This window comes from Neoroseomonas eburnea (genome assembly GCF_018129005.1).
Lineage (GTDB): Bacteria > Pseudomonadota > Alphaproteobacteria > Acetobacterales > Acetobacteraceae > Neoroseomonas > Neoroseomonas eburnea.
In genome coordinates this window covers 112,730-168,132 of record NZ_JAAEDL010000005.1, presented here as the reverse complement: position 1 = coordinate 168,132, position 55,403 = coordinate 112,730, and the positions used below count along the sequence as shown (strand labels likewise).

At 70.9% G+C, this 55,403-nt stretch carries 53 protein-coding genes and 1 tRNA gene (2 of these 54 running past the window's edge); 22 read left to right on the top strand and 32 right to left on the bottom strand.

What is annotated here, in order from left to right; genetic code table 11:
• From GXW74_RS07255 to GXW74_RS07235, 5 genes are all read right to left on the bottom strand, one after another.
• A protein-coding gene (locus GXW74_RS07255) for a hypothetical protein (protein ID WP_211845809.1) crosses the window boundary here: on the bottom strand, window positions 1-277 show its 5' portion. It extends 107 nt beyond the left edge of the window; only the first 277 of its 384 coding nucleotides appear in the window; the start codon lies at window positions 275-277; its stop codon lies beyond the left edge, outside the window.
• Window positions 274-1,944, bottom strand: a complete 1,671-nt coding sequence (locus GXW74_RS07250) for an NAD+ synthase (protein WP_211845808.1) — start codon at window positions 1,942-1,944, stop codon at window positions 274-276. Before GXW74_RS07250 ends, GXW74_RS07255 begins: the two co-directional genes overlap by 4 nt.
• A gap of 34 nt (window positions 1,945-1,978) precedes the next feature.
• Window positions 1,979-2,872 (bottom strand): DMT family transporter, encoded by an 894-nt coding sequence (locus GXW74_RS07245; protein ID WP_211845807.1) that lies wholly within the window; start codon window positions 2,870-2,872, stop codon window positions 1,979-1,981.
• The gene (locus tag GXW74_RS07240; protein ID WP_211845881.1) at window positions 2,872-4,014 is read right to left on the bottom strand and encodes a beta/alpha barrel domain-containing protein; all 1,143 of its coding nucleotides are present in this window, start codon (window positions 4,012-4,014) and stop codon (window positions 2,872-2,874) included. The genes GXW74_RS07245 and GXW74_RS07240 overlap by 1 nt, the downstream gene beginning before the upstream one ends.
• Before the next feature lie 92 nt (window positions 4,015-4,106).
• Window positions 4,107-5,486, bottom strand: a complete 1,380-nt coding sequence (locus tag GXW74_RS07235) for a class II 3-deoxy-7-phosphoheptulonate synthase (protein ID WP_211845806.1) — start codon at window positions 5,484-5,486, stop codon at window positions 4,107-4,109.
• Between the two features lie 158 nt (window positions 5,487-5,644).
• Here GXW74_RS07235 and GXW74_RS07230 point away from each other — a divergent pair, with 158 nt between their 5' ends.
• The gene (locus GXW74_RS07230; RefSeq protein ID WP_211845805.1) at window positions 5,645-6,808 is read left to right on the top strand and encodes a serine hydrolase domain-containing protein; all 1,164 of its coding nucleotides are present in this window, start codon (window positions 5,645-5,647) and stop codon (window positions 6,806-6,808) included.
• 28 nt (window positions 6,809-6,836) lie between these two features.
• On the opposite strand, the gene GXW74_RS07225 is transcribed toward GXW74_RS07230, so the two are convergent.
• On the bottom strand, window positions 6,837-8,066 hold the full coding sequence (locus GXW74_RS07225; RefSeq protein WP_211845804.1) for an MFS transporter: 1,230 nt from the start codon (window positions 8,064-8,066) through the stop codon (window positions 6,837-6,839).
• A gap of 10 nt (window positions 8,067-8,076) precedes the next feature.
• Window positions 8,077-9,456 (bottom strand): glutathione-disulfide reductase, encoded by a 1,380-nt coding sequence (gene gorA, locus GXW74_RS07220; RefSeq protein WP_211845803.1) that lies wholly within the window; start codon window positions 9,454-9,456, stop codon window positions 8,077-8,079.
• Between the two features lie 104 nt (window positions 9,457-9,560).
• Between gorA and GXW74_RS07215 the strand changes: the two genes are divergently transcribed.
• Window positions 9,561-10,460 carry a tetratricopeptide repeat protein gene (locus tag GXW74_RS07215; RefSeq protein WP_211845802.1) on the top strand — a complete coding sequence of 300 codons (900 nt, stop codon included), beginning with the start codon at window positions 9,561-9,563 and terminating at the stop codon, window positions 10,458-10,460.
• Here the strand turns inward: GXW74_RS07215 and GXW74_RS07210 are convergent.
• The 3 genes from GXW74_RS07210 to GXW74_RS07200 are packed head-to-tail and all read right to left on the bottom strand — an operon-like array spanning window position 10,406 to window position 12,719.
• Window positions 10,406-10,765 (bottom strand): VOC family protein, encoded by a 360-nt coding sequence (locus GXW74_RS07210; protein WP_338148171.1) that lies wholly within the window; start codon window positions 10,763-10,765, stop codon window positions 10,406-10,408. The two genes, GXW74_RS07215 and GXW74_RS07210, sit on opposite strands and share 55 nt — an antisense overlap.
• Window positions 10,766-10,788: 23 nt before the next feature.
• On the bottom strand, window positions 10,789-11,244 hold the full coding sequence (locus tag GXW74_RS07205) for a MaoC family dehydratase (protein ID WP_338148170.1): 456 nt from the start codon (window positions 11,242-11,244) through the stop codon (window positions 10,789-10,791).
• Entirely contained in the window at window positions 11,241-12,719 is a 1,479-nt protein-coding gene (locus tag GXW74_RS07200; protein ID WP_246523018.1) for an NAD-dependent succinate-semialdehyde dehydrogenase, read from the bottom strand. Before GXW74_RS07200 ends, GXW74_RS07205 begins: the two co-directional genes overlap by 4 nt.
• A gap of 118 nt (window positions 12,720-12,837) precedes the next feature.
• On the opposite strand from GXW74_RS07200, the gene fahA reads away from it, so the two are divergent.
• From fahA to GXW74_RS07185, 3 genes are read left to right on the top strand one after another with little or no spacing between them, the layout of a single operon-like run.
• A complete protein-coding gene (fahA, locus tag GXW74_RS07195) occupies window positions 12,838-14,133 on the top strand; it encodes a fumarylacetoacetase (RefSeq protein ID WP_211845801.1) in 1,296 nt (431 codons plus the stop codon).
• A gap of 24 nt (window positions 14,134-14,157) precedes the next feature.
• Window positions 14,158-14,946 (top strand): cyclase family protein, encoded by a 789-nt coding sequence (locus tag GXW74_RS07190; RefSeq protein WP_211845800.1) that lies wholly within the window; start codon window positions 14,158-14,160, stop codon window positions 14,944-14,946.
• Between the two features lie 5 nt (window positions 14,947-14,951).
• Window positions 14,952-15,890: a tripartite tricarboxylate transporter substrate binding protein gene (locus tag GXW74_RS07185; RefSeq protein WP_211845799.1), complete on the top strand. Its 939-nt coding sequence runs from the start codon at window positions 14,952-14,954 to the stop codon at window positions 15,888-15,890.
• Window positions 15,891-16,046: 156 nt separating this feature from the next.
• Here the strand turns inward: GXW74_RS07185 and GXW74_RS07180 are convergent, their stop codons facing one another.
• The 3 genes from GXW74_RS07180 to glmU form a co-directional block, all read right to left on the bottom strand.
• Window positions 16,047-16,361, bottom strand: a complete 315-nt coding sequence (locus tag GXW74_RS07180) for a hypothetical protein (protein WP_211845798.1) — start codon at window positions 16,359-16,361, stop codon at window positions 16,047-16,049.
• Window positions 16,362-16,464: 103 nt separating this feature from the next.
• The gene (gene glmS / locus GXW74_RS07175) at window positions 16,465-18,288 is read right to left on the bottom strand and encodes a glutamine--fructose-6-phosphate transaminase (isomerizing) (protein WP_211845797.1); all 1,824 of its coding nucleotides are present in this window, start codon (window positions 18,286-18,288) and stop codon (window positions 16,465-16,467) included.
• Between the two features lie 4 nt (window positions 18,289-18,292).
• Complete coding sequence (gene glmU / locus GXW74_RS07170; protein ID WP_211845796.1) at window positions 18,293-19,600, bottom strand: bifunctional UDP-N-acetylglucosamine diphosphorylase/glucosamine-1-phosphate N-acetyltransferase GlmU; 1,308 nt, start codon at window positions 19,598-19,600, stop codon at window positions 18,293-18,295.
• Between the two features lie 166 nt (window positions 19,601-19,766).
• Between glmU and gph the strand changes: the two genes are divergently transcribed.
• On the top strand, window positions 19,767-20,414 hold the full coding sequence (gph, locus tag GXW74_RS07165) for a phosphoglycolate phosphatase (RefSeq protein WP_211845795.1): 648 nt from the start codon (window positions 19,767-19,769) through the stop codon (window positions 20,412-20,414).
• Here gph and GXW74_RS07160 read toward each other — a convergent pair.
• The gene (locus GXW74_RS07160) at window positions 20,403-21,179 is read right to left on the bottom strand and encodes a DUF3108 domain-containing protein (RefSeq protein ID WP_211845794.1); all 777 of its coding nucleotides are present in this window, start codon (window positions 21,177-21,179) and stop codon (window positions 20,403-20,405) included. The genes gph and GXW74_RS07160 overlap by 12 nt on opposite strands.
• Before the next feature lie 93 nt (window positions 21,180-21,272).
• Here GXW74_RS07160 and GXW74_RS07155 point away from each other — a divergent pair.
• Window positions 21,273-21,347: transfer RNA gene (locus GXW74_RS07155), tRNA-Val, on the top strand.
• A 99-nt stretch (window positions 21,348-21,446) separates the two neighbouring features.
• Here GXW74_RS07155 and GXW74_RS07150 read toward each other — a convergent pair.
• From GXW74_RS07150 to GXW74_RS07130, 5 genes are all read right to left on the bottom strand, one after another.
• On the bottom strand, window positions 21,447-22,091 hold the full coding sequence (locus GXW74_RS07150) for an EF-hand domain-containing protein (protein WP_211845793.1): 645 nt from the start codon (window positions 22,089-22,091) through the stop codon (window positions 21,447-21,449).
• 116 nt (window positions 22,092-22,207) lie between these two features.
• Window positions 22,208-23,596, bottom strand: coding sequence for a M20 family metallopeptidase (locus GXW74_RS07145; RefSeq protein WP_211845792.1), 1,389 nt, complete (start codon window positions 23,594-23,596; stop codon window positions 22,208-22,210).
• 13 nt (window positions 23,597-23,609) lie between these two features.
• Entirely contained in the window at window positions 23,610-24,578 is a 969-nt protein-coding gene (locus GXW74_RS07140; RefSeq protein ID WP_211845791.1) for a D-2-hydroxyacid dehydrogenase, read from the bottom strand.
• A gap of 171 nt (window positions 24,579-24,749) precedes the next feature.
• Complete coding sequence (locus GXW74_RS07135) at window positions 24,750-25,082, bottom strand: hypothetical protein (RefSeq protein ID WP_211845790.1); 333 nt, start codon at window positions 25,080-25,082, stop codon at window positions 24,750-24,752.
• A gap of 52 nt (window positions 25,083-25,134) precedes the next feature.
• Entirely contained in the window at window positions 25,135-26,061 is a 927-nt protein-coding gene (locus GXW74_RS07130) for a LysR family transcriptional regulator (protein ID WP_211845789.1), read from the bottom strand.
• Window positions 26,062-26,168: 107 nt separating this feature from the next.
• Here GXW74_RS07130 and GXW74_RS07125 point away from each other — a divergent pair, with 107 nt between their 5' ends.
• From GXW74_RS07125 to GXW74_RS07105, 5 genes are read left to right on the top strand one after another with little or no spacing between them, the layout of a single operon-like run.
• The gene (locus GXW74_RS07125) at window positions 26,169-26,699 is read left to right on the top strand and encodes a thiamine pyrophosphate-binding protein (RefSeq protein WP_211845788.1); all 531 of its coding nucleotides are present in this window, start codon (window positions 26,169-26,171) and stop codon (window positions 26,697-26,699) included.
• Between the two features lie 8 nt (window positions 26,700-26,707).
• Window positions 26,708-27,286, top strand: coding sequence for a thiamine pyrophosphate-dependent enzyme (locus tag GXW74_RS07120; RefSeq protein ID WP_211845787.1), 579 nt, complete (start codon window positions 26,708-26,710; stop codon window positions 27,284-27,286).
• Between the two features lie 56 nt (window positions 27,287-27,342).
• Window positions 27,343-28,509, top strand: a complete 1,167-nt coding sequence (locus GXW74_RS07115) for an acyl-CoA dehydrogenase family protein (RefSeq protein ID WP_338148169.1) — start codon at window positions 27,343-27,345, stop codon at window positions 28,507-28,509.
• Between the two features lie 2 nt (window positions 28,510-28,511).
• Entirely contained in the window at window positions 28,512-29,360 is an 849-nt protein-coding gene (locus tag GXW74_RS07110) for a haloacid dehalogenase-like hydrolase (protein WP_211845786.1), read from the top strand.
• Entirely contained in the window at window positions 29,357-30,487 is a 1,131-nt protein-coding gene (locus GXW74_RS07105) for a CaiB/BaiF CoA transferase family protein (protein ID WP_211845785.1), read from the top strand. The genes GXW74_RS07110 and GXW74_RS07105 overlap by 4 nt, the downstream gene beginning before the upstream one ends.
• Window positions 30,488-30,831: 344 nt before the next feature.
• Here GXW74_RS07105 and GXW74_RS07100 read toward each other — a convergent pair whose 3' ends face one another.
• Window positions 30,832-31,677, bottom strand: a complete 846-nt coding sequence (locus GXW74_RS07100; RefSeq protein ID WP_211845784.1) for a transglycosylase SLT domain-containing protein — start codon at window positions 31,675-31,677, stop codon at window positions 30,832-30,834.
• A 255-nt stretch (window positions 31,678-31,932) separates the two neighbouring features.
• Window positions 31,933-32,811 (bottom strand): N-formylglutamate amidohydrolase, encoded by an 879-nt coding sequence (locus tag GXW74_RS07095; RefSeq protein ID WP_211845783.1) that lies wholly within the window; start codon window positions 32,809-32,811, stop codon window positions 31,933-31,935.
• Between the two features lie 96 nt (window positions 32,812-32,907).
• Here GXW74_RS07095 and GXW74_RS07090 point away from each other — a divergent pair, with 96 nt between their 5' ends.
• The gene (locus tag GXW74_RS07090) at window positions 32,908-33,957 is read left to right on the top strand and encodes a flagellar motor protein MotB (RefSeq protein ID WP_211845782.1); all 1,050 of its coding nucleotides are present in this window, start codon (window positions 32,908-32,910) and stop codon (window positions 33,955-33,957) included.
• On the top strand, window positions 33,954-34,820 hold the full coding sequence (motA, locus tag GXW74_RS07085) for a flagellar motor stator protein MotA (RefSeq protein WP_211845781.1): 867 nt from the start codon (window positions 33,954-33,956) through the stop codon (window positions 34,818-34,820). The genes GXW74_RS07090 and motA overlap by 4 nt, the downstream gene beginning before the upstream one ends.
• Before the next feature lie 41 nt (window positions 34,821-34,861).
• Here the strand turns inward: motA and GXW74_RS07080 are convergent, their stop codons facing one another.
• From GXW74_RS07080 to GXW74_RS07050, 7 genes are all read right to left on the bottom strand, one after another.
• Complete coding sequence (locus GXW74_RS07080; RefSeq protein WP_211845780.1) at window positions 34,862-36,088, bottom strand: PDDEXK family nuclease; 1,227 nt, start codon at window positions 36,086-36,088, stop codon at window positions 34,862-34,864.
• Window positions 36,081-37,757: a hydantoinase B/oxoprolinase family protein gene (locus tag GXW74_RS07075; RefSeq protein WP_211845779.1), complete on the bottom strand. Its 1,677-nt coding sequence runs from the start codon at window positions 37,755-37,757 to the stop codon at window positions 36,081-36,083. The genes GXW74_RS07080 and GXW74_RS07075 overlap by 8 nt, the downstream gene beginning before the upstream one ends.
• On the bottom strand, window positions 37,757-39,844 hold the full coding sequence (locus GXW74_RS07070; protein WP_211845778.1) for a hydantoinase/oxoprolinase family protein: 2,088 nt from the start codon (window positions 39,842-39,844) through the stop codon (window positions 37,757-37,759). Before GXW74_RS07070 ends, GXW74_RS07075 begins: the two co-directional genes overlap by 1 nt.
• Before the next feature lie 77 nt (window positions 39,845-39,921).
• Entirely contained in the window at window positions 39,922-40,719 is a 798-nt protein-coding gene (locus GXW74_RS07065; protein WP_211845777.1) for a putative hydro-lyase, read from the bottom strand.
• Between the two features lie 86 nt (window positions 40,720-40,805).
• Window positions 40,806-41,693 carry a LysR family transcriptional regulator gene (locus GXW74_RS07060; protein ID WP_211845776.1) on the bottom strand — a complete coding sequence of 296 codons (888 nt, stop codon included), beginning with the start codon at window positions 41,691-41,693 and terminating at the stop codon, window positions 40,806-40,808.
• Window positions 41,694-41,700: 7 nt separating this feature from the next.
• On the bottom strand, window positions 41,701-42,966 hold the full coding sequence (locus GXW74_RS07055) for a Zn-dependent hydrolase (protein WP_211845775.1): 1,266 nt from the start codon (window positions 42,964-42,966) through the stop codon (window positions 41,701-41,703).
• Between the two features lie 87 nt (window positions 42,967-43,053).
• Entirely contained in the window at window positions 43,054-43,845 is a 792-nt protein-coding gene (locus GXW74_RS07050) for an SDR family oxidoreductase (RefSeq protein WP_211845774.1), read from the bottom strand.
• Between the two features lie 125 nt (window positions 43,846-43,970).
• Here GXW74_RS07050 and GXW74_RS07045 point away from each other — a divergent pair, with 125 nt between their 5' ends.
• From GXW74_RS07045 to GXW74_RS07020, 6 genes are all read left to right on the top strand, one after another.
• Entirely contained in the window at window positions 43,971-44,948 is a 978-nt protein-coding gene (locus GXW74_RS07045; RefSeq protein ID WP_211845773.1) for a 2-hydroxyacid dehydrogenase, read from the top strand.
• A gap of 57 nt (window positions 44,949-45,005) precedes the next feature.
• Window positions 45,006-45,650, top strand: a complete 645-nt coding sequence (locus GXW74_RS07040; protein WP_211845772.1) for a flavin reductase family protein — start codon at window positions 45,006-45,008, stop codon at window positions 45,648-45,650.
• 159 nt (window positions 45,651-45,809) lie between these two features.
• Window positions 45,810-46,787: a Bug family tripartite tricarboxylate transporter substrate binding protein gene (locus GXW74_RS07035; RefSeq protein WP_211845771.1), complete on the top strand. Its 978-nt coding sequence runs from the start codon at window positions 45,810-45,812 to the stop codon at window positions 46,785-46,787.
• 77 nt (window positions 46,788-46,864) lie between these two features.
• Window positions 46,865-47,836: a Bug family tripartite tricarboxylate transporter substrate binding protein gene (locus GXW74_RS07030; protein ID WP_211845770.1), complete on the top strand. Its 972-nt coding sequence runs from the start codon at window positions 46,865-46,867 to the stop codon at window positions 47,834-47,836.
• 19 nt (window positions 47,837-47,855) lie between these two features.
• Window positions 47,856-49,532 (top strand): thiamine pyrophosphate-dependent enzyme, encoded by a 1,677-nt coding sequence (locus tag GXW74_RS07025; RefSeq protein WP_211845769.1) that lies wholly within the window; start codon window positions 47,856-47,858, stop codon window positions 49,530-49,532.
• Between the two features lie 249 nt (window positions 49,533-49,781).
• Window positions 49,782-50,525, top strand: coding sequence for a TorF family putative porin (locus tag GXW74_RS07020; protein WP_211845768.1), 744 nt, complete (start codon window positions 49,782-49,784; stop codon window positions 50,523-50,525).
• Between the two features lie 62 nt (window positions 50,526-50,587).
• Here GXW74_RS07020 and hpxZ read toward each other — a convergent pair whose 3' ends face one another.
• From hpxZ to GXW74_RS07005, 3 genes are read right to left on the bottom strand one after another with little or no spacing between them, the layout of a single operon-like run.
• Entirely contained in the window at window positions 50,588-50,974 is a 387-nt protein-coding gene (gene hpxZ / locus GXW74_RS07015) for an oxalurate catabolism protein HpxZ (protein WP_211845767.1), read from the bottom strand.
• Between the two features lie 2 nt (window positions 50,975-50,976).
• Window positions 50,977-52,386 carry an AtzE family amidohydrolase gene (locus GXW74_RS07010; protein WP_211845766.1) on the bottom strand — a complete coding sequence of 470 codons (1,410 nt, stop codon included), beginning with the start codon at window positions 52,384-52,386 and terminating at the stop codon, window positions 50,977-50,979.
• Window positions 52,383-52,580 (bottom strand): DUF4089 domain-containing protein, encoded by a 198-nt coding sequence (locus GXW74_RS07005; RefSeq protein WP_211845765.1) that lies wholly within the window; start codon window positions 52,578-52,580, stop codon window positions 52,383-52,385. Before GXW74_RS07005 ends, GXW74_RS07010 begins: the two co-directional genes overlap by 4 nt.
• A gap of 131 nt (window positions 52,581-52,711) precedes the next feature.
• Between GXW74_RS07005 and GXW74_RS07000 the strand changes: the two genes are divergently transcribed.
• Both GXW74_RS07000 and GXW74_RS06995 read left to right on the top strand, forming a co-directional pair.
• Entirely contained in the window at window positions 52,712-53,677 is a 966-nt protein-coding gene (locus GXW74_RS07000; protein WP_211845764.1) for a Bug family tripartite tricarboxylate transporter substrate binding protein, read from the top strand.
• An 89-nt stretch (window positions 53,678-53,766) separates the two neighbouring features.
• Entirely contained in the window at window positions 53,767-54,729 is a 963-nt protein-coding gene (locus GXW74_RS06995) for a glycosyltransferase family 2 protein (protein ID WP_211845763.1), read from the top strand.
• Here GXW74_RS06995 and GXW74_RS06990 read toward each other — a convergent pair.
• A protein-coding gene (locus GXW74_RS06990; protein ID WP_211845762.1) for a DUF6311 domain-containing protein crosses the window boundary here: on the bottom strand, window positions 54,716-55,403 show its 3' portion. It continues 941 nt past the right edge of the window; only the last 688 of its 1,629 coding nucleotides appear in the window; the start codon falls outside the window, past its right edge — the gene reads right to left on this strand; its stop codon occupies window positions 54,716-54,718. The genes GXW74_RS06995 and GXW74_RS06990 overlap by 14 nt on opposite strands.

The following is a 55,403-nucleotide window of genomic DNA, read 5'->3' as shown; positions in this document are numbered from 1 at the left end:
TGCGGCTGACCCAGGCATCGTCGCCGGCGCCGAGCACCTCGGCGTCCTCGCCATAGGCGAACCAGGCGTCGAGCACCGCCTTCGCATCCATGCCCGGCGCGCGGCAGCGTTCCACCGAATCACGCACGTAGCGGCGGGCGAAGGCGTTGGCGTGCTCGATGCTGAGGAAGCCGGTGACGGTCTCGACAGGGTCGGAGCCGCTGGCGCCGGACAGGTCCATGATCTGCACCGCATAGTCGCCGCGCGGGAAGATGTCGGCCTCGAATTCCTCGCTCATTTGATCAGCGCCGTGAAGCCATTGGTGATGGGGTAGCGCCGGTCGCGGCCGAAGGCGCGCGGCGTGATCTTCACGCCCGGGGGCGCCTGCCTGCGCTTGTATTCGGCGCGGTCCAGCAGCTTCCACACGCGCAGCACGATGGCGCGGTCATGCCCTTCGGCGACCAGCGCATCGACCGATTTCTCGCCTTCCACCAGGCCTTCCAGGATGGCGTCCAGCACCGCATAGGGCGGCAGGCTGTCCTCGTCCTTCTGATCGGGGCGGAGTTCCGCCGAGGGCGGCTTGGTGATGACGCGCTCGGGCATCACCGCGCCCCGCGGGCCAAGCACCCCGGCCGGCATGTTCGCGTTCCGCCAGCGGCAGAGCGCGAAGACCATCGTCTTGTAGACATCCTTCAGCACCGAATAGCCGCCGGCCATGTCGCCATAGATGGTGGCGTAGCCGGTCGACATCTCGGATTTGTTGCCGGTGGTCAGCAGCATGTCGCCGAACTTGTTGGACAGCGCCATCAGCGTCACGCCGCGGATGCGCGACTGGATGTTCTCCTCGGTGATGTCGGGCGGGCGGTTGCCGAAGGCCGGCGCCAGCATGCCGGCGAAGGCCTCCATCGCCGGGCCGATGCCGATGGTGTCGTAGCGGATGCCGAGCAGGCGGGCGCATGCCGCCGCGTCTTCCAGGCTCTCGCGGCTGGTGTAGGGGGATGGCATCATCACCGCCCGCACGCGGTCCGGCCCCAGCGCATCCACCGCGACCGCTGCCGACAGCGCGGAATCGATGCCGCCGGACAGGCCGAGCACCACGCCGGGGAAGCCATTCTTCCCGACATAGTCCCGCAGCCCGAGCACCATCGCCGCATAGACCTGCCCGAGCGTGTCGGGCGGCGGCACCACGGCGCCGGGCACGCAGACCAGCCTCTCCCCCTCCCGGCGCCACTCCGTCAGGCGCACCTCCTCGGCGAAGCTCGGCAGCAGCGCGGCAAGCGAGCGGTCCGGGTTCAGCACGAAGGAGGCGCCGTCGAAGACGATCTCGTCCTGCCCGCCCACCTGGCCGAGGAAGACGAAGGGCAGCCCGGTCTCCACCACCCGCGTCACCGCGAGCGGCAGGCGCTGGCGGTCATGCTTGTCGGCCTCGAAGGGGGAGCCGTTGATGGAGAGCAGGATCTCGGCGCCGGTCTCGCACAGCGTCTCCGCGACCGTGGGCAGCCACCAATCCTCGCAGACCATCAGCCCGATGCGGAAGCCGCGGAAGGGCACGGGGCCGGGCGCGGGGCCGGCGTCGAAGACACGCTTCTCGTCGAAGACGCCGTAGTTCGGCAGCTCATGCTTGGCGCGGCGCGCGGCGATGCGCCCACCTTCGAGCAGGAAGGCGGCGTTGTAGAGCTTGCCCCCGTCCTGCCAGGGGCCGCCGACGATCAGCCCCGGCCCGCCATCGGCGGTCTCGGCGGCGAGCGCGGCGATGACCTCGGTGCAGGCCGCGACATAGGCGGGCTTGCGCACCAGGTCCTCGGGGAGGTAGCCGCCCACCGAGAATTCCGGCGTGACGACGAGGTCGGCACCGAGCCGCGCCCCCTCCGCCCGCGCCCGGCGGATGCGCGCCGCATTGTCGGTCAGCGCCCCCACATGGGTGGTGTTGATCTGCGCCAGCGCGATCTTGAGGGTGTCGGCCATGATGCGCGGAACCTAGGGAGAGGGGGAGACAGGGTCAACGCGCCCGACCGATCCCGACCAGCATCCCGGCCGAAACCAGCAGCACCGCAAGGATGGCGAGGGGCGACAGCGCCTCTCCCAGCAGCGGCCAGGCGGTGATGGCGACCAGTGCCGGCACGGCGGCGCCGATCATGGTGGTCGCCGCCGGCCCCAGCGCGGCGACAGAGCGCGTGTAGAGGATGCCGGCGATCACCGCCGCCCCTGCCCCCTGGAACGCCGCCTGGGACAGGATGACCGTCCAGGACGCCGTCGCCATCCCGGAGGGCAGTGCGAGCCACCAGATCGGCAGGTAGACCGGCGCCGCCAGGAGGCCCAGCGCAATGGTCGTGTCGAACGCCGGCAGCGCCCAGCGCTGCACCAGGAGCGTATAGACCGCCCAGCTCGACACCGCCGCGAGGAAGAGCAGGTCGCCTCGCCACGCTCCGGCCCAGTTGCCTCCCGTCGCGACGGCCAGCAGCAGGCTGCCCAGGATGATGACGGCGAGGCTGGCCAGCCGTCGCCCGGACACGCTCCCCTGCCCCACCGCCAGGCCGAGCAACGCCGTGACCGCCGGCAGCCCGGCCGCCATGACGGTCGCACCATGCGCGGCGGGCGCGAGCTGATACCCCGCATAGGCCCCGATCGGGAAGCCGAAGCCGGCGAAGACCAGGATCGCCGGCAGCCGCCGTGCCGCGATCCGCGGCAGGCCGCGCATCGCGGCGATCGGCAGCACGCACAGGAAGGCGCCCCCGTAGCGCAGCATCGCGACGTCCCAGGGGGTCAAGCCGTCCCGCACGATGAAGCGCGAAACCAGGTGAAAGCTAGTCCAGACCAGCAGCAGCAGCCAGGCGCAGATCCAGCCGATGAGCCGCTCCCGGAGCGCCTCCTCCGCCGTCGGCGGGACGGGCACTAGCCCCCTTCCCCGCCCTTCCGCCTCGCGCCGTTGCGCCGCAGCAGGAACTCGCGCCCGACCTTCACCCGCGGCGTTCCATCATAGTCGACGATATCGGCCGTGGCGTAGGTCTCGGACCAGGCATCGGGGATGAAGCTGCCGGTCCCGACCACGTCGATCGGTGCGCGGGCTTCCGCCATGACGCGGCACTTGCCGACGCCGAAGCCGGAGGAGGCGATGATGCGCACCTTCGGGAAGCCGGCCTTGTCCAGTTCCTCGCGCATCTTCCAGATGGCGGCGGCCGAAACGCCGGTGCCGACCAGATGGCGGAGCTCCGTCTCGCTGCGATAGCGCCGGATCGCGCCGGGCGCATGGCGTTCGAGCACGGCGTAGGATTCCGCCGGGTCGAGGCTTTCCAGGAAGCGCCCGCCATGGGTGTCGAGCCGCACAGCGAGCCGCCCCGCCGCCGCAAGCTCCGGGAAGCGGCGCGCCACCGCGAGCCCGTCCGTCACCTCCCGCCCGAAATAGTCCACGAGGACGGTCAGCGGATCGTCCGGATAGGTCTCGTGGAACATCTCGGCGGCGCGCAGCGTCGTGCCGGCGTAGCCGATCAACGCATGCGGCATGGTGCCGTAGCCGGCCTTCTGGCCGAACCAATGCGCCGTCGCGTCGTTGGCGTTGCCGATAAAGCCCTTGGCCCCTTCCGCCTGCGCCGCGCGGCTGCCGACGGCGGCGGCGTAGGCCATCATCTCCTGCATCTCGGCGCCGGCGCAGTGCCGCGCCTCCATCGCCAGGAAGGCGACCTGCGGCAGTTCCAGGCACATCTGGTAGGCGTTGTGTGCGGCGACGCAGGCCGCGCCCAGCTTCTGCAGCAGGATGGTCTCGAGGTCCGACAGGCCAACGAGCGACCCGGTGACGTAAAGCAGCGGGTCACCGGCGCCGACCCATTGCCCTTCCTCGTGCATCACCTCGATGCGCACATCCATGCCGCGCGCGGCGGCGACCGCGCGCAGCCAGTCCAGCATCAGCCGCGGCGCGCAGACGACCGGGCGGCGCAGGAACACCGCATAGGTCACCCGCGTGTCGCCGAAGCGCGCGACGATCGCCTTGGTGCGGTTGAAGTAGCTGTCGGTGCGGGCGGTGATCACCGCGTCGTCGATGTCCGACGGCGCCGCGGCGGTGGCATTCCGCCGTGGCGTGCCCGTGGCGAGCGCCGCGCCAAGCGCGGCGCCGCCGAGCGCGGGCGGCTTGTTCACTGCGCCGCCTGCGCCGGTGTCGCCTGGCCGGCGGCCTTGCGGGCCTTGAGCTCCTCGGCGATCAGGAAGGCGAGTTCCAGCGACTGCTCGGCATTGAGCCGGGGGTCGCAGGAGGTGGCGTAGTTCGCCGAGAGGTCCGTCTCGCTCAGCCGATGCGCGCCGCCGAGGCATTCCGTCACGTCGCTGCCGGTCATCTCCACATGCACGCCGCCGGCGGTGGTGCCCTCGGCCTCGTGCACGTCGAAGAAGCCGCGCACCTCGCCCATGATGGCGTCGAAGACGCGCGTCTTGTAGCCGGCGACGGTGGTGGTGTTGCCGTGCATCGGGTCGCACAGCCACACCACGTTGCGCCCGGCCTTCTGCACCGCGCGCACCAGCGGGGCGAGCTTCGCCTCGACCTTCTCCGCCCCCATGCGGGAGATGAGCGTGAGCCGCCCCTTCTCGTTCGCCGGGTTCAGGATCTCGGTCAGGCGGACCAACTCGTCCGCATCCATGGACGGCCCGACCTTCATGCCGATCGGGTTCTTCACGCCGCGGAGGAATTCCACATGCGCCCCGTCCGGCTGCCGCGTGCGGTCGCCGATCCAGAGGAAATGCGCCGAGCAGGCATAGCTGTCGCCGGTGGTGGAATCCGTGCGGGTCAGCGCCTGCTCATAGGGCAGCAGCAGGCTTTCGTGGCTGGTGTAGAACTCGGTCTCGCGGACCTGCGGCAGGTCCGACATCCCGCAGGCCTGCATGAAGTTCAGCGTCTGGTCGATGCGCGTCGCCAGGTCCGTGTAGCGGTCCGCGAGCGGGCTGCGTGCCACGAAGCCGAGGTTCCAGCGGTGCACATGATGCAGGTCCGCATAGCCGCCGGTGGCGAAGGCGCGCAGCAGGTTCAACGTACCGGCCGACTGCATGTAGGCGAATTCCATGCGCGCCGGGTCGGGGATGCGGGCCTCCGGCGTGAAATCCGGGCCGTTGATGATGTCGCCGCGATAGGAAGGCAGGGTGACGCCGTCCTTCGTCTCAGTGTCGCTGCTGCGCGGCTTGGCGAACTGCCCGGCCATGCGGCCGAGCTTCACCACCGGCAGCCCGCCGCCGAAGGTCAGCACCACCGCCATCTGCAGCAGCACGCGGAAGCTGTCGCGGATGATGTTGGCGGTGAAGTCGCCGAAGCTCTCGGCGCAGTCGCCGCCCTGCAGGACGAAGGCTTCACCGTCGCCGGCGCGTGCGAGCGCCGCCCGGAGGCGCCGGGCCTCGCCTGCAAAAACCAGCGGGGGAAATCGCGCGATCTTCCCTTCCATCGCGGCGAGCGCCGCATGGTCGGGATATTCCGGCACCTGCCGGATCGGCATCGCCCGCCAGGAATCCGGGCTCCAGCCTCGCGCGGTCATTGTCTGGCACTCTCCTCCATGGAAGTCGGCCACCTTAGCCTCGCGGCAGGGGATGGGGGAAGCGGCGAGGCCGTGCGAGGGTGGCAGAGCGGCCATGTAATGCCGCCGGGCCGCGCAGCCCGGCGAGCGCGCGGCCGGGCGATGAGGGAGGCGAGGGGATGAGGGGTCAGGACGAGGTCGCGCTGCGGATGCAGGGGGCGGTGCAGGCGGGGGACCTGCCCGGGATCGTCGTTGCCGCGGCCGGCCGGGACGAAGCGGGTTTCGTCGAGGGCTTCGGCGTCCGCCGCCTCGGCGCCCCCGAGCCCATGGCGCCGGACACGGTGGTCTGGATCGCATCCATGACCAAGGCGGTTACGGCGGTCGCGGCGATGCGGCTGGTCGAGGCAAAGCGCCTGTCGCTCGACGCGCCGGCGGCCGAGCTGCTGCCCGAGATCGGCGAGGTGCCGGTGCTGGACGGCTTCGACGCCGCGGGCCAGCCCGTGCTGCGCGCCCCGGCGCGTCCGGTCACGCTGCGCCACCTGCTGACCCATACCTCCGGCTTCTCCTATGAGATGTGGAGTTCGGCGACGATCAAGGCACGCAAGGCGCTCGGCCTGCCGCCGATGACCAGCGGCAGGCGCACCGCGCTGCACCTGCCGCTGCTGTTCGACCCGGGCGAGGCCTGGCACTACGGCATCGGCCTCGACTGGGCCGGGCGGATGGTCGAGGCCGCGACGGGGCAGCGGCTTGGCGTGCACTTCGCGGAGACGATCTTCGCGCCGCTCGGCATGGCCGATACCGGCTTCCGCCTGACCGAGGCGATGCAGGCCCGGCGCGCCAGCATCCATGCGCGCGGGCCGGACGGGGCGCTGGCGCCGACCGAGATGGTGATCGAGCAGAACCCGGAGTTCGAAAGCGGCGGCGGCGGGCTGTATTCGACGGCGCGCGACTACCTGGCCTTCGCGCGGATGATCCTGAATGGCGGGCGCCACGGCCGCGAACGCCTGCTGAAGCCCGAGACGGTGGCGATGATGGCGCAGGACCAGATCCCTCGCCTGACGGTGCAGCCGATGGTCTCCGCCATGCCGGCGGCGACCAACGACGCGGATTTCTTCCCCGGCCTGCCCTGCGGCTGGGGGCTGTCCTTCCTGGTGAACAGGCGGCCGAGCCCGCAGGGGCGCTCGGCCGGCGGCCTGGCCTGGGCGGGGCTGGCGAACACCTACTACTGGATCGACCACGGGCGCGGGACGACGGGGATATTCGTCTCCCAGGTGCTGCCCTTCTTCGATGCCAAGGCGGTGGGGCTGTTCCGGGCGTTCGAGGCGACGATGAACGGGGCCTGACCAAGGGGGTCGGCGGCCGCGCAAATGCTCACTCTGCCGGGGCTGCCGCGTCCACCACCCGCCGCCGCGGACCGGCCTCGCCGGGCAGCAGCAGGGCCGCGGCCAGCATCAGCCCTGTCAGCACAGCCAGGATCGCATAGAGGGTCCCCGCCCCTCCCCCGGCCTCGCCATAGGCCCAGGCGACCAGCCCCACCCCGATCGGCGCCGCCGCGAAGCCCATCGCAAACTTGATGCCGAAGGCGAGGCCCCGGCGGCGGCCGGAGGAATACCGCGCCAGCAGCAGGTTCTCGACGGGTGCCGACATGTCGAAGGTGAAGCCGATGATGACCGCGAGCAGCACCGCAACCGGCCCGCCCGACAGCGCGGCCATGGCCAGCGGCACCAGTTTCAGCGCGAATGTCCCGGCATAGAGCCACTTGAACGGCAGCCGGTCCGCCAGGCGCCCGCCGACCAGTTGGCCGACGCTGCCCATCAGCAGCGCGACGCCGACGATCAGCCCGAGCCGTGCCGCATCCTGCGCATCGAGCGACAACGTGTCGGAGAACCATTTGGGGAGCGCCGTACTGAAGGCGGCATAGACGATGGACCCCAGCGAGAAGGTCACGGCCAGCACCGCGAGCACGGCGAAGGGAGCGCGCTCATCCTCCGTGGCCGAGGACGCGCCGGGCAGGGGCGCAGCATGGGCGGCGGCGGCGGCGACGCGGCCGGACGCGATGGCGACGATCAGCCAGGCGCCGCCGGCCATGGTCAACACACCGGGGACGATCATCGCCGCCCGCCAGCCGCCAATCGTCGCGAGGCCGCCCGCGATCACCGCCGCCAACGCCACGCCTATGCTGCCCGCGATGCCGAGATAGCCCATGATGCGGCCACGGATATGGACCGGCGCGGTCATCGACACCCAGGCCATGCCGACAGGGTGGTAGATCGCGCCGAAGAGCCCGATCGCCGCCAGCGCGACCGCCATGCCGGACGGGCCGGCCACGAAGCCCGCAGCGACCGACGACGCGCCGATGCCGAGGTAGAACACCGCCATCATCCGGGCATGGCCGATGCGGTCGGCCAGCCAACCCGCCAGCGGCGCGCCGAGACCGATCAGCATCGCCCCCAGCGTCCACAGGCTGATGATCTCGGCATAGGGGCGGTCCCAAACGGCTTCCAGCAGCACGGCGAGCGTCAGGAACAGCCCCGTCAGGACATGGTGCCAGAAATGCCCGGCCGACGCGAAGAGGACGACGAGCCGCGCTTCACGCGTCACCTGCCCGGCCCTACTCGGCCGCTTCCTGCACGCCGGCGACCCGCGTGCGGGTGCGCAGCGTGACGAATTCCTCCGCCGCCGTCGGGTGGATGCCGATGGTGCGGTCGAAGTCCTGCTTGGTCGCGCCCATGGCGACGGCGATGCCGATGCCCTGCATGATCTCGGCCGCATCCTCGCCGAGCATATGGGCGCCGAGCACCTTCTGCGTCCGCTGGCAGACCACCAGCTTCATCAGCGTCCTGCGGCCCTCGCGCTTGCTGATGGTGTGGCGCATCGGCGTGAAGCGGGTGACGTAGACATCGACCGGCCCGCGCGCGGCGGCCTCGGCCTCGGTCAGCCCGACCGTGCCGATCGGCGGCGTCATGAAGACCGCGGTCGGGACGTTCTCGTAGGAAACCTTCCGCGGGTTCCTGCCGAACAGCGTGTCGGCCAGCGCATGGCCGACCGCGGTCGCCATCGGCGTCAGGTTCACGCGGTCGATCACGTCGCCGATCGCGTAGATGTGCGGCTGGCTGGTGCGATGCTCCTCATCCACCTGGATGGCGCCGCCGGCGTCGACCGCGATGCCCGCCTTGTCGAGCCCGAGCCCCGCCGTGTTCGGCGCGCGTCCGGTGCAGAAGAAGACCGCATCGGCTTCCTTCATGAAGCCGTTGGACAGCGAGACCATGAGGTGGTCGCCGAGATGCGTGATGCGGGTGGGCGTCACATCCGGATTCAGGCGGATGCCGTTCGCCGCGAGCGCCTCGGCGGCCGCGGCGCGGATGTCCTCGTCGAAGCCTCGCAGCGGCAGGGCGGCGCGGTAGAGCAGGTCCACCTCCGCACCCAGGCCGTTCAGGATGGAGGCGAATTCGACCGCGATATAGCCCCCGCCGATCACCACCGCGCGCTTCGGCAGCGCCTTCAGCGTGAAGAGATCGTCCGAGACCAGGCCGAGTTCCGCGCCCGGAATGTCGAGGCGCGTCGGCGTGCCGCCGGTGGCGATGACGATACGCTCCGCCGTCACGCGTGTCCCGCCGACATCGAGGGTATGCGCATCGAGGAAGGTCGCGCGCCCATCGAAGGAGGTCACGCCGGCGCCGGCCAGCAGCTTGCCGTAGATGCCGGACAGCCGCGCCACCTCGGCATCCCGCGCGGCGGCGAGCTTCGCCCAGTCATGCGCCCTGTGGTGGCGCTGCCAGCCGAAGGCCACCGCATCCTCGGCCCAGGCCCCGTATTCCGCGGCGTTGACCATGATCTTCTTCGGCACGCAGCCGACATTGACGCAGGTGCCACCCCAGAAGCGTTCCTCGGCCACGCCGACCCGGGCGCCGTGCCCGGCGGAGATGCGCCCGAGGCGCACGCCGGCGGAGCCACCGCCAATGACGAAGAGATCGAAATCAAAGGCGGCCATGGGCAGTGCGCTCCTGTCTTTGCGGCGCAGCATATCGGGTTGAACCCGCCGCGCGCCAACTCGCCATAATTGCGAATCATTCGCATTTCGGCTAGACGCGCCTCATGTTCCACCGCCGGCGTCCCGTCCGCGTTCCGCGCCCCGTCGTCTCGCCCGCCGCGATCCGGCAGGCGAGCCCGGAACACCTCGCCGCCGTCTTCGCCGCGCCGCCCGAGGAGGCCGCCCCCTGGGTCGAGGCCGCCGCGAAATACGGCATGCCGCGCGCGATGGTCTTCTGGGGACATTTCCTCCTCGACGGCCTGGGGGGGGTCACGCAGGACCGCGCCGCGGCATGCGAATGGTTCCGCATCGCCGCCACCGCCGGCGAGGTCGAGGGCATGAACATGCTGGGCCGTTGCCTGGAGAATGGCTGGGGCACCGCCGTCGACGAGGCCGAGGCAACGCGCTGGTTCCGCCGCGCCGCCGAGCGGGGCTTCGATTGGGGGCAGTACAATGTCGGCAACATGTATCTCCAGGGCCGTGGCGTGCCGGAGGACCGCGCCGAGGCGCTGCGCTGGTACCGGGCTGCCGCCGCGCAAGGGCACGCCAAGTCGATCAACATGGTCGCGCGCTTCCTCGAGGAGGGCTGGGAAGGCCCGGTCGACCCCCAAGGGGCGGCGCGGCTCTACGCGCTGTCAGCCGAGCGCGGGGATTTCCGCGGCCAGTTCAACCTGGGCGCCCTGCTGACCGCGGAAGGCCGCATCGACGAAGCCGCACACTGGTTCCGGATGGCCGCACAGAACGCGCATGAGACGTTCCGGCGCGGCATGGTCGAGCGGCTCGCGGCGCGGCCGGAACCGGAGTTGCGGGCGATCGCGGGGGAGATCAGGGAGAGCCTTGCCCTCCCCGAACCCCACCCACCCAAGGCCCAAGGCCATTGGAAGCCACTGCTTGGCGCCGGGCGCCGAGGTCAGGACACCGGCGAGCAGAGTTCCACCAGCGCACCATTGATGTCGCGGACATAGCCGAGAACCTGGCCCCAGGGCTTCTCCCTGGGGGGCATCAGCGGCACGGCACCGGCCGCCACGGCATGGGCGAAGGCGGCCCCGACATCCTCGGTGACCAGGGCGATCTCCATGGCGGGCGGCGTCTCGCCGGGACGGGTGCGCCGGAAGGTCGCACCCTGCTCATCGATCAGTGATTCGGCGACGAAGGCGAGCGCCGTCGCGCCGGTCTCCATCTCGCCATAGCTGCCGCTGTCATGGACGAAGCGCGGCGCCAGGCCGAGGGCGGTCGTGCAGAAGGCGACCGTCGCCGCCAGATCCGGCACGTAGTGGATGACATAGCCGAGCTTCAGGATGCGGGCCGCCGTGGTACGACGATGCGCACGGTGAAGACCTGCACGTCCTCCCCGCGCTGGTTCAGGGTGCGATTGCGCATCAGCGCCGTCCCGCGGTCGGGGCGGGAGCGGGAGGGCGTCACCTCCAGCACCTCGATCTCCAGCGAGAGGCTGTCTCCGGGGCGCACAGGGCGCGGCCATTGCAGTTCGCCACCGCCGCCGATGATGCCGCCGGCGATGTTGCCGGCCGCCTCCAGTACCAGCGGCATGGTCAGCGCGGCGGTGTGCCAGCCGCTCGCGGCCAGGCCCTGGAACAGCGGATGCGACTTCGCCGCCTCAGGATCGGTGTGGAAGGGCTGCGGGTCGTAGCGGCTGGCGAAGTCGATGATCTCGGCCTCGGTGACCGTCACCGGGCCGGCGGTGAAGCGCCGGCCCACGGTCAGGTCATCGAGGTAGATCGGCTCGCTCACGTCCCGATGCCGCCGATCGCGAGATACTTGATCTCGAGGTACTCCTCGATGCCGTGGCTGCTGCCCTCGCGGCCGAGGCCGGACTGCTTGAAGCCGCCGAAAGGCACCTCGGCGGTGGAGATGATGCCCTCGTTGATGCCGATGATGCCGTATTCAAGGGCTTCCGCGACACGGAAGATGCGGCCGACATCGCGGGCGTAGAAGTAGGAGGCGAGGCCGAATTCCGTGTCGTTCGCGAGCTGGATCGCTTCCTCCTCCGTCTTGAAGCGGAACAGCGGGGCGACCGGGCCGAAGGTTTCCTCGCCGAAGATCTTCGCGCCACGCGGCACGTTGGCGAGCACGGTCGGCTCGAAGAAATTGCCGCCGCGGGCATGGCGCTTGCCGCCGGTGACGATCGTCGCACCCTGGGCGAGCGCATCGGCGATGTGCTCCTCGACCTTCGCGACCGCGTCGGCGTTGATCAGCGGGCCCTGGGTCACGCCAGGTTCCATGCCCGGGCCGACCTTCAGCCCCTCGACGGCTTCCTTCAGCTTGGCAGCGAAGGCATCGTAGACGCCGTCCTGCACCAGGATCCGGTTGGCGCAGACGCAGGTCTGGCCGGTGTTGCGGTACTTCGACGCCATCGCGCCCTGCACGGCGGCGTCGAGATCGGCATCGTCGAAGACGATGAAGGGCGCATTGCCGCCGAGTTCCATCGAGGTCTTCTTGATGGTCGCGGCGCATTGCGCGAGCAGCACGCGGCCGACCTCCGTCGAGCCGGTGAAGGACAGCTTGCGGATGATCGGGTTGCCGGTGAGTTCCTTGCCCGTCTCGCCGGAGGGACCGGTGATGACGTTGCACACGCCCGCCGGCATGCCGGCACGTTCCGCCAGCACGGCGATCGCCAGCGCGCTGAACGGGGTCTGCGAGGCCGGGCGGATCACGCCAGTGCAGCCCGCGGCCCAGCCCGGGCCGGCCTTGCGCGTGATCATGGCCGAGGGGAAGTTCCACGGCGTGATCGCCGCGAAGACGCCGATCGGCTCCTTCGTCACCAGGATCCGCCGCCCCTTGGCGTTCTGCGGAATGGTCTCGCCATAGATGCGACGGCCCTCCTCGGCGAACCACTCGATGAAGGAAGCGGAATAGACCACCTCGCCCTTCGCCTCGGCGAGCGGCTTGCCCTGCTCCGCCGTCATGATGGCGGCGAGGTCGTCGGCATTCTCATGCATCAGGCGCGCGAGCCTGTGCAGGATGACCGCGCGGTCCTTCGCCAGCATCGCGCGCCAGGCGGGCCAGGCGGCGTTGGCGGCCTCGATGGCGCGGCGCGTCTCGGCCTGGCCCATGGCCGGCACGTTGCCGATCACCTCGCCGCTCGCCGGGTTGCGGACGGCGATGGTCTTGCCGCCATCCGCCTGGACCCAGGCCCCGTTGATGAAATTGGCCTGCCGGAACAGGTCGGGATCCTTGAGCGGCAGCTTCGCGGTGACGTCGAGCATGCGTCCCTCCTCTTGCAGGCGCGCACCATAGGCGCGGGGCGCCGCCCTGTCAGCCGGGCCGCCTTGCCATGCGGCGTGATGCCGGCATGATCCCCCCAACACCAGGAGGAAACGCAGCATGGCCGCGCGCGACGCGACTCACGATCCCGCGCTCAGGAGCTGGGTCGCCTCGGCGCAGGCGCCGGGCAGCGACTTCCCGATCCAGAACCTGCCCATCGGCATCTTCGACCGGCCTGGCGAGCCGGCGCGCGGCGGCATCGCGATCGGCGATGCGGTGCTCGACCTGCGCGCCGCCCGCGACGCCGGGCTGATCGCCGGGGATGCCGCGGATGCGGCCGTCGAACCCACGCTCAACCGCCTGATGGGGATGGGGCGGCCGGCCTCCGCCGCGCTGCGCCGGCAGGTTTCGGCGCTGCTGGCCGAGGGCGCCTCCGCCGCGTCGCTCGCCGAGCGCATCCTGGTGCCGATGCGCGCGGCGCGGATGCGCCTGCCGGCGCAGGTCGCGAACTTCTCCGACTTCATGGCGAGCTACGACCATTGCGCCCGCCTCGGGGTGCGGCGGGACCCGAGGAACCCGCTGCCGCAGGCCTTCCGGCACCTGCCGGTCGCCTATCATTCGCGGGCGAGTTCGGTGCGCGTCTCCGGCGAACCGGTCACGCGCCCTCATGGCCAGTGGCAGGCGCAGGACGGCGCCATCCGCTTCGGCCCGACCGAGGCGCTCGACTACGAGCTGGAGCTCGCCATCTGGATCGCCGGCGAGAACGCGCTCGGCACGCCGGTGCCGATGTCGCGCGCGCCCGATCGCATCTTCGGCTACGGCCTGCTGAACGACTGGTCGGCGCGCGACATCCAGCGCTGGGAGATGCCGCCGCTCGGCCCCTTCCTGGCGAAGAGCCTGTCCACCAGCGTCTCCCCCTGGATCGTCACGGCCGAGGCGCTGGCCCCCTTCGCGGTCGCCGCCCCGGTGCAGGATCCGCCCGCCCTGCCCCATCTCGACAGTGCCTGGAACCGCGCGAAGGGTGCGCTCGCCATCCGCATGACGGCTGCGATCCTGACGCCACGCATGCGCGCGGAAGGCGCCGCGCCCTTCACGATCACCGACACGCAATTCGCGCGGATGTACTGGACCACGGCGCAGATGGTGACGCACCACGCCTCCAACGGCTGCAACCTGCTGCCGGGCGACCTGCTCGGCAGCGGCACCGCCTCGGGGCCGGAGGACAGCGCCCGTGCCTGCCTGGCCGAGATCGGCCTGACCGGCCCCGTCACGCTGCCGACCGGCGAGACGCGCCGCTGGCTGCAGGATGGCGACGAGGTGATCTTCCGCGCCCGCGCCGAAGCCGAGGGCGCCGTGCCCATCGGCTTCGGCGAATGCCGCGCCGTCGTCGCCCCCGCCATCGCCTGGCCCGACTGAACGAGCAGGAAGAGGACACGCCCCATGCCGCGCCGCATCGTCGACATCTCGTCCCCGCTCATGGCCGGGATCGCGAGCGACCCTCCGCGCATGCTGCCGGAGATCGACTACCTCGACCACCACGCCACCGCGCCGGCCATCGCGCAGGAATTCGGCATTCCGGTGGATGCGCTGCCCGAGGGCGAATACGCCGCCGTCGAGCGCGTTCGCATCAGCACGCACAACGGCACGCATCTCGATGCGCCCTACCACTTCTTCTCGCGCATGAACGAGCGCCTGGTCCCCGGCGGCGAACCGTCCTGGAGGATCGACGAGGTGCCGCTCGACTGGTGCTTCCAGCCCGCGGTGAAGCTCGATTTCCGCCATCTCGCCGACGGCTACGTCGCGACGGAGGAGGATGTGCGGCAGGAGCTCGCGCGCATCGGCCATGTGCTGAAGCCGCTTGAGATCGTGGTGGTGAACACGCGTGCCGGCAGCCGCTACGGGCAGGACGACTACATCCATTCGGGCTGCGGCGTCGGCAAGGCCGCGACGCTGTGGCTGCTGGAGCAGGGCGTGCGCGTGACCGGCACCGATGGCTGGTCCTGGGACGCGCCCTTTTCCCTGACCAAGAGGAAGGTGGAGGAGACCGGCGACGCCTCGCTCATCTGGGAAGGCCACCGCGCGGGGCGCGAGATCGGCTACTGCCACATGGAGAAGCTGAGCAACCTCGACGCCCTGCCGGCGGATGGCTTCATGATCGCCTGCTTCCCGGTGAAGGTGCATCGCGGCTCGGCAGGCTGGACCCGCGCCGTCGCGATCTTCGAGGAGTGAGGGCCATGCGCCGCGCCCTCCTCGCCCTCGCGCTGCTTGCGCCGACGGCTGCGCTCGCCTTTCCCGACCGGCCCATCACCATCGTGCTGCCCTATGCGCCGGGCAGCGCCTCCGACGCCTATGGCCGCGCGCTCGGCGAGCATTTCACGCGCGTGCTCGGCCAGCCGGTGGTGCTGACCAACCGCGACGGCGGCTCGGGCGTCGTCGGCATGCGCTCCGTGGCGCAGAGCGCGCCCGATGGCCACACCCTCGGCCTGACGCCGGTGACGCCGGTGGTGGTGCAGCCGCACATGGTGCGCAACCTCGGCATCGGGCCGGAGAGCTTCGCCCCGGTCTGCGGCACCAATGAAAACGTGCTCGGCGTGCTGGTGCGCACCGACAGCCCGGTGCGCGATCTGCCAGGCCTGGTCGCGGAAGGCCGGCGCCGTGCGCTGACCTACGGCAGCCCGGGGCCCAGTTCGCTGCCGCAGCTTGCCGTCTTCCGCGTGCAGCGCGCGACCGGCGTGGAATTCAGCCACATCCCCTTCCGTGGCGATCCGCCTCACCTGAACGAGCTGCTCGCCGGCCGGCTCGATTTCTCCGCCGCCGTCGTCGCCTCGGCGAGCGGGCTGATCGACGCGGACCGGCTGCGGCTGATCGCGGTGTTCTCCGCCCGCCGGCATCCGGACTACCCGAACGTGCCGACCGCGCGCGAACAGGGGATCGACGCGCAGCAGCTCAGCCAGGTCGGACTCTACGCACCGCGCGGGACGCCCGAGCCGGTGCTGGCGCAGCTTGAGCAGGCCTGCCGGACCGGCGTGGAGGACGAGGCCTTCCGGCGCGTCGCGGCCGCGCGGCGGGTGCCGGTGAACTTCATGTCGCGCGCCGATTTCACCGCCATGGTGAACAGCGAATACGAGGCCTACGGCCGGATCCTGCGCGAACTTGGCGTGCAGCCGGAATGATGCCGCAGCGCCTTGCCGGCGCCCCCGGTCATCGTCGGGGCGCACGGCATCGGAGTGCAGGGATGGCGTGGCGGCCGCGCACCAAACGAAGACGCATGCGCAGCCGTCCGGAAGCCTGGCCGCGATGAGAAGCGGGAAGTGGAACCGAGGCGGATGTCAGGCACCCTGCCAGATCACATGCCCGCGCAGGGCCGGCGGATCGGACCGCGTCCAGCCCTTCCCCTCGGCATAGGCCTTCATCGCCTCGAACCCCGCGCGCCAGTCGGGAGAATCCGCCAGGCCCGACGCCGCGATCAGCCATTCGACCGACACCCAGGCATGCCCGCTGCCCTCGAAATCGAGCATTCCCCCATGCGCCGCCGCGAGCGCCGGCAGCGCCTCCGGCTGTGCGGCGACGATCACGCTGAAGCGGCGCAGATCTGCCGCCTCGGCGAGGCGCGGCGCCTCGCCCGGAATCACATGCACCTCCACGCCCGAACACTCCTCTCAGCAAGCCCATGCCGGGCTGCGGTGATGTCGTCGGCCGGGCGAGACCCGATGCGCGGCACGCGGCCGCAACGGGTCCCCGGCAGCCTCACTCCACGGTCACGCTCTTCGCCAGGTTCCTCGGCTGATCGACGTCCGTCCCCTTCAGCACCGCCACATGGTACGCGAGCAGCTGCACCGGGATGGCGTGCAGGATCGGCGCCGAGAAGTCGCCGACGCGCGGCAGCACGACGACGCGCTCGGCAAAGGCCTTCAGCCGCGCGGCGCCGAGGTCGTCGGTGAAGGCCATGATCCGCCCGCCGCGCGCCGCGGCTTCCTGCAGGTTGGACGCGGTCTTCTCGAACATCGGGCCGGAGGGGCAGAGCGAGATCACCGGCACGGCGGAATCGATCAGCGCGATCGGCCCGTGCTTCATCTCCCCGGCGGCATAGCCTTCGGCGTGGATGTAGGAGATCTCCTTCAGCTTCAGCGCGCCTTCCATCGCGATCGGGAACAGCGTGCCGCGGCCGAGGAAGAGCACATCCCGCGCCTTGGCCACTTCCGCCGCCATGGCGCGTATCTCGGCGTCGCGCTCCAGCACCATCGCCGCATGGCCCGGCACTTCCAGCAGCGTGGCCGTCAACCTCGCCTCGTCCTCGGCGGAGATCGTCCCGCGCGCACGGCCAAAGCCGATGGCGAGGCAGGCGAGCACCGCGAGCTGCGCCGTGAAGGCCTTGGTGGAGGCGACGCCGATCTCCGGCCCCGCCACCGTCAGCACGGCGCCGTCCGCCTCGCGCGCCATGCTGCTCTCGGGCACATTCACCACGGCGAGCACCTTCTGGCGGCGCTCCTTCAGCAGGCGCAGCGCCGCCATGGTGTCGGCCGTCTCGCCGGACTGGCTGACCAGCAGCGCGGCGCCACCCTCGGGCAGCGGCGGCTCGCGGTAGCGGAACTCGCTGGCGACATCCGCATCGACCGGGATGCGGGCGAGCTGCTCGATCCAGTAGCGCCCGACCAGCCCGGCCAGGAAGGCGCTGCCGCAGGCGCTGATGGTCAGCCGCGGCACCGCGGCGGGGTCGAAGGGCAGCGGCGGCAGGGTCACGCTGCGCGTCATCGGGTCGAGGTACTGCGTCAGCGTGTCGCCGAGCACCACCGGATGCTCGTGCAGCTCCTTCTCCATGAAGTGGCGGTAGTTGCCCTTGCCGGTCGCGGCGCCGGAGACGGCGGTCAGCCGGATCTCGCGCTGCACCGGGCGATCCTGAAGGTCGAAGAAACGCGCGCCGGCGTCATCCACCACCGCCCAGTCGCCTTCCTCGAGATAGGCGATGCGGCGCGTCAGCGGCGCCAGCGCGAGCGCGTCGGAGCCGACGAACATCTCGCCCTCCCCATATCCCACGGCGAGCGGCGCGCCCTGGCGGGCGCAGATCAGCGTGCGCGGATGGCCGGCGAAGACCATCGCCAGCGCGTAGGCGCCGTGCGCCCGCTTGAGCGCGGCGGCGGCGGCCTGCTCGGGCGCCATGCCCTCGGCGAGGTTCTGGTCGACCAGGCGGGCGAAGGTCTCGGTGTCGGTGTCGGTCTCGAAGGCCTGCCCCTTGGCCTCCAGCTCCGCGCGAAGCTCGGCGTGGTTCTCGATGATGCCGTTGTGCACGACGGAGACGCGGAGCGTGCCGTGCGGGTGGGCATTGCGCTCGGTCGGCGCGCCATGCGTCGCCCAGCGCGTGTGGCCGATGCCGGTGGTGCCGGGCAATGGGGTCGCCTCCAGCACCGCAGCGAGGTTGGAGAGCTTGCCCTCCGCCCGCCGCCGATCGATGTAGCCGTTGACGAGCGTCGCGATGCCGGCGCTGTCATAGCCGCGGTATTCGAGGCGCCGCAGCGCCTCGAGGATGCGCGGCGCGGCCGACTCGCGGCCGACGACGCCGACAATTCCGCACATCTGCCTATTTCCCCTTCTTGCCCTTGAAGCCGCGCCCGGCGAAGACCGCCTGGCGCCCGCGCGCGATCGCCAGCGCATCGTCCGGTACGTCGGCGGTGATCACGCTGCCGGCGCCGATCAGTGCGCGCGCGCCCACCTTCACCGGCGCCACCAGCGCGGTGTCGCTGCCGATGAAGGCGCCCTCGCCGATCTCGGTGCGGTGCTTGTTCACGCCGTCGTAGTTGCAGGTGATGGTGCCGGCGCCGATGTTCGTGCCGGCACCGATCGCCGCATCGCCAAGGTAGCTGAGGTGGTTCGCCTTGGCGCCCTCCCCCAGCGTCGTCGCCTTGAGCTCCACGAAATTCCCGACATGCGCGCGCGGCTCGATCACCGTGCCTGGCCGCAGGCGGGCGAAGGGGCCGATCTCGGCATTGCGCCGGACGGTGCATTGCGTGAGGTGGCAGAAGGAACGGATCACGGCGCCGTCCTCGACGGTCACGCCCGGGCCGAAGAAGACGTGCGGCTCGACCACCACATCGGCACCGAGGCGCGTGTCATAGGAGAGGAACACCGTCTCCGGCGCCTGCAGGGTGGTGCCGCCGGCCATCGCGGCCTCGCGCAGCGCCGCCTGCACCTCGGCCTCGGCGATGGCGAGCTCGGCGCGGCTGTTGATGCCGCGCAGCTCGGCCTCCGGCGCTTCCACGAAGGCGACGCGCCGGCCCTCCTCGCGCGCCAGCGCCACCACGTCGGTCAGGTAGTATTCGCCCTTCGCATTGTCGTTGCCCACCGCGGCGAGCCAGCGGAACAGGTCCGCCGAGGCGGCGCAGACGACCCCGGCATTGCACAGGCCGACGGCGCGGTCCGCTTCGTCGGCGTCGGCCCATTCCACCACACGTTCCACCCCCCCGTCGGTGCCGGTGACGACACGGCCGTAGCGGCCGGGATCGGCCGGTCGCATGGCGAGCAGCACCAGGTCGGCCCCGGCCCGCGCGGCCAGCAGCCGCCCGATGGTCGCTTCCGTGATCAGCGGATTGTCGCCATAGAGCACCGCAACGTCGCCCGGATGCCCGCCAAGCAGCGAGGATGCCTGCAAGGCCGCATGCCCGGTGCCGAGACGTTCCCGCTGCACCGCGACGTCGTGCGGCGCGGCGGCGGCTTCCAGCTCCGGCATGTCGGGCCCGACCACCACCACGATGCGCCCGAAGCGCGCCTCGGCAGCGGCGAGCAGGTGTCGGATCATGGGACGGCCGGCCAGCGGATGCATGACCTTGGGACGCGTGGATCGCATGCGGGTGCCGAGGCCGGCGGCGAGGATGATGGCAGCAGGGGTCATGCGCCTCCGGTAACGCGCCGCGCCGCGCCGCGTCCAGCATGCGCTGCCTCAACATGCTTTGCCGCATGTATCGGTCCCGCGGCGAGCCCGCCGGGCAGGCGCGTCGCGAGCGGGGCGGCCGGGACGGGGCTTGCCCGCCCGCCCCACCCGTCCTACCGGGCATGGCATGAGCAGGATCGCCGTCTTCGACCTCGATGGCACGCTGGTCGACAGCGCGCCCGACATCCATGCCTCCCTCGACCGGCTGATGGCCGCGCTGGGGCTGCCCGGCTTCACCCGCCAGGAGGTGATCGGGATGGTCGGCGACGGCGTCCGGGCACTGATTGACAAGGCCCTCACCGCGCGTGGCATGCCTTTCGACGAGGCGAGCCTCGCGACCTTCGTCTCCGACTACACCGAGAATGCCGCGCAGGAGACCCGGCCCTTCGAAGGCATTCCGGCCGCGCTGGAGTCGCTGGCGGCGGCCGGCTGGCGGCTCGCGGTCTGCACCAACAAGCCCGAGCTGGCAGCGCGGCACCTTCTCGAGGATCTTGGCCTGGCGCGCTGGTTCGCCGCGCTGGGCGGGGGCGACACCTTCCCCGTCCGCAAGCCCGACCCGGCGCATCTGCTCGCCACCCTGGCGAAGGCCGGCGCCGGGCCCGAGGCGGCCGTGATGATCGGGGACCATCGCAATGACGTGCAGGCCGCCGCCGGCGCCGGCGTGCCCTGCATCTTCGCGGGCTGGGGCTATGGCCCGGCGGAGATGGCCGCGGGCGCGCCGGTGGCGCGGCACCCGGCCGAGCTGCCGGCCTTGATCGCCGCGCTACGGGGCTGACGGCCCCACCCGCACCAGGTCCATCCGGAAGGAGCCGAGGAAGGTCGAGGGGAACTCGACCCGCAGCGGCATCGGTGGCCGGTCGGCGCCGAACTGGGCGATCCAGGCCTCTGCCTGACGCGGTTGCCCGGCGCTCGCCGGGTCATCGCCGCGGCGGAACCCCGCCACGAGGCGGCTTTCCAGCGCGCAGCGCAGCGCTTGGCCCGAAAAGCCGGGCACCGGCGGCGCGCCGGTGCCGAGGGTACGCGACGACCATTCGAGCCGCCGCCGCCCGTCGAAGACCGCGCCGGTGAGGTCGCACCGCCCGGTGGCCGCGGCATCGCGCGACAGCCGCAGCAGGGCCGAGAGCGTATCCATCGTGCCGTCGGCCTCCTCCGGCCGGACGGGAATGCGGTCGGGGCCCTCGGGCGGCTCGAGCACGGCGAGCCGGGGCGTCCGCCCGAGGTATTCGAGCACCGTGCGCCGCGGCGTCCCGCGCCATTCACCCTCCGCACGATAGCGGACCGGCACCACCTCCCGCCCGGCGAGACCGCCCTCCGCTTCGGAGATCTGTTCGCGCGGGAGGAAGAGGCGGCCGATTCCGCGCGACCGCGCGACGGTCGAGAGGCGGTAGCGGCTGCCCGAGACGTCGATCACGATGCGGAGGTCCATCACCGCCAGGCCGGCCTGGCTGAGGGCATAGTCCGCCTCCAACGGCTCGGCGCGGGCGGCCTCGGCGGCCAGGGCGGCGAAGATGGCGAGGACCGCGAGGGAAGGTCGGCGCATCATGGCTCCCCGGATATGGACCGCGAGGGAAATGGAGCAAGAGCCCCGCTTGACACCCCTGCCCGCCGCCCACTATGTCCGCGCTCCCCGGTGGGGCGCGTAGCTCAGCGGGAGAGCATTCGCTTCACACGCGAAGGGTCACAGGTTCAATCCCTGTCGCGCCCACCACCGGGGCTCTCCCATTCTTCTTTCGGTCACGATTGCGCGCGCGGGCATGCGCGCATGCGACAACGCCGCCGCCCGAAGGCGACGGCGTTTCCGATCGCGTCAGCGCGAGGGCTGCGCGGGCGCGGCAGGCGCACCAGGCTGGCCCGGGGCGCCCGGCTGCGCGGGCGGCCCCGGGGGCGGACCGCGACGGCCTTCCGGCCCGCGATGGCGCACCTCGTCGCGGCTCAGGGCGCCGTCGGCGTCGCGGTCGGCCGCGCGGAAGGCGGCCTCGGCCATGGGGCGGAGCTCGTCGAAGGTGATGCGCCCGTCGCTGTTGGCGTCGATGAAGCGGAACATGGCGGCACCGCGCTCCTGCATCCGTTCCCGCATGCCTTCGGGCGGGCCGCGCCGGCCAGCGGGGCGCTGCGCCTCGAGATAGGCGGTCATCTCCTCGATCGTGACGCCGCCGTCGCGGTTGGCGTCGACCTCCGCGAAGCGGAGCTGCAGCCAAGCGACGCCTTCCTCCCGCGTCACGCGGCCATCGTTGTTGGCATCGGCGCGGGCGAAAGCCTCACCAGCCGCGAATCCGCCGTTGCCGCGCCGGCCGTGGTGGTGGCCCCAGCCGCCATCGCCACGCATCATGCCGGGGCCGCCACCGGGGCCCATCGGGCCGGGGCCGCCGCCGGGGCCCGGCTGGGCCATCGCGAGGCCCATGCCCCCCGCCGCCATCGCCACGGCCAGCAGCGCGATCGTCGTCTTGCGCATCCTCTCGTCCTTTCGTCAGGCGGCCCTTCGCCGCTGAGGGCAAACATGCGCGCCTTCTGTAACAGGCGCGTTGCCCCCGGACGGCGAAGGGGTGAGGAAGCGTAACCCGATTGTGGTCAGGGCGTGCCCGACTCGCCCAGATCCCACCACATCCCGGCGAAGGCCAGGATGCCTTCGCGGGCCGGCGCGATCAGGAAATGCTCGTCCGGGCCGTGCTGCTTGCAGCCATTGTAGGAGTGCGGAACCCAGACCAGCGGCACATGCAGGTGGTCGACGAAGACATCCCCCGGCAGGCCACCGGAGGAATTCGGGATGATCTGCACCTTCTTCGCGAGAGACTTCGCCATGCTCGCCTGCGCCCAGCGCACCCAGGGGTGGTCCGGATCGGTGCGGGAGGCCGCCATGCGGATGAAGGCGCCCTCCACCGCGACGTCCTGGAAGCCGTTGGCATCGAGGTGGTCGCGGATGGCCTTGGCGAAGGTCGCCGGATCGCTGTCCACCGTGTAGCGGATCTGGCAATGCGCCCGGGCGTCGGGGGCCACCGCGTTGACCGGGTTCTCCGGCCGGCCGGAGATCATCGCCAGCACGATGAGGCTGTTCCAGCCGTAGATCTTCTCCGCACTGGACAGGCCGGGCTCGCCCCAGCCTTCGTCGATGGTGGCCGCGCCGTCGCCGCCGCCGACCGGGCAGCCGTCCAGCACCGCGCGCACGGAATTGGGCAGGCTCGGCGGCAGGATGCCGCGCACCAGGACCTTGCCGTTGCGGTCCATCATACTGGCCAGGGCATGTGCGAGCAGGATCGCCGGATCGCGCGTCAGCCCGCCCCAATGGCCGGAATGCACCCCGCCGGGGCGCAGTTTCAGCACCAGATCGAAGTGGAAGGTGCCGCGCGTGCCGGTGGCGATGGTCGGCACGCCGGGTTCGACGCGCGGACCGTCCGAGGCGATCAGCACATCGGCCGCGAGTTCCTCCGCATGCGCGGCGACGAATTCGCGCAGGCCCTTGGAGCCGCGCTCCTCGGCCATCTCCAGCACGATCTTCACGTTGAAGCCAAGCTTGCCGCCGCGCTCGTCCAGCACGGCCTCCAGCGCGGCGATGTTCAGCGCGTGCTGGCCCTTGTTGTCGGCGGTGCCGCGGCCGTACCAGCGGTCGCCTTCCTCGATCAGCTTCCAGGGCTCGAGGCCGGCGCGCCACTGATCCTCCAGCCCGCGCACCGTGTCGCCGTGGCCGTAGAGAAGTACCGTCGGCCGCGCCGGGTCCTCGATGCGCGCCGCCGTCAGGATCGGGCCGAAGCCCTCCAGGGGATTCGGGTGGATGGCGACGGTGAAGCCGAGGCGCTCCAGCCAGGGCCGGATGGCGCCGTTCAGGTAGTCCTGCAGGTCCTCCTCACGCCCTTCCTCCTGCGCGGTGGAGGGGATGGCGACGAGGTCGGACAGCAGCGCCTTGAAGCCGCCATCGTCGAAGAAGGAAGCGGCGCGGGCGAGTGCGCCTTCACGGGTGGCCATGGTCCGGGCGTCCTCAGACGATCTGGTTCACGAGAGCCGTCTCGCCGCGTTGCAGGCGGGCGATGTTCTCGAGCATGAAGTCGAGGACGTTGTCCTCGTACATGTGCGTCTCGCCGCCGGTGTGCGGGGTGATCAGCACGTGCGGCATGTCCCACAGCGGGCTCGACGCCGGCAGCGGTTCCTCCGCCGTCACGTCCAGCGCCGCACCCTTGAACTTGTGCGCGGCCAGGGCGGCGATGAGCGCCGGCTCGTCCACCACGCGGCCGCGCGCCACGTTGATGAGCTGCGCCGTCGGCTTCAGCGCGGCGATTGCCTCGGCGTCGATCAGGTTGCGCGTCTCGTCGGTCAGCGGGCAGGCGAGGATGAGGAAATCCGCCCGCGGCAGCAGCGGCTTGAGGTCGCGGAAGGAATGCACCTCGTCGGCACCCTCGGCGCCGCCGGCGACGTCGCGCCGCACGCCGACCACCTTCATGCCGAGTGCCTTGCACAGCCGCGCGATGCGCCCGCCGATGCGCCCGAGCCCGACCACGACGGCGGTCTTGCCGCCGGCCTCGTCCTCGCGCTTGGCGAAATCGCCCATCATGCCGCGCCAGACATGCTTCGCCTGGTTGTCGCGCGCCTCGGGGATACGGCGGAGCAGCGCGAGCATCAGCGCGATGGCGTGCTCGGACACCGCATTGGCGTTGATGCCCTGCCCGCTCGCGAGCCGGATGCCGGCCTTCGTCAGCACCTCACGGTCATACTGGTCGGTGCCGGCGGAGGCGGACTGCACGAAGCGCAGCTTCGGGGCGATCTGCGGCAGGTCGTTGCGCCACATGCCGGAGCAGACGAGCACATCGGCCTCGGCGACGCGGGCGTCGAGTTCCTCGCGCGAACGCACCTCGATGAATTTGAGCCCCGTGTTCCGCAGCGCGAAGCGGTCTCCGAAACGATAGGCGACATGGGCGAAGCAGATGGTCAGCTTTTCGCGCGGCGGCAGCATCGGCGGCAATCTCCCGGATTCAGGTCGGACGCGACCCTGGCTGCGCCGTCGCCCCTGCGCAAGGGCCCCCGCCCATGAGTCGGAGGTCCAGGGGACCCGGTCCCGTGGCGGGGGTCTCGGGGGCGGCGCCCCCGAGCGGAGCGCGAGGCGGCGCCTCGCATCCGCTTTCGTCTACCGGGTACGGACGGTCCCGCCCGGCCCCGCCGCAGCGCTTCCTCCGCCGCCCCCGCCGCCGGCGAGAAGCGCGGCGAGACCTGCCGCCCCGGCCAGCGCGACCGCCGCCGCGGCCGAGGGTCCGACGAGGTTGTCCTGCGGCGGCGGCGCGACGCTGCGCGCCTGCCGCCGGGTCGGCGCCCCCAGCGTGGCGCGCGGTGCCGGCTGCCCGCGCGGCGCGATGACGACGGCGGAACCCGCCGGCACGACCACCGTGCGCGTCTGCGCCACCGCCGTCTCGGTGGCGGAGGCGAGGAGCAGCATGGCGAGCATTGCGGGAAATCTACCCATAGTAGAAATAATCCTATGTATCTCCCGCAAGACATGCAAGGCCCTCGGGCAATCAGACCCGGGGACTCACGTCCCAGTCGCCCTCCGCGGCGCGTGTCGCGACCTCCTGGGCCAGCAGGGCGAGCACCGCCTCGGTGGCGCGCCCGGGCGTGCGGTCAGGCGGCAGGGCGAGCACGACATGGCGCCGCACCGCCGGGCGCACCAGCGGCGCGATCTCCATCCGCCCCTCCTGTTCCTCCCGCCGGATCGCCGAGCGCGGGAGGATTGCGAAGCCGAGGCCGCACATCACGAGATCCTTGAGCACCAGGAAGGAATCGGCCTCGTGGCGCAGGTTCAGGGTGACGCGCGCACGGGCGGCCGCGGCCTCCACGATGGCGCGCAGGCCATGCGGGCGGCTCGGCAGCACCAGCGGCCGGCGCGCGGCGGCGGCCAAGGCGACAGGCTCCTCCGGCGACAGGCCGCTGCCCGGTGGGCCGGCCAGCACCAGGCCCTCGACGAAGAGGTCCCGCACCGGCAGGTGGAAATCCGTCGCCCGGCCATAGAGCAGCGTCGCATCCGTCGCGCCGCGCTGGACCCATTCGATCAGGTGGCCGGTATAGCCCTCGACGACACGGAGGGAGACGTCCGGATGCCGTTCCGCGACGCGGCGGGACAGCGGGCCGGCGAGCACGGCGGCGACCGTCGGCATCATGCCGAGCGCCACCTGCCCCGCCACGGCCCCGGAGAGCGTGCGGAGCTCCGCGATCGCGCCTTCGAGCTGGCGCATCGGCCCGGCGACGCGGGCGAGCAGTTCATGCCCCGCCTCCGTCAATTCCATCCCGCGCCCGTGGCGCGTGAAGAGCGGCAGGCCGGCCTCGGCCTCCAGCAGCCGGATCTGGCGCGACAGCGCCGGCTGGGCGATGCGCAAGCGGTCCGCGGCGCGGCTGAGGGAGCCGGCCTGGGCGATCTCGCGGAAGGTGCGGAGCTGCCGGAGGTCCATGGCGTGACCTATAGCAGATTGCGATGGTGACTATCGTCGCTTGCGAATTCCGTGAAGGGCGGCAACGCCCCATAAGCCCCGGGCCGGATGGACGGAGGAAGGCGACGATGGATGGCGACAGGGTGACGGAAGCGACGGCCTGGCCCGACGCGATCTTCGCCGAGCTGCGGCGCTGGCAGGTGCGCCAGGTCGCCTATGTGCCCGATGGCGGGCACGCCCGGCTGATCCGCGCGGTGCATGCCGAACCCGCCATGCGCGCCATCCCGCTGACGACGGAGGAGGAAGGCATCGCCGTCCTCGCCGGCGCTGCGCTGGGCGGGCAGCGCGGCGTGCTGCTCATGCAGTCCTCCGGCGTCGGCAACTGCGTGAACATGCTCTCGCTGGTGAAGACTTGCCGCTTCCCGCTGCTGGCGCTGGTGACGATGCGGGGCGAATGGGGCGAGTTCAACCCGTGGCAGGTGCCCATGGGCTCCACCACCGAGGCCGCCTTCCGGCTGATGGATGTCGAGGTCCGTCGCGCCGACCAGGCCGGTGACGTCGGCGAGACGGTCTCCGCCGCCGCACGCATGGCGTTCGAGGGCGGCAGCGCCGTCGCCGTGCTGCTCGGCCAGCGCCTGGTCGGCGCCAAGGTGTTCTGAGGGAGGGAATGAGGATGCTCGATCGGCGTGACGTGGTGGCGCGTCTGCTCAGGGACCGCGGCGAGATGCTGGTGGTCACCGGGCTCGGTGCCGCAACCTATGACGTGGCGGCCGCCGGCGACGACCCGCGGAACTTCTACCTCTGGGGGGCGATGGGCGGGGCGGCGCTGGTCGGGCTCGGCCTCGCGCTGGCGCAGCCGGACAGGCCGGTGGTGGTGGTGACCGGCGACGGGGAGCAGCTCATGGGCCTCGGCGCCTTCGCGACCATCGCCCTGCAGGCGCCGGCCAACCTGACGGTGGTCGTCCTGGACAACGGGCTCTACGGCGAGACGGGCGGGCAGAAGAGCCACACCAGCGGCGGGACGGACCTCGCCGCCGTGGCGCGTGGCTGCGGCATCGCGCAGGCGGACAGGATCAAGGACGAGGCTGGCGTCGAGGCGCTGGCGGCGACGATCGCGACCCGCAGCGCGGGACCGCGCGTGGCGGTGGTCGAGGTCGATCCCGCCGAGGCGCCGCGCGTGCTGCCTTCGCGCGACGGTGCCTATACTCGCGGCCGTTTCCAGGCCGCCCTGGGCCTCGCTGCCTGACCGCCTTGCCAGCCACGCGACCCGGGCCTAATCCCGGGTCGAACGGGAGTAACGCCATGGACATGCAGATGCCGACCGACACCCACGCCGAGATCCGCGAGGAGGTGCGCAAGCTCTGCACGCGCTTCCCCGGCGAATACTGGCGCGAGCTCGATGCCCGCCGCGGCTACCCCACCGAATTCGTCCAGGCGCTGACCGAAGCCGGGTGGCTTGCCGCGCTGATCCCCGAGGAATACGGCGGGTCGGGCCTGCCGCTGTCCGCCGCCGCGGCGATCCTCGAGGAGATTCATGCCAGCGGCTGCAATGCCGCCGCCTGCCATGCCCAGATGTACACCATGGGCACCGTGCTGAAGCACGGCAGCGCGGAGCAGAAGCGGAAGTACCTGCCGAAGATCGCGACCGGAGAACTCCGCCTGCAGGCCTTCGGCGTGACCGAACCGACCTCCGGCACCGACACCACCGCGCTGCGCACCTTCGCCAGGCGCGAGGGCGACAAGTTCATCGTCAACGGCCAGAAGATCTGGACGTCCCGCGCCGAGCATTCCGACCTGATGCTGCTGCTCGCGCGCACGACGCCGCGCGACCAGGTGAAGCGCAAGACGGACGGGCTCTCGACCTTCCTCGTGGACATGAAGGCGGCGCTCGGCAAGGGCCTGACCATCCGCCCGATCCGTACGATGATGAACCACAATTCCTGCGAGGTCTTCTTCGACAACATGGAAGTGCCGGCCGAGAACCTGGTCGGCGAGGAAGGCCGCGGCTTCCGCTACATCCTCGACGGGATGAACGCCGAGCGCATGCTGATCTCCGCCGAGTGCATCGGCGACGCCAAGTGGTTCATCGAGAAGGCGGTGGAATACTCCAAGCAGCGCGTGCTGTTCGGCCACCCGATCGGCAGGAACCAGGGCGTGCAGTTCCCGATCGCCAAGGCCTATGCCGCCATGCGCGCGGCCGAGGCGCTGCTGCGCCAGGGCCTCGCGAAGTTCGAGGCCGGGCTGCCCTGCGGCGAGGAGGCCAACATGGGCAAGATGATCTGCGCCGAGGCGTCCTGGATGGCCGCCGAGGCCTGCATCCAGACCCATGGCGGCTTCGGCTTCGCCGAGGAGTACGACGTCGAGCGCAAGTACCGCGAGGCGCGCCTGTACCAGGTGGCGCCGATCAGCACGAACCTGGTGCTCTCCTACATCGGCGAACACGTGCTGGGGATGCCGCGGAGCTACTGACCGTGGCACGCAACCCGGTGCCGGTGGCGATCGCCTACGACTTCGACGGCACGCTGGCCCCGGGCAACATGCAGGAACACGTCTTCCTGCCGAAGCTCGGCCTCGACGCGCGTGCCTTCTGGGCGCGCGCGAACGCTCTGGCCGAGGAACAGCAGGGCGACCCGATCCTGACCTACATGCACCGCATGCTGGTCGAGGCCGCCGCCCACGACATCCCGATGCGGCGGGAGGACTGGGCGGCGCATGGCGCGGGCATCACGCTCTTTCCCGGCGTCGAGACCTGGTTCGACCGCATCGGCGCGGCGGGCGCGGCTCGCGGCCTGGCGGTGGAGCACTACGTCATCTCCTCCGGCCTGCGCGAACTGATCGAAGGCACCTCGATCCGCGGGCACTTCCGCGCCGTCTTCGCCTCGGGCTTCCTCTACAATGCCTCGGGCGCCGCCATCGCGCCGGCGATCGCGGTGAACTACACGACCAAGACCCAGTACCTGTTCCGCATCAACAAGGATGCGCTGGACCTCGCCGACAACACGGCGGTCAACGCCTACCGCCCGCCGGAATCGCGCCGGGTCCCCTTCGCCAACATCATCTTCGTCGGCGACGGCGACACCGACATCCCCTGCTTCCGCATGGTGAAGGAGCAGGGCGGCCATTCCATCGCCGTCCATCCCGACGGCGACGCGACGCGCGCGGCGCGCACCCGCCGCCTGATCGCCGAAGGGCGTGTCCATTGCGCCGTTCCGGCCGACTACCGCGCCGGCGCCGAACTGGAACGCCGCGTCCTCGCCATCCTCGACCTCCTGGCCGCGCGCGAGGCGGTCACAGCATCCATGCCGGAGACCCAAGCATGAGCGGATCCCGCCCCCTGGAAGGGCTTCTCGTCGTCGCCATGGACCAGGCGGTGGCCGCGCCCTACTGCGCCTCCCGCCTCGCCGATGCGGGTGCGCGGGTGATCAAGATCGAGCGCCCGGAAGGCGACTTCGCGCGCGGCTACGACGCGGTGGCGAACGGGCTCTCCTCCTATTTCGTCTGGCTGAACCGGGGCAAGGAAAGCATCTGCCTCGACATCAAGAAGCCGGACGACAAGGCGCTGCTCGAGCGCCTGATCGCCAAGGCGGATGTCTTCATCCAGAATCTCGCCCCGGGCGCAATGGCGCGCGCCGGCTTCGGCAGCGCTGCCCTGCGGGAGAAGCACCCGCGGCTGATCACCGTGGACATCTCCGGCTACGGCGACGAGGGCGACTACGCCACCATGAAGGCCTACGACCTGCTGGTGCAGGCGGAATCCGGCCTCGCCTACATCACCGGCCGCGCGGAAGGGCCGGGGCGCGTCGGCGTGTCCGCCTGCGACATCGCCTGCGGGATGCATGCCTATTCGGCGGTGCTGGAGGCATTGCTCTCCCGCGCCATCACCGGCCAGGGCAAGGGCATCGCGGTTTCCCTGTTCGATGGCATGGCCGACTGGATGACGGTCCCGCTGCTGCAATACGAGGGCACGGGCAAGAACCCGCCGCGCATCGGCCTGGCGCATCCCTCGATCTGCCCCTATGGCGCCTTCCAGACGAAGGACGGGCACGACGTGCTCATCGCCATCCAGAACGAACGCGAATGGGCGAGTTTCTGCGCGCATTTCCTCGACGAGCCCGACCTGCCGCAGAAGCCCGGCTTCACCGTGAACAACGACCGCGTGGCGAACCGCCCGATGGTGGATGCGCATATCGCGAAGATGTTCGCCACCCTGACGCGGGAGGAATGCGCGGCGAAGCTGCGCCGCGCCAACACCGCCTACGGCTTCGTCAACGATTGCGGCGGGCTGCAGAAGCATCCGGCGCTTCGCCGCGCGCCGGTGCAGACCGAAAAGGGACCGGTTCCCGTCGCGCTGCCGCCGGCGCGACTTTCGGACGGGCCGCGGCCCTTCGGTGCGGTGCCGTCGCTCGGCCAGCACAGTGCCGCGATCCGCGCCGAGTTCGCAGCCTGACCCACGGCGTGGGCGCAGCCGGACGGAAACCTCCCGCCCGCGGACCCATGCCAGTGGCCCGTTTGCCTGACCTGAGGAACCGAGAGGGGCTTTGCCCCTCTCGGGCTCTCCCCACCAAAGGCCGAAAGGCCTTTGGAAACCGATGCCTGGCGCCGTGCGCCACTGTCAGGATCAATGCCGAAACCCGCCCTTGCGCACGAAACGCGCCCATAGCGATCGGACTGTCTGAACCGCTCGGCACCAGATGATGGTTTCCAAAGGCCTCGGGCCTTTGGCGGGGTGGCTTGGAGGGGCAGAGCCCCTCCAATTCCGCCCTCACCGGTCATTCCAAAGGGCCGTTCGTATCAGCCCGGGCCGCGGAACAGGAAGAAGGCCGGCGAGCCACGCGCCGGCACCGGCGTGGTGGTGGCGCGCGCCGGCGCGGCGGCAGCCATCGGGCGCCCCACCATCATGATCGGCGCAGCTCGGTAGGCATCGAGTCCGCGCCCCGGCGCCGCCCGAACGGAAGCGGCGAGCGGGATCACCCGAGCCCGATCCGCGCCGTTGGCAAGGCCGGGCGCCCCGGTCATGCGGGCGGTTGCCAGCGCCGCCAGGGCCGCGGCCGGATCCATGCCGGGCCGCCCCTGCTCGTCCGCCCAGGCCGCCAGGACGCGGCTGCGGTAGCCTTCCGCCCGCTCCGGCGTGTTGGAATGGTAGTTTCCCGCCGAACGTGCCCAGTCCTGCCGCACGTCCTGGAGTTCATTGAGGAACCGCGCCGCATAGCGGGCATTGGCGAGGGGGTCGAAGCCCTCCTCCAGCGTCGGGAAGGCCGTCGGATGGTGGTGCAGGTTCACCTGCATGCAGCCGATGTCGATCAGGCGGACGCCGCGGGCCTGCAATTGCCGCACCTCGGCAATCGCTGCCTCCCGCGTCGGGAAGTAGATGCCGCGGCCCTCGGCGTTGATGGTCCAGGGCCACGGCGCGACCCGGCCGGTCGCCGGATCCCGGCGGCCGGATTCGACGCGGCCGATCGCCTGGAGCAACCCGGCAGGAATGCCGCGCTCGCGTTCGGCGACTGCGATGGCCGCACGACAAAGCTGGCTCGGATCCGCAGGTGCGGCTGGGCTCGCGCCGGCGATCCGCGAGGCGGCCGCGAAGGCGATGAGAAGAATTGGAAGGCCCGGCAGGTGGCGCAGGAATCGGCGATGCATAGCGATGTGCACGGCAAACCCCATGCCACGCAATAAACATTCATCAGCATGCTGCGTCGCGTCATTTTTGCTGCACCGCAAAAATCCTCTTGCACATGCGCTGGTCGACGCCTAAATTCCGTCTCGCAGCGGCAAGGCGTTGCCTTCCGCTGTCTTTCTTGGACGTTTCCTCCCTAAACTTGGCGGTGCCCTCGGGCACCGCCTTCTTTTTTTGCGGACCGCGGAGAAGGCGTTGCTACGCTTTTGTGCGGTGCATCAAGAACGCAGGAAGGACCAATCCGTCGCGCAGAGGCTGGCGATCAGCCTCGTCAGGTCCGCCGTCAGCCGCCGGAAGCCAGCGCCCCGCTGGATGCGCGCCTCATCCATGTACAGCGCCCGCGCGACCTCGATCTGCAGCGCGTGCACGCCTTCCCTCGGCCGCCCGTAGTGGCGCGTGACGTAGCCGCCGGCGTAGGGGTCGTTGCGGCGGACACGATAGCCAAGGCCGATCAGCGCCTCCTCCGCCAGCCGCGTCGCACGCGGGGCACAGGCCGTGCCATGGGCGTCGCCCAGCACCATGTCCGGCGGGTTGGCCGCCTGGGCCGGATGCGCCGGCATGGAATGGCAGTCGATCAGCAGGCAGAAGCCGAACTGCGCGCGGGTGGTGGCGATCAGTTCGGCGAGCGCGGCATGGTAGGGCTCCCAGCAGCCACGGATGCGCGCCTCCGCCTCGGAGAAGGAGAGCCGGCGACGGTACACCGGCTCCCCGGTCGCGACGATGCGCGCGATGGTGCCGAGGCCGGCGCCGACGCGGGGACTGGAGGTGTTCACCCAGGGCGGCAACGGCCCGTCGAACATGCTTGGGTCGAGTTCCCAGGGCTCCCGGTTCACATCGCACCAGACCCGCGGAAACGTCGCCGCGAGCAGCGGCGCGCCATGGGCAGGGGCAGCCGCGAAAAGCTCGTCGACGAAGGAATCCTCGCTTCGCCGCAGCGCGGGCGGGGAAATGCGAGCCTCGGCCAGGAACTCGGCCGGATAGGCCTGGCCGGAATGGGGCGACGCGAAGACGACCGGCACGGTCTGCCGTGCCGGGCGGTAGATGACGAGTGGCGCCGTCTGGGCGGCGCCCGCAAAGCTGGGGCTGGGCAGATCCATCGCAGGCGACGAAACCATAGGCCCCGCCCGGTGTCACGCGGCGTACATCTCCGCGGTTAGCGAAGTGGTCAGCACCGCTGCGGCATCCTGACGGCGATGGCAGGCAAGGCGAAGGGCAACGGCGGCGGAACGATCATCATCCGCCGCGAGGAAGGCGGCGAGCACGGCCACCATGGCGGCGCGTGGAAGGTCGCCTACGCCGATTTCGTGACCGCCATGATGGCCTTCTTCCTGCTGATGTGGCTGCTGAACGCCACCACCGAGGAACAGCGCCGCGGGCTGGCCGATTATTTCGCGCCGACCAACCTGCTGGCGCGCTCGGTCTCCGGCTCCGGCCAGCCCTTCGGCGGGCGGACGCCGAATGATGACGGCAATTCGACCTCGACCCAGGGCGCCATGACCATCCAGCCCGGGACGCTTCCGGTCGTGATGGACATCGAGGAGGACGACAGCGACACGATCGCCCGCCCGCAACCGCATCGCGAAGGCCCCGAGGGGCGGGAGGATGCGGAGGTGTCGCGCTTCGTCGCCGCGACGCCCCCGGGCGCGCAGGCCGGTCCCGAGCCCCCGCGCGGCGGCCCCGCCGAGGCCCCCGCCCCCGAGGCCCGGCCCGAGGCGCTGGGCGAGGCCGAACTGCGGCGCGAGCTCGCCCGCCGGGAGCGCGAGGCCTTCGACCGGGTCGCCGAGCAGATCCGGGAGGCGGTCGCGACCGATCCGGCACTCGCCGACCTGGCCCGCCAGCTCCTCGTCGAACAGACGCCGCAGGGGCTGCGCATCCAGCTCGTGGACGCCGAACGTCAGCCGATGTTCGCGCTCGGCGGCACGGCGCCGAACGACCGTGCCCGCGCGCTGCTGGCGCGGGTGGCGCAGGCCGCCGCGCGCCTGCCCAACCCGGTCGCGATCTCCGGCCATACCGATTCGACGCCCTTCCGTGGCGGTGGGGACCGCAGCAACTGGGACCTCTCGGCCGAGCGGGCGAACGTGACACGCCGGCTGCTGGTCGAAGCGGGGCTCGCCGAGGGGCGCATCCGCAGCGTCAGCGGCCATGCCGACCGCGACCCGCTGCTGCCCGACCAGCCGACGGCCGCCGCCAATCGCCGCGTCTCCATCACGCTGCTGCGTGAGGCGCAGGAGGACCGCCCGTGACCTCGCTCGCCGGCTTCGGCTTCCTGCTCGCCTGCGTCTTCGGGGGCTACATCGCCGCCGGCGGCAAGCTCGACATCATCCTCAAGGCGCTGCCCTTCGAATTCGCCATCATCGGCGGCGCGGCGATCGGCACGCTGGTCATGGCGAACAGCATCGCCGACCTGAAGCATGTCGGCGGCGGGTTCGGGAAGCTGCTGAAGGGGGCGAAGTACAGGCGGCAGGACTACATGGATCTGCTGAGCCTGCTCTACTACCTGGTGCGCCTGGCGCAGACCAAGGGACCGATGGCTCTCGAACCGCATATCGAGAAGCCCGAGGAAAGCGCCGCCTTCAACAAGTTCCCGCGCATCGCCGCGGACCACCACGTGGTCCACCTGATCTGCGACTACCTGCGCATGGTCGGCATGAACGCCGACGACCCGCACCAGATCGAGGACGTGATGGCGAGGGAGCTCAAGAAGATCAAGGAGGAGGAGATGCACCCCTCCCACGCCATGCAGTCCATGGCGGATGCGCTGCCGGCGCTCGGCATCGTCGCGGCGGTGATGGGCGTGATCAAGACCATGGGTTCGATCGACGAACCGCCGGCGGTGCTTGGCAAGATGATCGGCGGCGCGCTGGTCGGCACCTTCCTGGGCGTGCTGCTGGCCTATGGGCTGATGGGCCCCTTCGCGGCACGGCTGAAGGGCGTGGTCGATGAGGAAAGCAAGTACTTCGAGGTGATCCGCGCCGTACTGGTGGCGCATCTGCACGGCAACGCGCCGCAGGTGGCGGTGGAGACGGGACGGAAGATGGTACCGAGCGGGCACATGCCGTCGTTCCAGGAACTGGAGCAGTCGCTGCAGGAGCTGCAGATTGCGTGACGAGCACCGAGGGTGCGGGAACCGTATGGCTTCGGGCCCGGCTATGCACCGCCGTCCAGGAGCACTCGAAGGCGCGGACGGAACACCGCAATCATGGCTGATGCAGCCTCGGTGAGATAGGCAAGATGCCGTTCGGTGCTTCCGGCGTCGAAGCGTTCCTCTCGCTGGATGCTGACCGCCGCCGTATTGCGGTCCTCCTGCCAACCTCGCCAGTTCAGCGACAGGTTCCCATATCGCTCGTGCAGTTCGGCCTCGATCGCATCGGCGTCCGCAGCAAGACGCTCGTAGAGCTGGAGGCCAGTTGCCTTGCCGCGGAGTCGAAGCACCACGCCGATCGTTCCGTCGCCGCGTGAACGATACACGTTGAGCCAGACGTCAGGGGTGAGGACATTCGCCCGGGCGCTGCTCGGGCCCTTCCGTCGCGGAATCTGTTGGTCCGGATCGTCAAACTTCACCCGGTCTTCAAAGGCCGTCCAGAAGGCCTTGTCCGCCTCGTAGGAGAATCCTTCCTCCGCATCCAGGACGGATCCATTGTCCTCGGCAACCGGCTGTGACGCATCGCCTTGCACGCCGGCGGCCTCCAGGGCCCGAAAGACCGTGCGCTCGACTTCCTCCGTTCGCATCAGCAGGCGCGGCTGCACCAGCAAGCGGCCATCCGGTAGCGCGTATCCCTTCATCTCGACCATCGCGAGCGTGAAGCGTAGCGCCGCGTGCTCCTGGAGGTACTCGGACATGGCCCGCGCGGTCGGATGAATGCCGTCACCGGCGACCAGCAGCAGAAACCGTCCCTTCTGGAGATTCGACGAAACAGCATCGACGAAGCGGGCCTCTTCGAGGTCGGGATGCCGTTCGGCGACCTGGCGAAAGAGCGAGTTCTGTCCACCGGTGCCCAATCGCTGCGATACGGCCGCCTGCAATTCACCGTAGCCCCAGCGTGTGAGCTCCTTCGCGTAGTCAAGGATCTGGCCCACGACCTCGCGACGCGCCTGAGGGTTCCGCCACAGCTTGCATTCGACCAGGATCAGTTGCCCGTGACGATTGGCGAAGAACGCATCCGCGGGGCCGGCGGGCGTCCGCAACTCCGAGCAGATCGCGACGGGCTGATCGAAGGCCGGATCGATCTCGCCCGCCGGCAGCGCGGAGGGATGTTGCAGCAGAAAATCCCTGAGCCACGCTTCATTCCGACCGGTGCCGACAAGCGAGACGGCAGGCAGCACCTGCCCGCCGTCGTCGTCCTGCAACACCAGCCTTGGGTAGGCGTCAGCCACTCTTGAAGCCGTAGACGGCCCGCGCCGCCTCCAGGCTCACCAGCCCATCCTCGACATCGCGCTTCACCAGATCGGGGTCGCGTTCCTTCGGGTCCCCCATCCCGCCGCCGCCGGGCAGCTTCAGCAGCAGATGCTTGCCCTTCGGGACGATCTGGAAGCCCTTGGTGCGCAGAACGGTGCCGTTCGGGTCGTTCAGCCCGACCCAGCCGGCCGCACCCTCCCCACCACCGTCGCGGCCCTTGGGCGGGTTCGCGACGCGGTCGAAGATGGCGTTCACCGCGAATTCGGCGTCGCCCTTGGCGCCGATCTCCATCACCTGGCCGAAGCCGCCGCGGGTGCGGCCGGCGCCGGCGGAATCCGGGCGGAGCTGCTTCTGCCAGAAGATCACCGGCGCGACGTTCTCGGTGGCTTCCACCGGCATGGTGCGCACGCCGGAGGGGAAGGCCGTGCCGTCGAGCCCGTCCTTGGTCGGCCGCGCGCCGGTGCCGCCGGAGTTGAAGGTGATGATCTCGAAATCCTCGGTCTCCGCCGCCTGGCCGGACACCTGGGAGCCACCCCGCAGCGGCGGGTTCCACAGGGCCGAGGAGCCTTCCGCATTGACCCGTTCCGGCACCGCCTGGTGCAGGCAGCCCATCATCAGGTCCGGCAGGAGCTGGCCGACGACGTGGCGCACCGACACCGGATAGGGATGCGGCGCGTTGAGGATGCAGCCTTCCGGGATCTCCATCTGGAAGGGCAGCAGGCTCGCCCAGTTGTTCGGCACTTCCGGCGCGACCACGCACTTGATGCCGAAGCAGGCATAGGCGCGGCAATAGGCGGGTGGGACATTGATGCCGCGGTTGGACAGGCCGGAGGTGCCGGCGAAATTCACCACGATGCGATCGTCATGGATCGTCATCGCCGCCTTGAGTGTGACCGGCGCCTCGTATCCGTCGGACTTGATCTCGGCACGGTAGGTATCGCGCGGCAGCTTCGCGATCTCGGCCAGCGTGGCACGGGTGCTCGCGTCGAAGATGTAGCCGCCGAGCTCGTCGAGGCTGTCCATCGCGAACTCGTCCATCATCTCGACGAGCCGCTTCGCGCCGGCGTCGTTGCAGGCGCAAAGCGAGTAGATGTCGCCTTCCAGCTCGACCGGCGTGCGGGACCCCGCGCGGATGAAGTCGAAGAAGGTCTCGTTCGGGACGTTGCGGTCGAAGCACTTCACGATCGGGATGTAGAGGCCTTCCTCGAAGACGCTCCGCCCTTCCGGCCCCATGCCGAGGCCGCCGATGTCGATGATGTGCGCGGTGTTGGCAAACAGCCCGACGATCCTGCCGTTGCGGAAGGCCGGCGTGACCACGGTGAGGTCATGCAGGTGGCCGGTGGCGAGCCAGGGGTCGTTGGTGATGTAGTGGTCGCCCGGCTTCATCACATGCGCCGGGAACTTCTTGAGGAAGTGCCCGACCGATTCCGCCATGGAATTCACATGGCCCGGCGTGCCGGTCACGGCCTGGGCGAGCATCCGGCCTTCCAGGTCGAAGATGCCGGCCGAAAGGTCGCCCGCCTCGCGCACCGTGGTGCTGAAGGCGGTGCGGATCATGGTCTGCGCCTGTTCCTCGACCACCGCGATCAGGCGGTTCCACTGGATCTGGCGCTGGATCTGCGCGAGTGCGCCTGTTTCCTTGCTCATCACGCGGCCTCCTGCGTCAGGTCGAGATAGCCGAGCCCATCCATCCGGCAGGTCCAGCCGGGCCCGATCAGCGTGCTGGTCTCGGCTTCCGCCACGATGGCGGGGCCGGCGACATGCGCGCCGGGGGACATGTGCTCGCGGTCGTAGACGGGCCATTCCGTCACCTCGCCGGTCGCGGTGTCGCGGACCATCTGGTGGCGGATGGGCTTGGGCGGCGCGCCGTCGGCGACCGGCGCGGCCGGTTCCACATGCGCCTCCACCGTGCGGACGGTGACGGCGAAGGAGAGGATCTCCACATCCGATCCCGGCACCGGCCGGTCATAGAAGCGGGTGTATTCGCTGTCGTAGAGGGCGCGGATCTCGGCGACATCGGCCTCGGTCAGCGCACGCGGCGGCAGCGGCACGGAGATCTCGTGGCCCTGGCCGACATAGCGCATGTAGGCGATGCGGGTTTCCTCGACCGGCTGGCCGAAGGCGCCTTCGGAGACGACCTTCGTCGCTTCCGCCGACATCGACGCCAGCAGGCCGTTCACCGCCTTGAGGTCGAAGGAGCCGAAGCGCTGATACAGCGACTTCACCACCTCGTAGGCCACCGGCGCGCGCAGGAAGCCGATGGCGGAGCCGACGCCGGCGCCGGAGGGCACCAGCATGCGCTTCACGCCGACCTTCTCGCAGACGCGGTAGCCATGCACCGGCCCGCCGCCGCCGAAGGCGATGACGATGCGCCCGTCATAGCCCTTGCCGCTTTCGATGGCGTGGACGCGGGCGGCGTTCGCCATGTTCTCGTCCACCATCTCGACCACGCCGAGGCCGGCCATGTCGGCGGACAGGCCCAGCTTGCCGCCGACATGTTCGGCCAGCGCCGCGCGCGAGAGCTCCGGCTTCAGCGGCAGCGATCCGCCGGCGAAGAGCTCCGGCTGGTAGCGCCCGAGCGCGAGGTTCGCATCCGTCACCGCCGGATGCGTGCCGCCGCGGCCGTAGCAGGCAGGCCCCGGATCGGCGCCTGCCGATTCCGGCCCCACCTGGATGCGGCCCATGCTGTCCACCTGGGCGATGGATCCGCCGCCGGCGCCGATCTCCACCATCTCGATGACGGGGATGCGCAGCGGCAGGCCGGAGCCCTTCTTGAAGCGGCCGACGCGCGCGACCTCGAAGGTGCGGCTCGCCTGCGGGCGGAAATCGTCGATCAGGCAGACCTTCGCCGTGGTGCCGCCCATGTCGAAGGACAGCACCTTGTCGAAGCCGCGCTGCTTCGCGACGAAGGCCGAGAAGATCGCCCCGCCCGCCGGGCCGGATTCCACCAGGCGGATCGGGAAGCGCGATGCCGTCTCGATCGTGGTCAGCCCGCCGCCCGAGAGCATCAGGAACAGCGGGCAGGCCAGGCCCGCCGCGCGCAGCCCGACCTCGAGCCGGCCGAGGTAGCTCGCCATCAGCGGCTGGACATAGGCATTGGCGACGGTGGTGGAGAAGCGCTCCCATTCGCGCATCTCGGGCGAGACCTCGCTCGACAGCGAGACCGGCAGCTCCGGCCACATCTCGCGCACGATGGCGGCGGCGCGCTGTTCGTGCGCCGGATTGACGAAGCCGTGCAGGAAGCCGATCGCGAGGCTCTCGATCCCTTCCTCGCGCAGGAAGGCGACATGCGCGCGCACCGCGTCCTCGTCCAGCGGCAGCAGCACCTTGCCGGTGTTGTCGAGGCGCTCCGGCACCGGCAGGCGCCAGCGGCGGCGCACCAGCGGCTGCGGCAGGTCGATGTTGAGGTCGTACTGGTCGTAGCGCGCCTCGTTGGCCAGCGCGAGGACGTCGCGGAAGCCCTCGGTCGTCAGCAGCGCGGTCTTCGCGCCCTTGCGTTCGATGATCGCGTTCGTCGCGAGCGTCGTGCCGTGGATGAGCAGCGCGAGGTCACCCGGCGCCATCGCCGCCTTGGCGAGCACCTGGCGCACGCCTTCCAGCACGCCCTGTTCCGGCGCATGGGGCGTGGTGAGGACCTTGGCCGTCCAGCGCTGGTCGCCCTTCTCGATGGCGAGGTCGGTGAAGGTGCCGCCGATATCGACGGCAAGGCGGGCATTGGCCGTGTCGGATGTCATGCTGTCCTGAAAATCCGGAGGTCGTGAGACGCGGGATTGCATATGGCGTGCCGGTGCATACCGCGCGCCGGGCGGGATCAGAAGACGGCGAGGCGCGAATTCACCAGGTCGGTCACCAGCATGCAGCCGGGCGCATGGGTGATGCAGAAGGGCGGCCTGGTCGCCGCGACCACTGCCTGCGGCGTGACCCCGCACGCCCAGAAGACGGGCATTTCGTCCTCCGTCATGTCGACGCCCTGGCCGGCATCAACCTTGGCGAGATCGGCGATGCCGATCATCTCCGGCTTGCCGATATGCACCGGCGCGCCATGCACCGAGGGGAAGCGGGAGGTGATCTGGATGGCGCGGATGGCATCCGCCGGGGCGAAGGGGCGCATGGAAACCACCAGCGGCCCATGGAACGGCCCCGCCGGCACCGTCGGGACGTTGGTGGTGTAGACCGGGACCGCCCTGCCCTGTTCCATGTGGCGCAGCGGCAGGCCGTCGGCGAGCAGCGCCTCCTCGAAGGAATGCGAGCAGCCGAGCAGGAAGGCCACGAGATCGTCGCGCCAGAGGTCGCGGATGTCGTGCACCTCCCCCACCATCACCCCATCCCGCCAGACGCGGTAGGTGCCGATGTCGGTGCGGATGTCGATGTCGCGGCCGAGGCTCGGCAGGGTCGGGTCGCCCGGCTCGGAACTCGCCAGCAACGGGCAGGGCTTGGGGTTCAGGGCGCAGAAGCGCTGGAAATCGGCGGCGAGATCGCGCGGCAGGATGGCGAGGTTCGCCTGGACATAGCCGGGCGCCATGCCGCCCGTCGGGTGCGGCCATTCGCCACGGCGGATGCGCTGGCGGACGTCCCAGCCGGTCTCATGCTGCACGGGATTGTGGTCCATGCGGGGCCTCCTCGGTCGGGCAGGCATTCCAACCCTTCGCGCCCCGACTGTCGAACGCGGAATTTGGATCGGGGTGATCGAAAAAATCAGCCGGGCGGTCCGGCCAGCTCCCGCGCCAGCCCCGCGATGGTCGCCGAGAGGTGGCTGTCCGGCTTGCGCAGATAGCTGACGTGGAAGTCCACGGCAGGCAGGGCGACATCCGCCACTTCCAGGATGCGCAAGGTGCCGGCGGCGATCTCCCGCTCCGCTGCGACCACCTGCATGACGCTGATGCAGACGCCGGCCTGGGCCAGTTCCGCCATGGTCGCGATGGAGGTGCTGCCCCACAGCCGCACCCCCGGCCCCCCCGCCTCTGCGAAGCAGCGGCGCAACTCCGCCGAGACCTCCGTATCGTGGGAGAAGCTGAGGATCGGCCAGCGCGTCAGCTCGGCGAGGCGCAGCGGGCGTTCCGGCAGGCCGAGCGACGGGCTCGCCAGCCAGCCGAGCGGGTAGGAACAGAGCGGCTGGTTGACCACGCGCGGGTCCTCCACCGTGCCGGCGAGCATGGCGACGTCGATATGCCCGGCCGCCAGGCTCTGGCGCAGCGCCGGGGTGATGTCCACCACCATGTCCAGCACGATGCCGGGATGCGCCGCGCCGATGCGTTCGACCAGGCGCGGCAGCAGGGTATGCGCCAGGGTTTCCGAGACGCCGATGCGCAGCAGGCCGCGCATGGCGGCGGGGTCGGCAATGGCGCGCAGCATCTCCTCGCGCAGATCGACCATCTGTTCCGCGTAGCGCAGCAGGGCAGTGCCCTCCGCGGTCAGCGTCACGCGCGGGCCGCGCTGGAAGATGCGGACGCCGAGTTCCTTCTCCAACTGCCCGATGCGGGCCGAGATCGCCGACTGCGTGGTGTTCAGCTTCGCCGCGGCGGCCCGGAAGCCGCCGAGGCGGACCACCCAGATGACGGTCTCGAGCGATCGCAGGTCGCGCATGCGCCCCCTACTGCGCCGCCTCTGCCGCCCAGCGCTGGACGACGGCGCAGGCGGCGGCGAAGTCCTCCATGCGCATGTCCTCCTTCGGGTTGTGGCTGCCGTTCTGGTTGCGCACGAAAAGCATGCTCGACGGGATCCTCGCCTCGGCGAAGGCGGCCGCGTCATGGCCGGCGCCGGAGGCCATCTCCAGATGCGCGATGCCGAGCGCCTCGGCGGCGCGCTTCAGCCCGGCGCGGATGCCCTCGTCCATGATGGCGGCGCGGCTGCCGGTCTCGGGGCCGAGGTCGAAGCGCACGCCGTGGCGGGCCTCGATCTCCGCCATGAAGCGGTGCAGCGCCTCGAACATCAGGTCGCAGGCGTGCGGGCTGACGCTGCGCACGTCGAGCTGGAAGGTCGCCTCGCCGGCGATCTTGGTGAAGCCGGCCTCGGCCGTCGTCGCCATGGTGCAGAAGGTGGAGACCAGCACATGGCCCATCGTGTCCAGCCGGCACCATTCCTCGTCCATGCGGTGCACGAGTTCGGCCAGCGCCGCCGCCGCGTCCCGCCGGTACTTGCGCGGCGTCGCGCCGGAATGGTTGTACTCGCCGACCACGCGGCCCTGGCGCAGGCGGCGGCTGCCGGGGATGCCGGTGACGATGCCGATCGGCACTTCCTCGCTGTCCAGCACCGGCCCCTGCTCGATGTGCAGTTCGAGATAGCCGGCGACGTTGTGCGGGCCGAGCGCGTGTTCCCCGCGCGCCACGGCGTCGGGGTCGAAGCCCTCCTCGCGCATGTGGTCGGCAAGGGTTCGCCCCGAATCCTGCCGCCTGATCTCCAGCCCATCCGCCTTGAACAGACCGAGCGACATGCGGCTGCCGGGGTAGGAGACGGGGAACCAGGCCCCCGCCTCCTCCGACCGGATCGCCATGACGGTGATGTCGCGCCCGGGCACGAAGCCCGCGCGCTTCATCCCCGCCACCGCGGCGAGGCCGGAGAGCACGCCCGCCGCGCCGTCGTAGTTGCCGCCCTGGCGGACGGAATCGAGATGGCTGCCGATGATGATCTGCTTCGCCGAACGATCCGCCCCGGGCAGGGTCATGTAGAGATTGCCCGCGACATCCGTCCGGCTCTCCAGCCCGATCCGGTCGGCGGCGTCGCGCACCAGCGCATGCGCCATGCGTTCGCCGGGGCCGTAGGCCTCGCGCGTCACCCCTTCCCCGTCTGCGCTCCCCGCGCGCAGGCCGGCGAAGAGTTCCGCGGCGAGGTCCATGTCGGGGGTCAGGTTCGGCAGCATCGTCTCAGTCCCTGTGGTTGCGCAGCATCCGATCGGGCCTTCGGCGCGGGGCGCGCGAAGCGCCCTGCGCATCCGGTCCGCGGGGGCTCACAGCATGCTTCGCACGCGCCCGCCATCGACGCGGATCATCGTGCCCGTGATGTAGCCGCCGGTCTCCCCGGCCAGGAAGGCGCCCATCGGCCCATAGTCCTCCGGCTTGCCGAGGCGGCCCATCGGGATCTCCTTCGCCGCCTTGGACAGCGCCTCGTCGAAGGTGATGCCTTCCTTCTCCGCGCGCACCGTGCTGGTGCCGCGCACGCGGTCGGTCAGGATGGTGCCCGGGGCGAGCACGTTCATCGTCACGCCGTCGGCGGCCACCTCGCCCGACAGCGTCTTGAGCCAGGCCCAGATCGAGGCGCGCAGCGTGTTGGACAGCGCCAGCGTCGGGATCGGGTGATGCATGCCCGAGGACCCGACGACGATGACGCGCCCCCACTTCTGCGCCCGCATCGCCGGCATCAGCTTCATGGTGATGCGGATCGGCGAGACGACGATGTTCTGGAACCACTTCACCAGGTCCGCTTCCTTCATCTCGGAAGCGGTGCAGACCGGCGGGCCGCCGTGGTTCAGCACCAGGATGTCGACGCCGCCCATCGCCTTCACCGCGGCCTCGGCCAGGCGGTCCATGTCCTCGCCATTGCCGACATCCGCGACCACGGTCGTCACCGCCTGGGCACCCACGGCCTTGAGCTCCTCGGCCGCCGTCGCCATTGCCGCGGTGTCGCGGCCGCTGATCGTCAGCACCGCCCCTTCGGCGGCGATCGCATCGGCGATCGACCGGCCGAGGCCCTTGGCCCCGCCCATCACCAGCGCGCGCTTGCCCTTGAGACCCAGATCCATCTTCGTGACCCCGTTTCCTGCCATCGAACAGGCGCGGACCCTGCCCCCTCCCCCGCCCCCTGGCAAGACAGGGCGGCCCGCGCCATGGTGGGCGCCCTCGCGTCGAATCAGGCAGGAAGTGTTCCATGGCCAAGCCCGTCATCCTCGTCACCCGGAAGCTGCCGGAGGATGTGGAAGCGCGGCTGGCGTCCCTGTTCGACGCACGGCTCAACACCGCCGACGAGCCGTGGTCGCGCGACGGCGCCGAGATCGTCCGCCGCACCGTGGAGACCGGCGCGGCCGGCATCCTCTGCGCCGCCGGCGACGCGCTCGATGCCCGCACGATCGGCGCCCTGCCGGAGGGGCTGCGCATCCTCGCGACCTTCAGCGTCGGCACCGACCATATCGACCTCGACGCCGCCCGCGCGCGCGGCATCGCGGTGGCCAACACGCCGGAGGTGCTCTCCTTCGCCACCGCCGAGATCGCCTTCACCCTCATGCTCATGGCCGCGCGCCGCGCCGGGGAGGGCGAGCGCCTGGTCCGCGCCGGCGCCTGGACCGGCTGGGCGCCGACGCAGCTCATGGGCGTGACGCTGGAAGGCAAGGCGCTCGGTGTCCTCGGCTTCGGCCGCATCGGGCGGGAGCTCGCCGCCATGGCGCGCGGCATGCGGATGGAGATCCACTACCGCAACCGCAGCCGGGTCGCGCCGGAACTCGAACAGGGCGCCATTTTCCATGACAGCGACGACGGCTTCCTCGCCGCGATCGATGTGCTGTCGATGCACATCCCGGGCGGGGCGGCGACGCGGCACTGGCTGAACGCCGAACGCCTGGCGAAGATGAGGCGCGGCGCCCTGGTGGTGAACACCGGCCGCGGCACCACCGTGGACGACGAGGCGCTGATCGCCGCGCTGCGCTCCGGCCGGATCCGTGCCGCCGGCCTCGACGTCTATGACGGCGAGCCGAAGGTGCATCCGGGCTACCTGGCGCTCGAGAACGTGGCGCTGCTGCCGCATCTTGGCTCCGCCACCATCGAGACGCGCGATGCCATGGGCGCGCGCTGCATCGAGAACCTCGCAGCCCTTCTGATCGACGGGCGGGAACCGCCTTATCGCGCCGCCTAGCAACCGCGCGCCGCGCCCCCACCTTCCGCAGCATCTCCCCGCCAAGGACTCCGCAGCATGCTCTTCGATTTCGCCAGGATTCCCCACGAGCAGGCGTACAAGCTCGTCGTCGCCTCGGTCGTGCCGCGCCCGGTCGCCTGGGTGGTCAGCCAGGACCGCGCGGGGAACGTCAACGCCGCGCCCTATTCCTTCTTCAACGCCTTCTCGGACAACCCGGTCGTCGTCGGCATCGGCTGCGGCCCGCGCGCGCCAGGTGCGGTGAAGGACACCCTCGCCAATATCGAGGCGACGGGACAGTTCGTGGTGAACCTCGTCTCCGCCGCCAATGCGGAGCAGATGAACATCACCGCCATCGACTTCCCGCCCGGCGTGAGCGAGATCACGGAAGCCGGTCTGACCACGACGCCGAGCGCGGTGGTGAAGGTGCCGCGCATCACCGAAAGCCCGGTCGCGCTGGAATGCGAGATCTTCCAGTTCGTCCCGGCCGGCCGGCATACGATCGTCATGGGCAGGGTCGTGGCGCTGCACGTGCGCGACGACTGCATGCTCGACCCGGCGAAGTTCTATGTCGATACGCCGAAGCTCGAACTCGTCGGGCGCATGCACGGGCGCGGCTGGTACGCGCGCACCACCGACCGGATCGAGATCCCGCGGATCTCCGTCGCGGAGTGGGAAGCGCGCAAGAAGGGCGCGGCGGACTGACGCCCGCCTGGCTTCGGCGACGAACGACCCGGATCAGGAAGACCGGAGGGGCGCCGCCCCTCCAACCCGCGACCTGGACATCTCCCGCCGCCCCCGCCAGCCTCCACCGCAAAGCGCAGGCCCGACGGCCGGGACCGCGCGCCACGGAGGACCTGTCCCATGCCCATCCCGCGCCTGCCGCGGCGAAAGCTGTTGTTGCTCGCCGCCACCCTGCCCGCCCCCGCCCTCGCCCAGGCTTTCCCGGATCGGCCGCTGCGCCTGGTGATCCCCTGGCCGCCCGGCGGCACCAACGACATCGTCGGGCGGCTGATCGCCGACGGCATGGCAACCCGGCTCGGCCAGCCGGTGGTGATCGAGAACCGTGGCGGCGCGGGTGGCGCGCTCGGCGCCGAGGTCGTCGCCAAGGCCGCGCCCGATGGCTACACGCTGCTCCTCGGCGGCTCCGGCAGCCTGACGATCAACCAGCTCGTCCGGCGGCGGATCCCCTACGATCCGGCGACCGCCTTCGCGCCGATCGGCATGATCGGCAGCGGCGCCAACGTCATCGTCGTGCATCCCTCGGTGCGCGCGACGACGCTGCGCGAGTTGCAGGCCGCGGCGCGGGCGGCCGATCCGCCGCTCAACTACGCCTCTCCCGGCGTCGGCAGCACCGGCCATGCGGCGGGCGCGCTCGTGACCCAGGTGCTCGGCGTGGAGATGGAGCACGTCCCCTATCGCGGCACCGGCCCGGCGATGAACGACGTGGTCGCCGGGCGCATCCAGGTCTTCACCAATGCGCTCGCGCCGATGCAGCCGCAGATCCAGGCCGGGACGGTGCGCGCGCTCGCCATCGCCGGGCCGCGCCGCAACGCCGCCATGCCGGACCTGCCCACCACCGCGGAGGCCGGCTTCCCCGAGATCCAGGCCGCCACCTGGTTCGCGCTGCTGGCCACCGGCGGCACGCCGCCGGACCGCATCGCGCGCCTGCACGCCGCCCTCAACGCCACCGTCGCCGACACGGACATACGCCGGAAGCTCGAGGAAGGCGGCCTCGACGTCGAGACCAGCGAGAGCCCCGCCGCCTTCGCCCGCTTCGTGCAGCAGGACCACGAGCGCTGGGCGCCGGTGGTCCGCCGCGCCGGCGTCAGTGTGGAGTGATCCCCCTCCCCCCCCACCCTTGCGGCATCCGCCGGTTCCGGCAGGATGCGCGCAAGGGAAGGAAATGGAACACGTCCATGATCGCACGCCGCCATCTGGCGCTCGCGGCCCTGCCGCTGCTCGCGCGCCCCGCGCTCGCGCAAGGGGGCGCCTGGCCGAACCGGACCATCCGCCTGATCATTCCCTGGCCGCCGGGCCAGGCGACGGACCTCGTCGGCCGCATCATGGCGCAGCGGCTGTCGGACAAGCTCGGCCAGCAGGTGGTGCCGGAGAACAAGCCGGGGGCCGGCGGATCGATCGGCACCGACTTCGTCGCCAAGGCGGCACCGGACGGCCACACGCTGCTCGCCGCCTCGATCGGGCCGATCTCCTTCGGGCCGCTGATCCATCGCCTGCCCTATGACGTGGAGCGGGACCTCGCGCCGATCGCGACCTTCTCCGGCTCGCCCTACGTCCTGGTCGTGCGCACGGACAGCCCGGCGCGGGATGCGCGCGGGCTGCTCGCCATGCTGCGGGCGGCGCCGGGGCGGCACACCTACGCCTCCTCCGGCGTCGGCGGCGCGCAACACCTGCTCGGCGCGCTCTTCGTCGCGCGCACGCAGGTCGAGGTGCTGCACGTGCCCTTCCAGGGCAGCGGCCCGGCGATGGCGGCGCTGCTCGGCGGCCAGGTGGATTTCGCCATCGAAACCCTCGCCGGCGCCGGCGCCCTGATCCGCGAAGGCAAGCTGCGCGCGCTCGGCGTCACCGTCGGGCGCCGGACGGCGCTGATGCCGGAGGTGCCGCCCATCGCCGAGGCGGCCGACCTGCCCGGCTACGACTACATCGGCTGGATCGGCCTGATGGCGCCGGCGGCGACGCCCCGGCCGATCCTCGACCGGCTCTCGGCCGAGCTCGCCGCCGCCTCGGCGCTCGAGGAGACGCGCCTGCGCCTCGCCTCGATCGGCACCGAGGCCATCCCGCGCGGACCCGACGAATTCCGCGCCCTGCTCGCCGAACAGCGGGTCGCCTTCGGCGCCGTCATCCGGCAGCTCGGCATCCGCGCCGAGTAACCCCATCAAGGACTGACCCATGACCCGCACCGTCGGCCGCATCCTGGCCGAGAGCCTGGCCGCCCACGACGTCGACCTCATCTATTGCGTGCCGGGCGAGTCCTATCTCGGCCTGACCGATGCGCTGACCGATGTCCCCGGCATCCGCCTGGTGGTCTGCCGGCACGAAGGCGGCGCTGGCTTCATGGCCGCGGCCGACGGGCGGATGCGCGACGGGCGGGCCGGCGTCGCCCTGGTGTCGCGTGGCCCGGGTGTCACCAATGCGATGATCGCGCTGCACACCGCCTATCACGACGCCACGCCGCTGGTGATGCTGATCGGCCATGTCGAGCGCAAGGATGTCGGCCGCCTGGCGCTGCAGGAACAGAACTATTCCCGCCTGCTGTCGGATGTGACCAAGGGCGTCTTCGAGGTCATTCAGCCCATCCAGGCGAGCGAGGTGATCGCCCGCGCCTTCCACCTCGCGCAATCGGGCACACCGGGCCCGGTCGCCGTGATCCTGCCCGAGGACATCTTCGACGAGCCCGCCGAAGGCCCCCTCGTGCAGCCGCGGGCGCTGCCGCTGCCCGGCCCGCGCCCCGAGGACCTCGACCGGCTGGCCGAGATGCTGGCGAATGCGGAACGTCCGCTGGTGCTCGTCGGCGGCGCCATGGCGACCGGCGGGGCGGCGGCGCTCGCCGACCTCAACCGGCTGGCCGAGGCCTGGACGCTGCCGATCAGCCCGACCCATCGCCGGCCGCACCTGTTCGATGCGCATCATCCCAACTACGGCGGCTACATGGGCATCCGCGTGCCCAGGCCGCTGATCGAGGAGATGAAGAAGGCCGACCTCATGGTCTGCCTGGGGGAGCGGCTGTCGGACAGCATCAGCCAGTCCTACACCTTCCCCGCCGCGCCCGACCCGCAGCTTCCGCTGGTGCAGGTCTGGCCGGACGCCAACGAGATCGGCCGCGTCTGGCGCGTCGACCTGCCGATCGCGGCCGACCCGCATGCCGTGATCCGCGGCCTGCTGGCGCGCAACGCGCCGGAGGCGAGCGAGGCGCGGCGCCGCTGGGTGAAGGGCTTGAACACCATCCATCGCGAGTTGCTCGCACCCGAATGGGACCGGATGGAGGACGGGGTGAATTTCGCCGCGGTCTGCGCGGCCATGGCCCGGCATATCCCGGCGGATGCGGCGGTCACCTCGGATGCGGGGAATTTCTCCTCCTTCCTGCACCGCTATTTCCCGTTCCGGCAGACGCAGATGTTCCTCGCCTCGAATGTAGGCGCCATGGGGTCCGCGGTGCCCATGGCAGTGGCAGCGGCGCTGCGGCGGCCTGGAAAGCGGGCAGTTGCCTTCGTCGGGGACGGCGGCATCCTGATGACCGGCAACGAGATCGCGACCGCGATGCGCGAAGGCGTCGCGCCGGTGGTGATCCTGTCCGACAATTCGGGCTACGGCACCATCGGCATGCACCATGAAGGGCGCTACCCGGGCCGTCCCTACGACCAGGCGACGCGGCTCGTGAATCCGGATTTCGTCGCCTGGGCGCAGTCCTTCGGCGCCGCCGCCTTCGCCATCCGGACCGAGGAGGAGATCGAGCCGGTCCTCTCAGAGGCCTTCGCGGTCACGGACCGGCCGGTGGTGGTGCATGTGAAGTCGTCGGCCGTGCAGGCCTCGGCCTGGCGCAAGCGGACCATGCCCTTGCCGGCCTGACCCGACGGACGCCGCCCCGCCGGACGGGCGGCGCCTTTGCGGGATTTTTGCGCGGCGGCCGCGGCTTCCGCATCGCGCCTTTATCCAACTCCGATCGAGAACCGGACGCCCCACGGTCCTGCCGCCCAGCGGCCGGCGCCGCGCTCGGCACAGGCTTTGCTACGTCAGCAATCGAGGAAGCACCGGGACCCGGTTGGTGGTCTTTGGATCGTCGCGCTGACGACGCAGGAAAGGATCGGACGGCTACACATGCTCAAAACAATCGCCGCACTTGCCCTTGGTCTTGGGGTCGCGGCCGCCGCGACGCCGGCCTCTGCCCAGGTCGACCTCGGCAGCGGCTTCTCGGTCACCGGAACGATCACCGGTGCCACCGACTACGTCTTCCGCAACATCAGCCAGACGCGCAGCCGGCCCGCGATCCAGGGTGCCGTGGAGCTCTCCCACGAGACCGGCTTCTACATCGGCAGCTTCGCCAGCAACGTCACCTTCCCGAACACCAATGCACGGCAGGAAGTCGACCTGATCGGCGGCTGGCGCCACACCATCGACAGCTTCACCATCGATGTCGGCGGCACCTGGTACACCTATCCGGGCTACGACGCGCAGCCGGGGCAGTACGAGCTCGCCTATGCCGAAGCCATCCTCAAGCTGAAATACGAGCTGGAGCCGGTCACCTTCCTCGGCACCGCCGCCTATTCGCCGAACTTCTTCGGCCGGTCGGGCGACGGCTGGTATCTGGAAGGCGGCGTCGACGTGAAGATCCCGGTGATCGACGTCACGCTCTCCGGCCGCCTCGGCTACCAGTGGATCGAGCGCAACAACCGCTTCGGCGCGCCGGACTACCTCGCCTACAGCATCTACGTCTCGCGTCCGATCGCCTGGGGCGTCTCGGTCTCGGCAGGCTGGTACGGCACGGACATCAGCCAGTCGGAATGCGGCGGGCTCAAGGTCTGCGACGGGCGGTTCATCGCCTCGGTCTCCTGGACCTTCTGACCAGCGGGCGGGCGGCCGCTGCCGCCCGCCTCCATGGCCCGGCCGCCCTTTTCCCTCTCCCGTCAGGCCAGCGGGGTTTCCAGCAGGCTCACATGCGCCGCGACCACCCGCCAGCCATCGGGGAAGCGCACCCAGCTCTGCTGCTGCCGGCCGATGCGGGCCGAGCCCTCCCGCCGGAAGGTGATCGAGGCGGTGGCGAAGTCCCGCCCATAGGTGGTGATGGAGGTGCGAAGGATCTCCCGCCGCAGCCCGGCCGGGGAGCGCGCGGCGCGAAAGGCGGCGATCTCGGTCGCGCCGAACAGGTTCTCGGTGGCGCCGAAGCGCACCGTGTGCGGGCTTTCCCAGAACAGCTCGTCGAGCACCGGCACGTCGTTGCTCACCAGCGCCGTCTCGTAGCGGGCGAAGGCAGCCTCGACCTCGGCCTTCACCTCGGGGATGTCGATCTGCATGCTCAGGCTCCGAAAGGGGCGACGGGGGCGCGGGCGATGCCTTCGCGTTCGAGCGCATGGGCAACGCGCATCGCGAGATCCTCCCGCCAGGGCGGCGCGATCACCTGCACGCCGATCGGCAGGCCGCGGCCGGCCGGCCAGACCGGCACCGCCACCACCGGCAGGCCGATGAAGGAGATGGGCTGCGTATAGAGGCCGATATTCGGCCGCAGCGGCATCTCCACCCCATCGAGCGTGACGGTCTGCGTGCCGAGCCGCGGTGCCGGCATGGGCGTCGCGGGTGCGAGCAGCACGTCGTGGTCGCGAAACACCGATCCGACCTGGTCGGCGAACCAGCGACGGAAGCGTTGCGCCGTCATCAGCCAGGCGGCCGGCAGCAGGGCGCCGGCGATCAGCCGGTCGCGCACCGCCGGGTCGAAATCCCCCGGCCGTTCGCGCAGGCGCGGCAGGTGGAATTCCGCCGCCTCGGCCATGGTGATGAGAAAGGCGGCGCCCCGAGCGCGCTCGGCTTCCGGCAGCGCGGCTTCCGTCGTCACGCCGAGCGCGGAACAGACGAGGTCCATCGCCGCGTCGCTCTCCGCCAGCCGGTGCTGTGCGAACCAGCCGCCGAGCCGCGCGATGCGCAACCCCGCGATGCCGGCCTCGAAGCCGGCGCCAACCGGCTCCGCCGGCCGCCGTGCGCAGCCGGGATCGGCGGCGTCCGGCCCCTGCATGGCGTCGTAGCCGGCGGCGAGATCGCGCACGGAGCGGGCCAGCGGCCCGACATGGTCGAGCGCCGCGACGAAGGGAAAGGAATGCCCCCGCGACAGCCGCCCATAGGTCGGCTTCAGCCCGAAGGTGCCGCAGAAGGAGGACGGCACGCGGATCGAGCCATTGGTGTCCGACCCCAGCGCCACCGCCGCCAGCCCGCCCGCCACCGCGCCGCCTGAACCGCCCGAGGATCCGCCCGTCATGCGCGTCGTATCGTGCGGGTTGCGCGACGGTCCGTCATGCGCGTTCTCGCCGGTGAAGTCATAGGCGTATTCGCCCATGTTCAGACCGCCGAGCAGCAATCCGCCGGCGGCTTCCATCCGCGCCACCAGGGTCGCATCCGTCGTCGCCGGAGGCAGGTCGCGGTTGATGCGGGACCCGGCCCGCGTCGCGATGCCGGCGATGTCGAACAGGTTCTTCGCCGCGAAGGGCGCGGCGGCGAGTGGTGGCAAGGCCTCCTTCCTCGCACGCGCCGCATCCAACGCCGCGGCACGGGCACGCGCCCGGTCGGCGGTGACGTCGGTGAAGGCGTTGAGCACCGGGTTGCGCGCGGCGATGCGCGCCAGCGCGGCCTCGGCGATCTCGGCCGCACTCGCATCGCCGGCGTGGAAGGCGGCGGCGATGCCGACCGCATCGCGGTCGAGCAGCGGGTCGGTGCTCATCGGCCAGGCTCGAAGACCGGCGCGGGCTCGACCGTGTCGGGCAGCCGGAAGGTCTGGAGCGATGCGGCGATGGCGCCTGCGACGCGGAGATTCGCCCCGACCGCCGCGCGCCAGGCCGGATCGAGCGGAATGCCGGTGGCCGGCAGCAGGGCGGCGATGATCGCCTCGGGGTCGGGGGGTGTCGGATCGGGCATGCCGCGAAACTCCAGTGGCCGGGAGGGTCCGGCAGAGTTGCGGCAGAGTGATGCAATCCCCGCGCCGCCGCACTTGCCCGCAGTGGCGACGCACCCCTAGGCTCGCCGCAAGAATGACGGAGGAGGCGGCCATGCGTCGCAGGATGATTCTCACCGCCACGGCCGGCCTAGCGCTGGCGCGCCCGGCCCTGGCGCAGGGCCAGTGGCCGGATCGCCCGATCCGCTGGATCGTGCCCTTCCCGCCGGGCGGCTCGACCGATCTCTGGGCGCGGCTGATCGCGGAACCGATGTCGGCCGAGCTCGGCCAGCCGATCGTGATCGACAACCGCGGCGGCGCCGGCGGGCTGATCGGCACCGAGGCCGCGGCGCGCGCGGCGCCGGACGGCTACACCATGCTGTTCACCATCACGACGCACGTGACCACGCCGGTCGTGCTGCAGCGCTTCCCCTACGACCCGGTCAACGACTTCGCGCCGATCGGCAAGCTGGGGGTGACGCCGCTGGTGCTCTGCGCCTCGCCCTCCACCCAGGGCAACACGCTGCAGGAATTCGTCGCCTGGGCGCGGGGCAAGGATCTCTCCTTCGGCTCCTATGCGCCGGGCTCCTCGGGCCATGCCTATGGGCAGATGTTCTCCGACGAGGCGCGGCTGAACATGACCCATGTCGCCTATCGCGGCGAAGGGCCGATGCTGCAGGACATGCTCGCCGGCAATGTCGCCTGCGCCTTCCATTCCATGGCGGCGAGCGGCGGGGCGATCCGCTCCGGGCGGATCCGGCCGCTCGCCCTCTCGGGCACGCGGCCGCTGCCCTCCCTGCCCAGCGTGCCGCTGCTGCAGGACAGCGGCTTCTCGCGGCGCTTCGCCTTCTCCGGCTTCATCGGGCTGCTGGCGCCGGCGCGCGTCCCGCAGCCGATCCTCGACCGCAGCGCGGGGCTGTTCCGCAAGATCATGGAGAGCCCCGACACCCAGCGCCGGCTGCTCGAGATCGATACCATCCCGACCTGGCTCGGCCCCGCCGAGTTCCGCGAGGACATCATCCGATGCCTGCGGGAATGGCAGGCGATCGCGACGGAACTGAACCTCAGCGCCCAGGGGTAATTGCGCCGGCGCCTTGATTTGGCCAGAGGGGTGCTGTTCTTGGACGGAACGGGCGGAGACACCGCCCGGGACGCCGACCGGAACCCCCGATGACCAGCCCTGAAGCACCTGCCCTTTCGATCGTCGTGCCAGCCTACAACGAGCAGGAGGTGCTGCCGGAATTCCATCGCCGGCTGGCCTCCGCTCTCGCCGGGCTCGGCCTGGTGTGGGAGGTCGTCTACGTCAACGACGGGTCCCGCGACACCACCTTCGAGGTGATGCTCGGGCTGCAGGCGGCCGATCCGCGCGTCGCGGTGCTCAACCTCTCGCGCAACTTCGGCAAGGAGATCGCGCTCACCGCCGGCCTCGACCATGCGCGCGGGACCCAGGCCGTGGTGGTGATCGACGCCGACCTGCAGGACCCGCCGGAGGTGATACCGGCGCTGGTCGCGACCTGGCAGGAAGGCTTCGATGTCGTCTACGCCCAGCGCAACACGCGCGAAGGCGAGACCTGGCTGAAGAAGGCGACCGCGGCCGCCTTCTACCGCGTCATGCAGCGGCTCGGCGGCAAGGTGCACCTGCCGCCGGACACCGGCGACTTCCGGCTGCTCAGCCGGCGGGCGCTCGATGCGCTGCTGAAGCTGCGGGAACAGCACCGCTTCATGAAGGGGCTGTTTGCCTGGATCGGCTTCCCGGCCAAGGCGGTGCGCTACGACCGCGCGCCGCGCGCCGCCGGCACGACCAAGTGGAACTACTGGAAGCTGTGGAACTTCTCGCTGGAGGGAATCACCTCCTTCACCGTCGCACCGCTCAAGGTCGCGACCTATGTCGGGCTGCTCACCGCGATCCTCGCCTCGCTCTACCTGCTGCTGATCGTCGTGCGCACGCTGATCTTCGGCAATCCCGTGGCGGGCTATCCGAGCCTGCTGGCGGTGGTGCTGTTCCTCGGCGGGGTGCAGATGATGATGCTCGGCATCATCGGCGAGTATCTCGGCCGCATCTTCAACGAGACCAAGCAGCGGCCGCTCTACTTCACCGAGCGCTACGTGCCGAGCCGCGTCACCGAGGGCTGAGCCGGCAGGCGAGGATATCGCCGACCGGAGAGCAGAGCGTCGCGGCAGCCGGCATGCGGGCCAAGGCCTCCGCCCGCGCGCCGGGCAGGATGATGCGCAGTTCCCCCGGTTCGAGCGGCGTCGCGATCGTCGCGGAATCGGCGCAGGGCGGGCGCTCGCCCCGCCAGCGGGCCACATACATGGAGTTCACCGGCACCGGCCGCTCGGCGGCAAGCGTCAGCACCTGAAGCTGCCGCGCATGGTCGCCGAAAGCGTCGGCTGCCGGGATGCAAGTCCAGGTCGGCAGCAGGGTCAGGCGGTCCGCCTCGGCCAGCAGCCGGCGCAGAGCCGCCGCATCGACGATCCAGGCTGTCCGCGCCGCCGCCCAGTCGCGGATGGCCGCGCGGTTCGGCGCCGCATCGGCGAATTGCAGCAGGCCGAGCACCAGCACCGCAGCCGCGCCGAAGCGCGGCACCCGCGCGAGCAGCGCCACACTGCCCACCAGCAGCGCCAGGCCGACCGGCCAGAAGAAGCGGCCCGAGGCGCGGAACTGCTCGAGGAAGCCCGGCGCCGGACCGAGGTCCAGCACCACCAGCCGCCCTACCCCGACGCGGAAGGAGACCGCGAGCAGCGCGAGCCCGAACAGCACCAGCGCCAGGCCTGCGTGGCGCCGCAGGACCCGCGCAGCTTCCCGC

Coding starts and splice junctions, on each gene's coding strand:
- GXW74_RS07250 (WP_211845808.1), bottom strand. CDS start 1,944: ATGGCCGACACCCTCAAGATCGCGCTGGCGCAGATCAACACCACCCAT.
- GXW74_RS07235 (WP_211845806.1), bottom strand. CDS start 5,486: ATGACCGCGCGAGGCTGGAGCCCGGATTCCTGGCGGGCGATGCCGATC.
- GXW74_RS07230 (WP_211845805.1), top strand. CDS start 5,645: ATGAGGGGTCAGGACGAGGTCGCGCTGCGGATGCAGGGGGCGGTGCAG.
- gorA (WP_211845803.1), bottom strand. CDS start 9,456: ATGGCCGCCTTTGATTTCGATCTCTTCGTCATTGGCGGTGGCTCCGCC.
- GXW74_RS07215 (WP_211845802.1), top strand. CDS start 9,561: ATGTTCCACCGCCGGCGTCCCGTCCGCGTTCCGCGCCCCGTCGTCTCG.
- GXW74_RS07200 (WP_246523018.1), bottom strand. CDS start 12,719: ATGCTCGACGTCACCGCGAAGCTGCCGCTCAAGGATCCCGACCTGTTC.
- fahA (WP_211845801.1), top strand. CDS start 12,838: ATGGCCGCGCGCGACGCGACTCACGATCCCGCGCTCAGGAGCTGGGTC.
- GXW74_RS07190 (WP_211845800.1), top strand. CDS start 14,158: ATGCCGCGCCGCATCGTCGACATCTCGTCCCCGCTCATGGCCGGGATC.
- GXW74_RS07185 (WP_211845799.1), top strand. CDS start 14,952: ATGCGCCGCGCCCTCCTCGCCCTCGCGCTGCTTGCGCCGACGGCTGCG.
- glmS (WP_211845797.1), bottom strand. CDS start 18,288: ATGTGCGGAATTGTCGGCGTCGTCGGCCGCGAGTCGGCCGCGCCGCGC.
- glmU (WP_211845796.1), bottom strand. CDS start 19,600: ATGACCCCTGCTGCCATCATCCTCGCCGCCGGCCTCGGCACCCGCATG.
- gph (WP_211845795.1), top strand. CDS start 19,767: ATGAGCAGGATCGCCGTCTTCGACCTCGATGGCACGCTGGTCGACAGC.
- GXW74_RS07160 (WP_211845794.1), bottom strand. CDS start 21,179: ATGCGCCGACCTTCCCTCGCGGTCCTCGCCATCTTCGCCGCCCTGGCC.
- GXW74_RS07150 (WP_211845793.1), bottom strand. CDS start 22,091: ATGCGCAAGACGACGATCGCGCTGCTGGCCGTGGCGATGGCGGCGGGG.
- GXW74_RS07145 (WP_211845792.1), bottom strand. CDS start 23,596: ATGGCCACCCGTGAAGGCGCACTCGCCCGCGCCGCTTCCTTCTTCGAC.
- GXW74_RS07140 (WP_211845791.1), bottom strand. CDS start 24,578: ATGCTGCCGCCGCGCGAAAAGCTGACCATCTGCTTCGCCCATGTCGCC.
- GXW74_RS07135 (WP_211845790.1), bottom strand. CDS start 25,082: ATGGGTAGATTTCCCGCAATGCTCGCCATGCTGCTCCTCGCCTCCGCC.
- GXW74_RS07130 (WP_211845789.1), bottom strand. CDS start 26,061: ATGGACCTCCGGCAGCTCCGCACCTTCCGCGAGATCGCCCAGGCCGGC.
- GXW74_RS07125 (WP_211845788.1), top strand. CDS start 26,169: ATGGATGGCGACAGGGTGACGGAAGCGACGGCCTGGCCCGACGCGATC.
- GXW74_RS07120 (WP_211845787.1), top strand. CDS start 26,708: ATGAGGATGCTCGATCGGCGTGACGTGGTGGCGCGTCTGCTCAGGGAC.
- GXW74_RS07115 (WP_338148169.1), top strand. CDS start 27,343: ATGGACATGCAGATGCCGACCGACACCCACGCCGAGATCCGCGAGGAG.
- GXW74_RS07105 (WP_211845785.1), top strand. CDS start 29,357: ATGAGCGGATCCCGCCCCCTGGAAGGGCTTCTCGTCGTCGCCATGGAC.
- GXW74_RS07100 (WP_211845784.1), bottom strand. CDS start 31,677: ATGCATCGCCGATTCCTGCGCCACCTGCCGGGCCTTCCAATTCTTCTC.
- GXW74_RS07095 (WP_211845783.1), bottom strand. CDS start 32,811: ATGGATCTGCCCAGCCCCAGCTTTGCGGGCGCCGCCCAGACGGCGCCA.
- GXW74_RS07090 (WP_211845782.1), top strand. CDS start 32,908: ATGGCAGGCAAGGCGAAGGGCAACGGCGGCGGAACGATCATCATCCGC.
- GXW74_RS07075 (WP_211845779.1), bottom strand. CDS start 37,757: ATGAGCAAGGAAACAGGCGCACTCGCGCAGATCCAGCGCCAGATCCAG.
- GXW74_RS07070 (WP_211845778.1), bottom strand. CDS start 39,844: ATGACATCCGACACGGCCAATGCCCGCCTTGCCGTCGATATCGGCGGC.
- GXW74_RS07065 (WP_211845777.1), bottom strand. CDS start 40,719: ATGGACCACAATCCCGTGCAGCATGAGACCGGCTGGGACGTCCGCCAG.
- GXW74_RS07060 (WP_211845776.1), bottom strand. CDS start 41,693: ATGCGCGACCTGCGATCGCTCGAGACCGTCATCTGGGTGGTCCGCCTC.
- GXW74_RS07055 (WP_211845775.1), bottom strand. CDS start 42,966: ATGCTGCCGAACCTGACCCCCGACATGGACCTCGCCGCGGAACTCTTC.
- GXW74_RS07050 (WP_211845774.1), bottom strand. CDS start 43,845: ATGGATCTGGGTCTCAAGGGCAAGCGCGCGCTGGTGATGGGCGGGGCC.
- GXW74_RS07045 (WP_211845773.1), top strand. CDS start 43,971: ATGGCCAAGCCCGTCATCCTCGTCACCCGGAAGCTGCCGGAGGATGTG.
- GXW74_RS07040 (WP_211845772.1), top strand. CDS start 45,006: ATGCTCTTCGATTTCGCCAGGATTCCCCACGAGCAGGCGTACAAGCTC.
- GXW74_RS07035 (WP_211845771.1), top strand. CDS start 45,810: ATGCCCATCCCGCGCCTGCCGCGGCGAAAGCTGTTGTTGCTCGCCGCC.
- GXW74_RS07030 (WP_211845770.1), top strand. CDS start 46,865: ATGATCGCACGCCGCCATCTGGCGCTCGCGGCCCTGCCGCTGCTCGCG.
- GXW74_RS07025 (WP_211845769.1), top strand. CDS start 47,856: ATGACCCGCACCGTCGGCCGCATCCTGGCCGAGAGCCTGGCCGCCCAC.
- GXW74_RS07020 (WP_211845768.1), top strand. CDS start 49,782: ATGCTCAAAACAATCGCCGCACTTGCCCTTGGTCTTGGGGTCGCGGCC.
- hpxZ (WP_211845767.1), bottom strand. CDS start 50,974: ATGCAGATCGACATCCCCGAGGTGAAGGCCGAGGTCGAGGCTGCCTTC.
- GXW74_RS07010 (WP_211845766.1), bottom strand. CDS start 52,386: ATGAGCACCGACCCGCTGCTCGACCGCGATGCGGTCGGCATCGCCGCC.
- GXW74_RS07005 (WP_211845765.1), bottom strand. CDS start 52,580: ATGCCCGATCCGACACCCCCCGACCCCGAGGCGATCATCGCCGCCCTG.
- GXW74_RS07000 (WP_211845764.1), top strand. CDS start 52,712: ATGCGTCGCAGGATGATTCTCACCGCCACGGCCGGCCTAGCGCTGGCG.
- GXW74_RS06995 (WP_211845763.1), top strand. CDS start 53,767: ATGACCAGCCCTGAAGCACCTGCCCTTTCGATCGTCGTGCCAGCCTAC.